The sequence below is a fragment of the Pedobacter sp. B4-66 genome, from assembly GCF_018492665.1.
Classification (GTDB): Bacteria; Bacteroidota; Bacteroidia; order Sphingobacteriales; family Sphingobacteriaceae; genus Pedobacter.
In genome coordinates, this window is the sequence record NZ_JAFVME010000017.1 from 1 (window position 1) to 57,671 (window position 57,671).

Genomic DNA, 57,671 nt, shown 5'->3' on the forward strand with positions numbered 1-57,671 from the left:
ATGCAAAAATTTTGTCATTACCACTTTTTACGCTTTTTCAATACTAGTCTATCAGGACAAGACAGCCCATATAAATGTATATACCTATATATACAGATAGATCTCTTCAGGGTCGCAACAACAGAACAGGGCTAATTATTAAGAAATAGACAAAAACATTGTCACACAACAAAAACTTAAAGTCACTACCTCTTAAACAAAAAATTCCCTACTCTAAAAAGAATAAGGAAACTCAAAAAGGAATAACCCGAATTAGTACTGGCCCGTAGCTAGCAACACCAAGGTGCAAGCCTCTAATGCTTCTATGTCATTTTCTAACAAGAGTTCTTCCAATTCCTGATTTTCGGTTCCCGGGTTAAAAATAACACGTCTAGGATGAGTTTGTAGTATATAGTTATAGTAGCCACTTTGTAAATGTGGGCCAATATATAAGGTTATCGTATCAATATCATCATGCAGATACCCGGGTTGCTCAATCTCCTCTCCCGCTACTTCGCCTTTTTTTATGCCAACATTGATAATATCGTAGCCTTTCGATTTAAGCATATGTGCTGCCTTATAGGCGTACCTTTCTGGATTAGGGCTTGCCCCGATAATTAGCGTTTTTTTCACAATCTAAAATTTTAACAGCAAAGAAATCTGTCCGGCATGATAAGCATGATGTTGTACCAAGCCATTTAACAATTCAAAATAGTTCAAGCGTGCACCAGTTTCCTGCTGAACTGCAGAACCCCATTGGTCTTCAGAAATTTCCATTGCAAGATGGAGTAGTTTTTCATTAGCTAAGCGAAATTCACTTAAAATGGCATTCCATTCTTGCATTGTTTCTTCTTTAACTTTAGGCCAACCACCATTTTCAGGCTCTTTAGCTATACTTCCCTCTAATCTAGAATATACTTCCTCTGTCCACGAAGTTAAGTGCAATACTATTTCGGCAATACTATGCACACTAGGAATTGGTCTACTAAATATCTGATCTTTACTTACCAAGGCAAGAATAGCAGAAACGCTATTGCCATGCCAAGCATCTCCATAGTATGCCTTTCTCAATTCATTTGCGAAATCAATCATACGGAAACAACAAATAAAAACTAAATGTGTTTAGCTAAACTTCAATATCGCATTGGCGCAATTAACACCATCTATAGCTGCTGATACGATACCTCCGGCATAACCGGCGCCTTCTGCACATGGATACAATCCTGCAACCTGAGGGTGCTGAAAAGTTTCTCTATCTCTTGGTATTCGCACCGGCGATGAGCTTCTGCTTTCTACTCCTACTAAAATAGCTTCATTAGTGTAGTAGCCTCTCATTTTTTTTCCGAACAAAGGCAGGGCGTTCTTAAGACTCGATGCCACAAAATCGGGTAAGGTATCTTTAAGCATTACACTTCTTGTTCCAGGCAGATAAGAGTTTTTAGGTAAATCAATTGAAGTTCGCCCTTCAACAAAATCGACCATTCTTTGCGCCGGAGCAACCAAATCTCCTCCTCCTAACTTAAAGGCGGTTCTTTCTATCTCTGCCTGAAAATGCATCATTCTTAGTGGATCTTCGCCCTTAACATCTTCTAGTGTTATTTGGACTACGGTTCCAGAATTTGCAAATGGGTTATTTCTTTTTGATGGCGACCATCCGTTAACTACTATTTCATCTGCATAAGTTGCGCAAGGTGCGATTATACCTCCAGGGCACATACAAAATGAAAATACGCCCCTATTTCCAACCTGCTCAACTAAACTATAGTAAGCCGGCGGCAAAAACTCGCTTCTAATATCACAATGATACTGTGCTGCATCAATAATTGATTGGGGATGCTCAATTCTTACCCCTAAAGCAAAGGGCTTCGCTTCTACAAGAATGTTTTTCTCGTGAAGCAGTTCATAAATATCTCGTGCAGAATGGCCTGTAGCAAGGATAACAGAATCGGCTAACAGTTTTTCTTCTCCATTAACCACTACTCCTTTTATCTTGCCAAAATCAATAAGGATATCCGTTACTTTTTGATCAAAACGAACCTCCCCTCCTGCATTTAAAATGGTTTCTCTAATTGCAGTGATGATATGAGGTAATTTATTTGTTCCAATATGCGGACGGGCGTCAACAAGAATGTCCTCCGCAGCCCCATGTTGAACAAAAGCCTGAAGTACTTTATTAATATCTCCTCGTTTATTAGATCGGGTATATAACTTACCATCAGAATATGTTCCAGCACCACCTTCGCCGTAGCAATAGTTGGATTCAGTATTTACTATACCCTCTTTATTTATAGCGGCCAGATCTCTTCGGCGTTGCTTAACATCTTTACCCCGCTCAAGAACTATTGGTTTTAATCCATTTTCTATACATTGAAGTGCGGCAAACAATCCGGCAGGACCGGCACCCACAATAATTACATGCCTGGAATTACTGACATTTTGATAGTTAACGACAAAGGATTCTGCCAATTGTGGTTCATCAATAAATACCCTTACCTGAAGTCTGTAAATCACTATCCTTGACCGTGCGTCAATTGACCTTTTAAGGATTTTATAGCCCTTAATCTGTGATACATCAATCTTTAGCGCTTGTGAAAGGTTTTTCTTAAGAGTGCTTATATTATCAATTTCCTCAGGAATGAGTGTAATTTCGACGTCCTTTTGCATAATTCTTGTCAGGTTTTTATCCCGAACTGTAACAAAGGTACAGAAATTGAGTTCTAATGCGTAAATTAACACTGGAAAACAAAACAGAAAAATATGAAAAAAGTAGTTTTAGTAATTGTAGGAATCTTAGTCTTATTGGTGGCAGTAAGTGGTTGTGGTTACAACGGCTTGGTTAAACTGGATGAGGATGTAAAAACCAAATGGGCACAAGTTGAAACACAGTATCAACGTCGTTCTGATTTGATCCCTAATCTTGTAAGCACAGTTAAAGGTGCAGCAAAATTTGAGCAGGGTACATTAACTCAGGTTATTGAAGCACGTGCTAAAGCGAGCCAGATCACAATAGATCCTGAAAAGTTAACTGAAGAGAATATGCAGAAATATCAGGCTGCTCAAGGCCAGTTAAGTCAGGCATTAGGCAAATTAATGGTTCTGACAGAGAACTACCCTGAACTAAAAGCTACTCAACAGTTTAGCGAATTATCAGCTCAGTTGGAAGGTACAGAAAACCGCATCACTGTGGCTCGTAAAGATTTTAACGAATCGGTTCAAACCTATAACACAAAGGTAAGATCGTTCCCTAACAACATTACTGCCGGAATATTTGGATTTAGCCAAAAAGCAGCATTTAAAGCTGATGCTGGTGCACAAAATGCGCCTAAAGTAGAATTTTAATATACCGTAACAACATTTAAGGGTAATGTATGTTTATTCATTTAAACCTGCATTACCCTTATCTTTATAAAGAAATCCAATTATGGGGCCATTCACAGAACAAGAACAAGAACAAATTTCTCAAGCTATATCTGATGCTGAAAAAAGCACTTCAGGCGAAATCAGAATTGCAGTAGATAAACATTGCAGCGGCGAAGCTTACGAAAAGGCAATATCCTACTTTTCGAAACTTGGGATGGATAAAACATCAAGACATAGTGGTGTGCTAATATATCTGGCTTATGAAGATCATAAGTTTGCAATAGTTGGCGATAGTGGAATTAATAAAGTAGTCCCTGAAGATTTTTGGGAAACAACTAAAGTTGCCATGAGAGCACATTTTGCTTCAGGTAATTTAGCCTTGGGTATTATTGCAGGTGTAGTTTTAGCAGGAGAGAAACTTGCAACGTTTTTCCCTTCGCAAAATGACGACATTAATGAACTGCCAAATGATATTATTTTTATGGATCAGAATAAAGCTGTGTAAGCTATGAAAAAACTAATCGTAGCATTATTCTTACTCACAATATCCGCCGTTGGGTTTGCTCAGGATTTTCCGGCAAAGCCAAACAAACTGGTAAATGATTTCACAGGAACGCTTTCTGCTGCTGAACTGCAACAACTGGAACAAAAACTAGTTGCCTTTGATGATTCAAGCTCTACTCAAATAGCAATAGCTATATTGAAATCGGTGGGCGACTATGACATTAATGAGTATGCTCTTGAACTTGGCAGAAAATGGGGGGTTGGTAGTTCAGGAAAAAACAACGGTGTAATGGTAGTAGTGGCTCTTGGCGACAGAAAGATCTCGATCCAAACTGGATATGGTCTGGAAGGTGTACTGCCCGACATCTATGCCAAGCGTATTATTGAAAACGAGATAAAGCCTTATTTTAAAACTGGAAATTACTATCAAGGACTTGAAGCAGGTACTGATGCCATTATAAAATATACTAAGGGCGAATACAAAAACGAGAACCCTAAAAAAGCCAACGACGCAGGTCGCGGAGGCAGTGTTTTAGCTCTTATCATTATCATTGTTGTTATTATCATCATTCTTAGAAGAGGTGGCGGCAGTGGTGGTGGCGGACAAGTTATTGGTGCCCGCGGTGCTGCTGATGCACTTTTCTGGAGTATGCTGCTAGGTGGCGGCAGAAGTTCTGGCGGTGGCTGGGGCGGAGGTAGCGGCGGCGGAGGCGGTGGCTTCGGAGGATTTGGTGGTGGTAGTTTTGGTGGCGGAGGTAGTAGTGGTAGCTGGTAAACGATATGTTAAGACGAGACTTAATTACTGCCGAAATCCAAAAACTTGCTCAAGTTCTGGCTCGTATTATGGGCTTAAAGTTAGAAGGCAAATTAGCTGAAGCTGATGATCTACTTATTGAGTCGTTAGCAAATGATTTCGGGATTACACCAGAAGAATTGTATTCAACTTCTTCTGATGAATTTGATGTGCTGCTAACCGAAAAGGCATTTCCTGCTGAAAAGCTAGAAATGCTAAGTCAGTTCTTCTATTCCCAATTCGATCGTTCTGTTATTAATCCGAGAAACGATTCTTTTGCGGAAAAGCTTTCCTTAATATACCGTATTCTTGAAACCAAACATCACATTGTAAACATGACTAATCTAGACCGTCAAAAGCTGGTCGATCAATATCTTAATAGCTAATATGGAAATAAAAAAATGGCAGAGACTTTCATCAAGATACCTGGTGAAAGAAAAATGGGCGACTTTACGTGTGGATACTTGCGATTTGCAAAATGGGGTTATAAAAGACGACTATTATGTTCTGGAATATCCAAATTGGGTTAATGCTATTGCAGTAACCGAGGACAACAAAATAATTATGGTTCGACAGTATCGTCATGGAGCAGATATCATATCATTAGAAATACCTGGGGGCGTTATAGATGGAGATGAGTTACCTGAAGTTGCCATTAAACGAGAGTTATTAGAGGAAACCGGTTATTCATTTAAAAGTGCAGAACTGATAGCTACATTATACCCTAATCCGGCAACAGCAACAAATGTTACTTATACCTATTTGCTAAAAGGAGGCGTTAAAACCCACGATCAGCATTTAGATGAACATGAGATCCTTAATGTTGAGGAATACACTATAGACGAGGTTAAACAAATCCTTAAGGACAATAAAATTGAACAAGCCTTACATTCTGCAGCCTTATTTTATGGCCTAATGAAACTTGAGGTTCTTAAATAGAAAGTTATCACATAAAAAAGCCCTGCAAGTAAAACTTGCAGGGCTTTTTTATGTGATAAGACTTGAGCTCTAATGATTTAGCTCATTTTTAGTTTCTTTTGTATGTCGTGTACGTAACCTTTAAACTTCTTATCTGTATCAATTAAATCTTCTACAGTCTGACATGCATAAATTACTGTCGAGTGATCTCTTCCTCCGAAGAAAGCTCCAATAGTTTTTAACGATGACTTAGTGTGACTCTTAGAAAGATACATGGAAATCTGTCTTGCCTGAACAATTTCACGTTTCCGTGTTTGCGATTTCACCATGTCTACAGGAACTTCAAAATACTCACACACCAATTTTTGGATGTATTCCATTGAAATCTCTTTGGAAGTGTTTTTGATGAAGTTTTTCAACATCTGTTTAGCTAGTGCTAAATCGATGTCTTTCTTGTTTAAAGTTGATTGAGCTAACAGGGAAACCATTGCACCTTCCAGTTCCCTTACGTTATTATCAATGTTGTGGGCTACGTACTCCACTACTTCAGCTGGCAATTCAATACCATCTGCATACATTTTCTTTTTAAGAATTGCTATTCTTGTTTCAAAATCAGGAATCTGCAAATCTGCAGAAAGACCCCATTTAAAACGACTTAACAACCTTTCTTCTAGTCCTGCAAGGTCTTTAGGTGCTTTATCTGACGACAAAATAACCTGTTTACCTGATTGATGAAGATGATTAAAGATATGGAAGAATATATCTTGTGTTTTCTCTTTACCTGCAAAGTTGTGCACATCATCCATGATGATTACATCCATTGCCTGATAGAAGTTCACAAAATCATTAATCGTATTGTTCTTTAATGAATCAACAAATTGCTGACAGAATTTCTCACATGAAACATAAATTACCAGTTTGTCTGGCATGTTACGTTTAATTTCATTACCAATAGCCTGGGCAAGGTGTGTTTTTCCTAACCCTACTCCTCCATAAATCATTAACGGATTAAACGAAGTACCTCCTGGTTTTGCGGCTACGGCATAGCCCGCTGATCTTGCTAAACGGTTGCAGTCTCCCTCTATGTAATTCTCAAACGTATAGTTAGAATTCAATTGAGGATCAACATTAAGTTTCTTTAATCCCGGAATAATAAAAGGGTTCTTAATGTCTTTGTTTATAGAAACCGGAATTGGCATTGATTGAATCTTTGCCTCTGCCCCATTTCCATTACTTGGCATGTTGGTAGTATATGGCGACCCCGTATTAGAAGACTTATCCACAACGATGTTATACTCTAACCTTCCCTCATCTCCTAATTGCTTTTTAACTGTTTTACGAAGCAGACCTACATAATGTTCTTCCAACCATTCATAGAAGAACAAACTAGGCACTTGTATGGTTAAAACTTTGCCTTCCAATTTCAATGCTGATATCGGTTCGAACCAAGTCTTGAAACTTTGGGTCGGTATGTTATCTTTTATGATTTGGAGACAGTTTTTCCACACTTCTGTACAAGTTTTTTCCATTGTTATTCTATAATTTGTTGGTTTACAGTGACGATACGAGCATAAAAAAACTGCTGTTTCGAGAGATCGAATATTCAAAAAATTATCAACAAAAAAAACTTAATTTTCATTTATTTGGTAACTACTTAACCTGCAAGAAGCTACCCTTGTTAACCTGAATTTTTTGTGTTAATAACTATTTATTAACATCCTTTTTAATATTCTCCAAAAACATTACGTAGAACATCAGCTATCTCTCCGAGGGTTGCGTATGCTTCAACCGCTATCAAAATGTGTGGCATTAGATTCTCAGTCCCTTTAGCGGCTTCAGATAAATTATTCAACGCTTTTTCAACAGCATTGTTGTCTCTTTCTGCTTTTAGCTTGGTTATCTTCTCAGTTTGTATTGTACGGATAGATTCATCTATAGTAAATACTTCAGTTATGCCTTCCTGTTCCTGTGTAAATTTGTTTACACCAACAATTACCCTACTGGCCTCTTCAACCTCAACCTGATAACGATAAGCCGCGTCTGCAATTTCATTTTGAATATACTCATTTTCTATTGCATCTACAGAACCACCCATCGCATCTATCTTATCTATATACAACTGCGCTGCTGCTTCAATTTCATCAGTTAGTGTTTCTACAAAATACGACCCTGCCAATGGATCTACCGTATCAGTCACTCCACTTTCAAAAGCGATTACCTGCTGTGTACGCAAAGCGATTTTTGCCGCAGCTTCAGTTGGTAAGGACAGCGCTTCATCATATCCATTTGTATGCAGAGACTGGGTACCTCCTAAAACTGCTGCCATGGCCTGATTAGTTACCCTGATTACATTATTAAGTGGCTGCTGCGCAGTAAGTGTTGATCCGCCGGTTTGCGTGTGAAAACGCAGCATCTGAGCTTTCTCATCTGTTGCCCCAAGTTCCTTTGTTATTTTGGCCCACATTCTTCTGGCAGCTCTAAATTTAGCTATCTCCTCAAAGAAATTATTATGGCAATTGAAGAAGAAAGAAAGTCGTTTAGCGAATATATTAATATCCAACCCCTTATCTAACGCGGCATTAAGGTATGCCTTTCCGTTTGCCAGAGTAAATGCCAGTTCCTGAACAGCAGTAGATCCAGCTTCGCGGATGTGGTACCCAGAAATAGATATCGTATTCCACTTAGGCACCTCCTTACTGCAATATTCAAAAATATCAGTAATGATCCTCATTGAGGGTTTTGGTGGATATATATACGTACCTCTTGCGGCATACTCTTTTAAGATATCATTTTGAATAGTACCGGATATCTGCTTAATGTCTGCTCCCTGTTTTTTGGCTAATGCAATATACATTGCCAATAAAATTGAGGCAGTAGCATTTATTGTCATAGATGTGGTGATCTTTTGCAGTTCTATCCCATCAAACAATATCTCTATATCTTTTAATGAATCGATAGCAACACCAACCTTACCTACTTCCCCTTCTGACATATCGTGATCAGAATCATATCCAATTTGAGTAGGAAGATCAAATGCGACTGACAAACCCATTGTCCCTTGCTTTAGCAAGTAATGATAACGCTTGTTAGATTCTTCGGCAGTGGAAAATCCTGCATACTGCCTCATCGTCCACAACCTACCTCTATACATATCCTTTTGGATACCTCTGGTAAAAGGAAATTCGCCGGGAGTTTCTGTTAAAGGTTTTGCGACAGTGTATACTTCCTTTATTTCAATGCCTGAAGTTGTGGTAAACGTTTTCTCTTTCATAATTAAAATAACAAATGAATATCCTTTTTAATCAGATCTAATGTTAAATCATAAGGGTTATCGGCAATACCCGCCATATGCTGCAATATCTTTCTACTCAAATCTACACCTTCTGCTTCGGCAGGTAGGCCACGTGCGGCATTGCTAACCATAGTTAAGGTATCATCTTTAAGCTTACGCGCAACATCCCATGTTACTGCACTTATATATAATTGCTGAGCTACATTATGCTGATACTCTGATCTTACTTCATTAAGTAATACTGACTGAAGATCGACAACAGAAATGCCTTGCTGGTGTACACGTATTAATAAATTAGCAGGATTAATCCTATCTACAAAAACAATAAGGCGTTCATGCGCCTGAAGTCGTAACGGAAGTATATGCAAATGTTCTTCCTTTTTAGGGTCTGATGGTTTAGTTTCAACAGATTTTGTAACCAGGTACTTGCGCAAATCATTTATAAAGAGATAATATCCGGCTGCAACAGTTATAATACCACCTGTAGCCAATATGGCAACTTCTGTTAAAAAGTTTTGTACGTTCATTCAGCTTTGTTTGAATACAGTAATAATTAGTATAGAGTCTCAGCAAAAATGTACAAATTATTTATATTTACGCCACTATTTGACATATTAAATAACGAGATAGACGTCTCTATCAGAGATAGCTATAGCACGTTTATAAACAATTATAACTAAATTTGTACTTCCTAATTTTTCAAGAATATGAGTAATACAGTAGATACAGCATTTGCACCGGTAACTTTCACAGAAGGCGCTGTAAAGGAGCTTTTTAAATTAAAAGATCAGCAAGAGATTTCTGAAGACTTCGGATTGCGCGTAGGAGTTGACGGAGGAGGTTGCTCTGGAATGAGCTACGTACTAGGTTTTGATCAGAAAAAAGAAGGCGATCAGGAATTCATTATTGACGGCATTAAAGTTTTTATGCACAAAGCTCATCAGATGTATTTGATGGGAATGCAGGTAGACTGGCAGGATGGTTTAAACTCAAGAGGCTTCACTTTCAGTAACCCAAATGCGAACAGCACGTGTGGTTGCGGAACAAGTTTCTCAGTTTAAGTTCCTATTCTTTTGTAACATTATACATGGTCTCGTTGTCTTAACAGCGGGACTTTTTATTTTTATCCCTTTAAGAATATATTTCATTTGAAATGACCTATACCGAAAACGTACGACTAGCCCTTCAATCTATAAAAAGCAACCGCTTGCGCACTATGCTTACAGCATTGATTATTGCAATTGGTTTATCTGCATTAGTAGGTATATTAACAACACTCGATGCTGTAAAGAAAAGCATGACGGAGGCCTTCTCTAGTATGGGGGCCAACGCTTTCACTGTCAGAAACAGAGGGTCAGGCATTAGAGTTGGTGGTTCAGGGCAGCGTCCGAAACCATTCAGATCTATCAAATATGAAGATGCCATAAGCTTTAAAGAAAGACTAAATACCCCTGCAACAGTAGCAATCAGTGTATTTGCCACAGGTGGCTCAACTGCAAAATATGGAGCTGAAAAAACCAACCCAAACATCAATATTCAAGGTATTGATGAGAACGGACTAAACGCACAGGGGTTCAACCTTACGCTTGGACGTAATTTCAGCCTGGCTGAGGTCCAATCTGGCAACAACGTTTGTATAGTAGGTAACGAGATTAGAACCAAACTTTTTAAGAATCAGGATCCCATAGATAAAATCATTAATGTCGGGAACAATAGGCTAAAAATTATTGGCGTTCTTGAATCTAAAGGCCAAAGTATGGGCTTTAGTGGAGACAGATCCGTTTATGTCCCTCTTTTAAAGGCAAAACTGATCAACACCAATTCAAATCCTTCTTATACCATTACCGTAATGGTGCCGAGTAATGATCAAATGGACAACATCATTGGCGAGGCGACATCGGAACTGAGAAAAATAAGGAAAGTAAAAATCTCCGAACCCAATAATTTTGAAATCACCAAAAGTGATTCACTTGCTCAAACACTATTCGAACAACTTCGAATGGTTGTATTGGGCGGTATAGCCATTGGAGTTATTACACTAATTGGTGCCTCAATTGGCTTGATGAATATCATGCTCGTTTCTGTAACAGAAAGAACCCGAGAAATTGGAATCAGAAAAGCCATTGGAGCTAATCCTTCAGTAATCAGAAAACAGTTCCTTATTGAGGCTGTCATCATCTGTCTTATTGGCGGCGCGTTTGGTATATTCCTGGGTATTGCTATTGGAAACCTAATCTCCTTTGCCATGGGAGGATCATTCATCATACCATGGGAATGGATTATGGGAGGTTTCGCGCTATGTGTTGGTGTTGGAATTATCTCAGGCTATTATCCTGCAAAAAAAGCTTCTAAACTTGATCCGGTAGAAGCATTAAGATATGAATAAAAAAAAGGGAAGATAACTATCTTCCCTCATATTGATTTTCGTAGTAAGCCTGGTAATTTCCAGAAGTGACATCAGAAAGCCACCCTTCATTTTGTAAATACCATTCTACTGTTTTCTCTAATCCTTCTTCAAACTGCAAACTAGGTACCCAGTTTAACTCATTTTGAAGTTTAGTTGAGTCGATAGCATAACGTAAGTCATGGCCAGCTCTATCTGTTACAAAAGTAATCAGCTTTGCCGACTCCCCTTCTGTTCTACCTAGCTTCTTATCCATTATTTCACATAATAAATGAATAAGATCTATGTTTTTCCATTCATTATGACCACCAATGTTATAAGTTTGGCCTGTTTTAGCTTGATGGAAAATAACATCAATTGCACGCGCATGATCTTCTACCCACAACCAATCGCGAACATTTTCGCCCTTGCCATAAACAGGCACCGGCTGTCCATTCTTAATGTTATTGATTGCTAATGGTATAAGTTTTTCAGGAAAATGATGAGACCCATAATTGTTTGAACAATTAGACACTACGATATCTATACCATAGGTATCATGATATGCTCTTACAAAATGATCTGAAGATGCTTTTGAAGCTGAATACGGGCTATGTGGATCATAAGCTGTTGACTCAGTAAACATTCCTGTTTCACCTAGTGCTCCATAAACCTCATCTGTCGAAACATGGTAGAATCTTTTCTTATCATAGTCGCCTTTCCAATATTCACGAGCCGCATTCAAAAGATTAACGGTTCCAATAACATTAGTCATCACAAACGCTGTTGGATCAGCAATTGACCTGTCAACATGCGACTCAGCGGCTAAATGAATAACTGCGTCGAAATTCTCTTTCCCAAATAATTCATTTATAACAGATGCTTCAGTGATATCTGCTTTAACAAAACGATAGTTTGGTTTATCTTCAATATCAGTAAGATTTGCAAGATTACCTGCATAAGTCAGCTTATCCAGATTCACGATCAGATAATCAGGGTAGTTATTTACAAACCTTCTTACTACATGAGAGCCAATAAATCCTGCTCCTCCGGTTATTAATATTTTTTTCATGGTTTATAGTTCTTTAGGCAGCCCAAGTTCTTCAGCTACCATGGATGTTTTGTTTTGATATATCTTAGCAAGTACTACATTTAACGAATCTCTTAAATCAAACTGAAGGTCTTCGTGTAGTTTACTGTACTTACTTAGTACAGAAACTGTCGATTTAACAAAATAAACCGACAGTTTCTCATTAAACTTATGCAATGGCGAAAAAACACCATCATTAAAATCTATTGGAATATGTTTTAATAAATGGACTCTCAATTCCATTTCAGTAGTAACATCTTTAGTTACCTTAAAATGATGAGTAATGCTTCCATTTAACTTACGCATCTTCAATATAGTATCTTTTGACGTGAGCCTTTTGTTAGACGAAAGTTCGTTAACCGTTTCATCTATTGTGGCCAATAACTTTTCATAACGCTCTACCAAATCATGCTCATCCTCAAGCAACTTAAAGTGCAAATGTTCTGTTAAAACCTTATCCTTAGCAATTAGCCTGAGCAATAATTTATCTTTTTCCTTTTCAGGAAGAGACTTTATCTCTAGTTTAAGATCCTTATGCTCACTTAACAGCATCCTAGAATGGGTTGTCTTTTAAATACTTCTCCCAATTCCATGCGGACGACATCATTACATCGATATCCAATTCTGCTTTCCAGTTTAAATCTCTGGCAGATTTAGTTACATCTCCCCAAACTTTTTCGATATCACCTTCTCTTCTGGCTCCGATAGTGTATTGTAATTTTTGACCAGTTGATTTTTCGAAAGCATCAATCACTTGCAATACTGAAGAACCTTTTCCTGTACCTAAATTAAACACTTCATAATTTGAAGCTGCAGCATCACTTTCTAAACGTTTAATGGCTGCAACGTGTGCCTTAGCTAAATCCACTACGTGAATGTAATCTCTTATCGCACTTCCGTCTGGGGTATCATAATCATTACCATAAACAGTTATAGGGCCACGTTTGCCAATAGCAGATTGTGTAATAAATGGAACAAGGTTTTGAGGAACTCCAATTGGCAACTCACCAATTAAAGCAGTATGATGCGCCCCTACCGGATTAAAATAACGAAGCGAAGTCACTTTTAAAGAAGGTGTAACAGCACAAGTTTCCTGCAAAATCTCCTCAGCTATTTGTTTTGTGTTACCATAAGGTGATTCTGCCTTTTTTGTCGGAGCCTCTTCAGTTACAGGCAACACATCAGGCTGTCCATAAACAGTGCATGATGAAGAGAATACTAACTTAATCGAGCTATTAAATGCACTAATAAGATTAATTAGCGAATAAAAATTGTTTTTATAATATTTTAGCGGCTGTTGAACTGATTCGCCAACTGCTTTAAAGGCTGCAAAATGAATTACACCATCTATATCAGTATTTTTAGATACAAATTCAGTTACTTTAGCTTCGTCACAAAGGTTAAGCTCAACAAACTCTGGCTTAATTCCTATAATTGCCTCTATTTGATCAAGTATTTTAGGATTAGAATTAGAAAGGTCATCGACAATTATCACCTCATATCCTGCATTGTGTAATTCAACCACTGTATGGGAACCAATAAAACCGGTTCCTCCAGTTACTAATATTTTAGACATTCTTATTAACGGTTATATGTTGTAAAATCTTTATGTTCTTTATCTATTAACGCTTCTTTCGGTAATGATTTAAAGTATTCGTAAGTAATCTTTAATCCTTCTGCGCGACTTACTTTTGGTTCCCAACCTAAAATTTCTCTCGCTTTTGTAATATCTGGACGACGTTGCTTCGGATCATCAACAGGCAAGTCTTTTAAAACTAGTTTTTGCGAAGTGCCCGTTAATTTAATAATCTCTTCTCCAAACTGCTTAATTGTAATTTCATCTGGATTCCCGATATTAACCGGCATAGCATAATCGCTTAATAACAATCTATAGATACCTTCTATAAGGTCATCAACATAGCAGAAAGATCTGGTTTGAGATCCATCACCAAATACGGTTAAGTCCTCGCCTCTTAATGCCTGACCAATAAAAGCAGGTAAAACACGTCCATCATTTAATCGCATTCTAGGCCCATAGGTATTAAATATTCTCACTATTCGTGTTTCCACTCCATGAAAAGTATGGTAAGCCATTGTCATTGCTTCCTGAAAGCGCTTAGCTTCATCATAAACACCTCTTGGCCCTACCGGGTTTACATTACCCCAGTATTCCTCTGGCTGTGGATTCACACTTGGATCACCATAAACTTCTGACGTAGATGCGATTAGCATTCTGGCATTTTTGTTTTTCGCCAATCCCAACAAATTATGTGTTCCCAAAGAACCAACCTTTAAAGTCTGAATAGGTATTTTAAGATAGTCGATTGGACTAGCAGGTGATGCGAAATGAAGTATATAATCCAATTTACCGGATACATGAACAAATTTTGAAACATCATGGTGTGCAAACTCAAAACTTTCCAATCCAAATAAATGCTCTATATTTTTCAGATCTCCGGTTATCAGGTTATCCATGCCAATAACATAGTAGCCTTCTTTTATAAACCTATCGCATAAATGCGATCCTAGAAAACCGGCAGCTCCGGTAATTAAAATTCTTTTGCGTCCCATTAATTTATTAGCTTACGGCCTATACTGTTATAATAATATCCTAAATCGATCATTTTGTCAAGATCATATAAATTACGTCCATCAAAAATAACCTTATTCGTTAATGTCTGTTCCATCCTCTCAAAATCCGGATTTCTGAAAACAGACCATTCAGTTGCAATCAGTAATGCATCCGCACCCTCTAAAGCTTCATACTGATTAGTTGAGTACTGGATTTTATCGCCAACCACTGCTTTTACGTTATTAATACCTTCGGGATCGAAAGCAGCAACAGTTGCACCATGTTTTAGTAGCTCATTAATAATGTATAAAGCCGGTGCTTCACGGATATCATCAGTTTCAGGTTTAAAAGCCAAGCCCCATAATGCAAAGTGCTTCCCTTTTAAATCATTTTTATAATATTTTAAAAGTTTATCAACCAAAACAACTTTCTGTCTTTCATTCACATTCATTACAGCTCTAAGAATCTGAAAATCATAATTGTGTTCATCAGCAGCTTTAGCTAATGCCTGTACATCTTTAGGGAAGCAACTGCCACCATAACCGATACCCGGGAACAAAAATCGTTTACCGATCCTATCATCTGAACCGATACCTTTACGCACTGCATCAACATCAGCCCCTACAATTTCGCATAGATTCGCTACCTCGTTCATAAAGGTGATTTTAGTAGCCAGGAATGAATTAGCAGCATATTTTGTTAATTCAGATGAACGCTCATCCATAAATAGAATTGGATTTCCTTGTCTAACGTATGGACCGTACAGTTCCAAAAGCAGTTTTTTTGCTCTTTCGCTACGTGTACCAATAACTACCCTATCAGGCTTCATAAAATCATCCACAGCAACACCTTCACGCAAAAACTCAGGGTTTGAAACCACATCAATCTCAACAGAAGTATTTTCTGTAAATACTGCCTGAACTTTATCTGCAGTTCCGACGGGAACTGTCGACTTATTGATAATCACTTTATACTCCGTTACCAGCTTAGAAATATCCTTTGCAGCACCTAAAATATACGATAAATCTGCAGCACCATCACCACCCGGAGGCGTTGGCAAAGCCATAAAAATAATTTGAGCGTCTTTAATCGCCACTGCCAGATCAGTAGTAAACACCAACCTTCCCTGTGCAATATTTCTATGAAACAAAATATCTAACCCGGGTTCATAAATAGGAATCTCACCATTCTGCATTTTGAGCACTTTGGCTTCATTAACGTCGACACAAATAACGTCGTTACCAGTTTCAGCTAAACAAGTTCCGGTAACTAAACCTACATAACCTGTTCCTATTACGGCTATTTTCATATATTAATTTGGTTTTAATTTTATTGAAGTATCTTCGGCTAAGATAAGAAATAAACACAAAATGCTTTTGCTTTATAATATAGCGATTCAACTTTATGGTTTAATTGTTAACATATTCTCCCTGTTCAATAATAAAGCCAAATTCTTTGTTCAAGGCAGAAAGAATATTTTCGAAAATATACAAAAAAAGGTAGATACCACTAAATCAAACATTTGGTTTCACTTTGCCTCTCTTGGAGAATTTGAACAAGGCCGGCCTTTGCTAGAAAAGATTAGAAATCAGTACCCCGAAAAGCGAATTGTTATTACCTTTTTTTCCCCATCTGGGTATGAAATCAGAAAAGATTATGCTTTGGCTGATGGAGTATTTTATTTACCACTCGATACAGCTAGCAATGCAAAAAAACTAATTGCAGCAATAAATCCGGAAATAGCTGTATTCACTAAATATGAATATTGGTATCACTATTTCGAAACCCTTCATAAATCGGGAATTCCACTTTACATTATATCAAGTATTTTCAGATCAGATCAAATTTTCTTTAAATGGTATGGTTCTTTCAATCGCAAAATCCTAAGTTTTGTAAACTATTTTTTTGTTCAGAACGAAGAGAGCAAACAACTCCTTAGTCAAATTAATATTAAAAATGTAAGCATAAGTGGTGATACCAGATTCGACCGTGTAGCGGAGAATGCCAAATCACCAAAAGAATTTGAACTCATCAGGAAGTTCTGCAGCAACAATCGTACGCTTATTGCCGGAAGTACCTGGCTTGCTGACGAACGTTTGCTAACATTACTTATAAACAAAAGACCTGACTGGAAATTTATAATTGCTCCTCATGAAATAGACAAGGCACATATTGATGAGATTGTAAAGCTTGTTCCGACGGCAATCCGCTATTCTGAATTATCCGCTCAATCTCCAGAAACTCAAATCTTGATCATAGATAACATTGGCATATTATCCTCTGTTTATCAATATGGAAAGATTGCTTATATAGGTGGAGGCTTCGGCGTTGGTATCCACAATACTTTAGAGGCTGCAGCATTTGGAATACCCGTAATCTTCGGCCCTAAATATGATAAATTCCAAGAGGCAAAAGATCTGATTTCAATAGGCGCAGCTAGCAGTATTAGTACAGCAGACGAACTATTCAACGCTTTTGAAAATTTCACAGAAAATAAAACAGCCGGAGAAATTGCTAAGAATTACGTAAATACGAAAACAGGATCAACAGATCAGATCATAAAATACATAGCTCAGAATTTCTAGCTTACCGCTAATTCCACAAGTGCATCAATAAACTTTGGATTGTCATTTAAGCTTTCAACCAGTTGAACATGCTCGCCACCTAAAGCCTTAAATTCTTCATGATATTCAACAGTAATTTCATAAAGCGTTTCCAGGCAATCAGCAACAAATGCAGGACTAAATACAAGTAAACGTTTTTTACCTTCAGCGGCTAATTTCTTTAACACATCTGTGGTGTATGGTTGTACCCATGGCTCTTTGCCCAAACGAGATTGGAAGCAAACGGTATAATCTTCTCTCGCAATATTCAATTTTGCTGCAATCAATTTTGCAGTATCATGTCCTTGTGCAGAGTAGCAAAACTTATTGGTATCGTTTAAAGTATCACAGCAATTGTCCTTTTTCAAACAATAGCTACCGGTATGGTCACATTTTAACAGCTGACGTTCAGGAAGTCCATGAAAGCTAAACAATACATGATCATAAGTTTCAGGTTGATACTTTTTCGCATTTTCAGCGAAAACCTCTAACATTAATTCATTATTGTGAAAAGAGCTCACAAACGAAACCGGTGGTATGGTGGTCCATTTACTTACAATTTCCATTACGTTTTGTATTACCGAACCACTACTGGCTGAGGCGTACTGAGGAAATAAAGGAATAACTTTTATGCTTTCAACCAAACCAGCTTTCATTTTGTCTAAAGCAGACTCAATTGAAGGATTCTGATACCTCATAGCTAGTTCAACGTGATATTCATCACCCAATTTCTCTTGAACTAATGCAGCTTGTATTTTACTATAGTACAATAGCGGAGATCCGTTTTCATCCCAGATCTCTTTATATAATTTCGATGTTTTAGGGCTACGAAAAGGAACAATTACACCTTTAACCAATAATGTGCGGTTAAAAGCATTGATATCAATTACACGTTCATCCATCAAAAACTGATCAAGATATTTGCGTACGTCTTTAACTTCCGGGCTATCCGGAGTTCCTAAATTCACTAATAAAATGCCCTTTTTTCCCATAATATGGCGCGAAATTAACTTATTATCCTTTTATGTTCTCCCGTAAAAACAATAATTACTTTTTAATGATTAAGCAGAAAGCTTTTAACCTCTTCCATTAACCACATTGGCGTAGATGTAGCACCGCAGATTCCAATCTTATCTTTAGCAGAAAACCAGTTGAAATCTATTTCTTCAATGTTTGAAATGAAATATGAATTGTCGTTATATTTTTTGCAAACATCATACAATACTTTCCCATTAGAGGATTTCTTACCTGAAACGAATAAGATTTTATCATAATTCACCACAAATTTTTCAAGGTCACCATAACGGTTGGATACTTGTCGGCAAATGGTATCATTTGCTTTAACATCATATCCCCTATTGATAAGTTCATCCTTTATCTGATAAAATTTGTCTGTACTCTTAGTTGTTTGACTATACAGAGTGAATTTAGAAGGCAAATCAACATTATCCAACTCCGCTAAATCCTGAAAAACAATTGCTTTACCATCGGTTTGGCCTTGTAACCCTACTACCTCAGCATGACCATGTTTGCCGAAGATCAGGATTTGCTCATCATCATCATGTGAATTTTTAATCCTGTTCTGTAGCTTTAAAACCACCGGACACGAAGCATCAATTAATGTCAATTCATTTTCTAATGCAAGCTGATAAGTAGATGGAGCCTCTCCGTGAGCTCTGATTAGAACCTTCTCTCTCTTTAAGCCCTGCAATTGTTCATGATCAATAATCCTTAAACCTTTATCGGTTAATCGCTTTACCTCCTCATCGTTATGCACAATATCACCAAGGCAATACAAGTAATCTTCATGATCTAAAATATCTTCAGCCATATCAATAGCATAAACTACCCCAAAGCAAAAACCCGAAGCCTTATCTATAGTAACGGTTAAATCGTATTCCATCTTTTTCTTGACACTAATTAATGTACAAAATTACACAAAAAGAGTTTCATATCCTTACAACTTATGTTTACCAGATGTCAATACCTTAATCCAAAGCCCCTTTAATAACAACACCAAAAGCATTACCATTTGAATCGGATGAAGTAAAACACTAACAAATGGATTTTGTGCAGTAAGAAACGAAATCATTACCCTGCTTAAAAAAATCAAACCTACAGGTAAAACCAAAAGTACAGGCTCAAAATTAAGCAGTACAACTACAGGCCCGCCAATAACCAATAGTAGGTAAATCAATACTGCTAATATATTGCTTCCAAATGCCAACAGCAATTGCGACGAGACCTTATCAAGGTTCATCCTCTCGTTAAAGTAAACGAACGTATTACCTAATAAAACTTCAGTTTTAAACTTCATCTGTTTCATTAACCCGGTAATTCCAATACCATCTAAATCCTTTTCATCCACCTGTTCATACCAATTATTCTTTTTATAACTATTGGCCTTAAAGAACATGCATGCTGTATTAGTAGCGGCAAATATTTGTTGAGTACTTAACCTCACCAATCTTAATGGTAAAAGATTTAATAAAACAAAGTCTCCTAAAGGATAAACCAAACGACTTAACAAACCATTAAGTTTTCGATTGGGAATTATACTGAGCAGATCCAAATCAAACACCTTAACCCGATAAATAAGATTATTTATTAGCCCTTTACTAATAATGGTATTACCATCCAAAAACAAAATATAGCTACCTGTTGATTCCGCAACAGCCTTTCGTGAGGTTTCAGTGTATTTTTTAACGATGATCTCCACATTCGAATAATCCTGTGCTTCAATTGAAGTTACCAAAGCAGAAGGATCATCATTTGCATCAGATAAAGAAATTATAATCGAAACCTTATCAGTAAAGTGTTTTCCGTAATATCCGAGTTTTGGATTGGACAAGAAATTAAACAATGTTACTGAAAACCGTAATACAAGGAACACAAGAACAGCGTAAATAAAAATGATCATAAAGCCTTTCCCTGACTTTTAACAGCAGCTCCGTAATGCTTATTGTACTCACTTTTCAACAGTTGTAAACTAACATATTCTTCAGCCTCCCAGCTAGCTAAGTAACTCCTGGCTTCCGGTTTCCGCTCACTAAAATAATCTGTAAGATTGGCTGAAAATATAGTTTGAAACTTCTTTTTAGATGCATTCACAACCTGCATCACTCCCTTCTCGAAGCTAATACTTGCGATATAGCTTGTATACAACTTTCCTTGCGGAAAAATAAGAACCAAATTATCAGGATTATCCAGTAAACCACCGGCGTATGCTAATGTTTGAACCACATCTTTTCCGTTTGTCTCAGCAGCAAAAGCTCCTAAATATTTTAAAAACCATAATTTCTTATAGTCCTCCTTTGTAACCAGAACATGGAACTGTTTCTTAAATAGCTTTTTATTTAAATAAAACATCAAAAAGCCATCCCACCAGCTAAAATGATTGGCTAATAAAAGTATAGCCTCATCATCTTTAATCTGAAGTTTATTAAAATTGTACGAAGAAAAGTCCTTCTTTATGATATAAGCAACATACCAGGAAAAGAACTTAAAAACTATAGGGCTTTTTTGGGACTGGTACATCCCTCTAAAATGAGAAAAATTAGCTTTAAATGCAAACGGTTAACTTAAATAGACCCTATCCTCTTCTCCTTCAACATCCATTACCACATCAACATGTTCTTTTAAAACAGTAGCCAACTGTAAACCAACAAAATCTGTTGCTATCGGGAAAATTTTATGACTTCTATCAACTAGTACCACTGTCCTAATCTTTTTGTGTGGAGTATTCAGGAAAACACCAAGGCCATAAGCCAAAGTCTTACCACTATTCAATACATCATCGACAAGTATGATTACCTTATTCTTCCAATGCGACTCATCTAAATCTGTATTGGCAACCAGTTTGCTATTCAATCTATCAAGATCAATCCTAAGCATTGTAATTTTAAGATCAGAAATTTTTGTCAATACCTTTTTTAAACGCAAGGCTAATTTATAGCCACGGTCCCATATTCCGGCCAGTACAATTTCTTTCTCATTTAAATTATCTTCCAAAATCTGGTATGCAATTCTGTTGATCTTTTGCTGTATCTGTTTTTTATCAAGAATAAGTAATTGAGATTCTCCCATCTGGTATCGCATTGTTTATATTACAAAAAGAACCATTTTAAGGTTCATATTCAAACTTAGATTAAAATATTTTTATATCCCTTTAAAAAAAGTTTACAAATCGTGCAACGTTTAGCCCCTTGTTGCGTCTAATTAATAAACCATCAATCAAAAACCTAATATGAAAACATCATCCATACTTAAATCAGCACTAACACTTCTAATCTTTTCAGCCGCTGTAACATCACTAAGGGCACAACAGGATAAAGATATTGCAATCAAAAATTTTAATGAAGTTTCAGTTTCAAGTGGAATAGACTTATATCTTACTCAAAGTAATTCCGAGAATATTCGTATCAATGCTCACCCCGATCTCATTAAAAATGTGATTATTGAGAAAGAAGGAAATAATCTAAGAATCAAATACAAAGACGGTGTTAACTGGGGTCGATTATTTAAAAATCAATCTATCAAAGTTTACGTAAACTACAAAACACTTACTGCTTTGTCAGCGAGTGGTGGTAGTGATGTATATACTCAAAACACGCTGAAAACGGATAGGCTATCACTGAGTGCATCCGGAGGTTCAGATTTGAAATTAGATGTAGTCGCTAAAGATGTCGAAATACAAACAAGTGGCGGCTCTGATGTTGATATAAAAGGGAGTGCTACAAATATGGAAGTTTCTACAAGTGGTGGCAGTGATGTAAACGCACTTAATTTTGTAGTTGACTACGCAAAAGTAAGTTCAAGTGGTGGGTCTGATGCAAATATTCATGTTAATAAAGCATTAGAAGCAAGTGCCAGTGGAGGTAGTGATATAAACTACAAAGGAAATGCATCAGTAAAAAACAACTCCAGCAAAAGCGGGGATGTTAACCGATTAAAATAAAGTTTAGTTTAGTTTTTAGTTATTCCTGCCAAACGGATGTCTGGCAGGAATTTTTATTTTAGTTCGCCTTTACTTTTTATAAGGATAATAAATAAAGTTCGCCCCTTCGGGTACGATTACAAAAACGCACATAAAGTCTGCAGGTTTTTTGTAGCTTTTAAGAAACAATGCCTTTTTATCCGGCTGGATGATACCTTTCTCTACAAACTCTTCAAAAGTAGAAACTTGTATAGTCCATTCGGTATTTAGTTCTTTTCTATCCAGAATTACCTCTCCAATATTTACAACGTACTGGTGAGCTATAAAAATAGGATTGGCGGTTATTCCTTCCACCATTATATCTACTGCAACCTCTTTAATAGAATCAGCATATAAATCCAAATCCTTTTCAAGGCTTACCAAAGGGCTTTGCTTTTTCTGTTCTGGTTTTCCGCCTTCCGGTTCCTGTGGTAATAATTCTTCTATATCCATTTTTTAATTATTCTCTAAATTATCTTCCGGTTTGCTACCAACAAATTTCAACAGCACAACATTCTCAACATGCTGAGTATGTGGGAACATATCAACCGGCTTAATACGAACTACTTCATATTTCTCTTTTAACAAAGCCAAATCCCTTGCCTGTGTAGCTGCATTGCAACTCACATAAACAATTTTCTCAGCTTCCATCTCAAGTAATCTTTCAACTACGTCTGCGTGCATTCCAGCCCTTGGTGGATCTGTTATAACCACATCAGGTTTACCGTGATCAGCAATAAAATCTCTTGTCAGAATGTCCTTCATATCACCGGCATAGAAAATCGTATTCTCTATTTTATTAAGCTCCGAATTAAACTTAGCATCCTCAATAGCTGTAGGCACATATTCAATTCCAACAACCTGCTTCACACTTCCCGCAACAAAATTCGCAATAGTACCTGCACCGGTGTATAAATCATAAACCAGCTCATCACCAGAGAAACCGGCAAATTCCTTAGTGATTTTATACAACTCATGAGCCTGATCTGAATTGGTTTGATAAAAAGATTTCGCACCAATTTTAAATTTTAGACCGTCCATTTCCTCAAAAATATAATCCCTACCCGCGTAAGTAATTACATCCTGATCAAAAATAGTATCGTTCTTCTTTTGATTTAATATATAAAGTAATGAAGTGATTTCAGGGAAATTTACTTTCAGATATTCCATTAAGCCGTCTACCTGTTCTTGTTCTGTATAGGCAAAAACCACAACCACCATCACTTCACCAGTAGAAGAAGTACGTATAATCAGGTTTCTTAAATTACCTTCATGATTTCGCAAATCGTAAAAAGATAGTCCGTTTTCTAAAGCATACGCTCTAACACTATTTCTTAATGTATTAGAAGGCTCTGCTTGTAAATAACAATGCTGTATATCTAAAATTTTATCGAACCTAAGTGGAACGTGAAAACCAAGGGCATTCATTTCCAGGTCCTCATTTGGCCCCTCTGAATCCTCTGCTCTGTCCGCCATATCTTGCTTATTTAACCAGCGTTTATTAGAAAACGTGTATTCAAGCTTATTGCGATAGTATTTATTTTCTGCAGAACCTAAAATTGGCTCCATTGCAGAAGTATCAATCTTTGCGAGACGCTGTAAAGCAGCCTCCACATTTTTATGTTTAAATTTCAATTGAGCATCATAGCCCATGTGCTGCCATTTGCAACCACCACAGGTACCAAAGTGCTGACAAAAAGGATCAACCCTTAAATCAGAAGCTTCATTTAAGCTTTCAATTACTGCTTCAGCAAAGTTTTTCTTTTTCTTTACTATGCGAACATCAACCACATCACCCGGTACGGCTTTATCCACAAATATTACCAATTCATCTGCTTTACCAACACCCTTGCCTTCCTCGGCAATATCAATAATACTTAAATTGGGGATGATGGTTACTGTTCCGGCTTTTCTATTTCTACTCATTTGCCGCAAAATTAGATAAAATTTCAGACATACTGATCTCCATCAGGTAATCAAACACCTTTCAAAGAGAAGAAAATGCAATATCAAACTCTACTTACCAAAAACTTTAAGGATTAAACCAAAAATGCCTTCAACCAGGTTAAAGCTCATATCAAACTTCTCATCAACCAATACAGAAATCTCTAAAACCTCTTTACTCATAATATATTGACGTATACAGTCAAATATAGATGTTTTTATACCAAATACCAATACGGTATAAGTTAAGGTTTTGTAAAGAAACCTACAATGCGGCCTTTACCAGGAAGGGAAGAAGTTCTTTCTGAAAACTAACGAAGTTCTTACGAACATCAGAATCACTAACAGAAGTAAATGCGAATGAGAATACAATGCTCTTGCTGGCTTTTAATAGAAATGCAAGTCCCTCTTTACGCGATGGATTATTTTTAAAATGGTCAAGCTCCAAATAAGCAGAAAGCAATAAAGACTCCAACTGATCAGACAAATGCTTTAAAAAGTCTTGTGAGTTGGCATTTTCTCTAACAAAATCCCAACCAATAAACTCATTACAAACCGTATATGTAAGCCTACAGGTTTTCATTACAAGTGCTTTAAGGTGCTCTTCTTCATCTGCAAACTGAGCTTTATTTTTTAGAATCTCATGAAGGTTTAAATCCAGATAATTCATTAGAATAGCATCAAGAATCTGCTCCTTGCTTTCAAAATACTTGTATATCGTAGCCTTAGCTATTCTGGCTTTTCTGGCAATTTCATTAACACTTGTTTTATGATAGCCGTACTTTCTGAACAGTTCTTTAGCAGATCTGATTATACTTTCCTTTATTTTCTCTGGTTCCATTAATTACTTACATTTATAGTTTGCCCACCACGAAGTGATGTACTATAAGACTTTAAATTACGTACAGCCGGCGCCTTTTGCGGAGTCCCATCCAACAGTAAAAACTTAGCTCCTGTACAAGGATCAGTAGCAGTAATTCCGGTTGAATCCGGTACAACAGCACAGCCTCCATTTTGAGGGTTTACTGAGCTCGCTCTATCGAACGCCCTATAACCACTACCAACTGCAACTATCATCAAGCCCTTAACACCTTGGTTACTCACCAACAATACACGATTCTTAGCTTTAATATTAAATTCCTGAACGGTCACATTATATTCCACAAAAACATTAGGAATCATTTCACTTTCCTTTCCACAACTTAAAAAAGTGACCGCCAACAAAAATAACCCAGCTAATTTTTTAATCATTATATCAATGATGTTTTATATTGCTTTAAAAAGCGAGCATCGTTTTCAGAGAATAAACGTAAATCCTTGATTTCGAATTTCAGGTTAGCAATACGCTCAATACCCATTCCAAATGCAAATCCGCTATATTTCTTACTGTCAATATTACAATTTTCCAAAACGTTAGGATCAACCATACCGCATCCTAAAATCTCAACCCAACCACTATGCTTACACATCTGGCAGCCTGCGCCTTTACAAATTGTGCAAGAAATATCCATTTCGGCAGATGGCTCTGTAAAAGGGAAATAAGATGGGCGGAAACGAACTTTTGTACCCTCCCCATAAAGCTCCTGAACAAAATAGAACAATGTTTGCTTTAAATCAGCAAATGAAACATTCTCATCAATATACAAACCCTCTACCTGATGGAAAAAGCAATGTGCTCTTGCAGAAATAGCTTCGTTACGATAAACGCGACCTGGCATAATTGCTCTGAATGGCGGCTTACCAGCCTCCATCATCCTTACTTGAACAGATGAAGTATGGGTACGCAAAGCGATATCACCATTTTCACCTCCTTTTCTAATAAAAAAAGTATCCTGCATATCTCTTGCCGGATGTTCTTCCGGGAAGTTCAAAGCGGAGAAATTGTGCCAATCATCCTCAATTTCAGGACCTTCTGCTACAATAAAACCAAGTTTATTAAAAATCTCAATGATTTCTCGTCTAACCAATGCTAATGGATGGCGGGCTCCAATTTCAAACCCTTCACCAGGCAAAGTTAAATCTATACCGGCATCTGTTGAAACTTCTTCTACCCCACCCTGATCTTTCAGTGTTTGATATTTAGCTTCTGCCAGTTGTTTAAATTCATTTAAAACCTTCCCCAGAGTTCTTTTCTCTTCTGGTGAAACGGCCTTAAATTCATCAAAAATATCTTTGATAATTCCTTTAGTACCAAGGAATTTTATACGGAATTGTTCTAATTCATCTGCCTTATCAGTTGAAAAAGCATTTATTTCGGCTGTATATTGTGTTATCTTCTCTTGTAACATGGCGACAAATATACAGCTAATTATATAATATATTTATAATGGCTGAGTCCAAAAATCATCATGCAGTATCACTCCATAAAGAAAATGGACTCAGCCGCTTAATTTTATATTACGCCTAACGCTTTACCTACTTTAGTAAATGCAGCAATAGCTTTATCTAAATGTTGTTGATCGTGAGCAGCCGACAATTGCACACGGATTCTTGCTTTACCTTGTCCTACGACCGGATAATAGAAACCAATCACGTAAATACCTTCTTCAAGCATTTTAGCAGCAAACTCCTGCGCGAGTTTAGCATCATAAAGCATCACCGGAACAATCGGGTGTACACCTTCTTTAATGTCGAAACCAGCTTCAGTCATTTTTTTACGGAAGTAAACCGTGTTGCTCTCCAATTTATCTCTTAAATCAGTAGTTTCACTTAAAAGATCCAAAACTGCTACAGATGCGCCTGTAATTGCAGGAGCAAGTGTGTTCGAGAATAAATACGGACGAGATCTTTGACGCAACATATCAATGATTTCTTTTTTACCAGATGTAAAACCCCCTGATGCACCACCTAGAGCTTTACCCAAAGTACCTGTAATTATATCTACCCTATCCATCACATTGAAATGCTCATGAGTACCACGACCGGTTTTACCCATAAAACCAGTACAATGCGACTCATCAATCATCACAAGTGCTTCATATTTATCTGCTAAATCACAAATCTTGTCTAACGGAGCTACCACACCGTCCATAGAGAAAGCACCATCAGTAACAATAATACGATGTCTGGAATCCTTAGCAGCGATTAATTGCTGTTCCAAATCTGCCATATCCGCATTTTTATACCTAAAACGCTTTGCTTTACACAAACGTACGCCATCAATAATAGATGCATGGTTCAATTCATCCGAAATAATTGCATCCTGATCATTAAATAATGGTTCAAAAACACCACCGTTTGCATCAAATGCAGCCGCATATAGAATTGTATCTTCTGTACCTAAAAATTTAGAAAGCTTTTCTTCCAATTCTTTATGCACATCCTGAGTACCACAAATAAAACGTACCGAAGACATTCCGTAGCCATATTTATCTATTGCTTTCTTCGCCGCATCAATAACAGCCGGATGAGACGATAGTCCCAAATAATTATTTGCACAAAAGTTGATCACCTCCTGACCAGTGCTGATCTTAATATCCGCTCCCTGAGGGGTTACAATAATACGTTCACGTTTAAATAAACCGTCTTTTTCTATTTGCTCCAGTTCTTGCTTTAGAACCGGTTGTAAAGTTTTGTACATATTTATAAATAATTAGTGCAACCAAAGTTATAAAAATATCATCTTGTGTAGGTAAAGCATTTAGATGACGCTTGCAAACTTTAACACAAAAAATCTGTTTAGTATTGACAACTAATCCGATATTTAAGCTTTAAACCTGATTAATGAAGAACATTTTTTTAACGCTATTCCTGTTAATATGCACGCTTAATCTATCAGCACAGCAGTTTAAGCTTGGCGGTTCAATTAAAGATTCTGATGGGCAATCCGTACCCTTTGTATCCGTGTACATAAAAAACACAACTACCGGAACATCGGCTAATGTTGATGGAATCTATTCATTAAGTATCCAAAAGGGAACTTTCACCATTGTTTTTAAAGCAATAGGCTATAAAGCTTTAGAAAAAGACATTACTATTGACGACAACTTAACAGAAAATATAACGATAATTCCAGAAACTTATACCCTGGCCGGAGTAACCATAAATGGCAATGCTGAAGACCCTGCTTACGAAATCATCAGACAAACCATTAAAAAAAGAAAAGAACATTTAACGGAGGTAAAGGCCTATAAAGCCGATGTATATATTAAAGGTGTACAAAAGCTGGTTGGTGCACCAAAAAGGTTCTTTGGAAGAGATATTCAACAAACACTTAGTCTTGACACCAACAGAAGAGGTATCTTATATTTATCAGAGTCAACCTCTATCTTTTCTTATGAACACCCAAATAAAATCCATGAAGAAATGATCTCTTCAAAAATCGCTGGTAGCAACAATGCCTTTAGTTTCAACAAAGCATCAGACCTTATTATCAATTTTTATGAGAACATTTTATTAGAGAACAAACTAAGTGCACGTGGCTTTGTCTCGCCAATTTCCGAGAATGCCTTTCTCTATTACAAATATAAATTACTTGGAGTTTCTACAGAAAACGGAGAAATCATAAACAAAATCCAAATCATTCCCCGTCGCGAGCATGACCCTGTTTTTAGAGGCACTATATATATTAAAGATGATAGCTGGCACCTTGTTAATGCCAATGTATACTTAACTAATAACTCGGGCATCAACCTACTCGACACCCTAAACATCTCACAACAATTCCTTAAAACTGAAAACACCTATATGCCTTCAAACGTAAACTTTCAGTTTAATGGCAATGTGCTTGGTTTTAAATTCGAAGGTTATTATGTAGGTGTTTATAGTAATTACAACCTCCACCCTAATTTTCCTAAAAACTATTTCACCGGAGAAATCCTCAAAATAACTAAAGCTGTAAATGAAAAAGACTCGCTATTTTGGCTTAACAACAGACCAATTCCGCTTACCAGGGAAGAAAGTCGTGACTATGTTAGAAAAGACAGCGTAGCCGCCCTTAAGGTTTCAAAACGCTATCTCGATTCCTTAGAGCATGAAAACAATAAGTTTGGAATTATAAAAGCGGTGGTAACAGGCTATACAATAAATAATAGGTACGCTCAAAAGTATTACAGTTTCGATCCGATTTATCGCTCTATATTTTATAACACAGTTGAAGGATTTGCCCTTAAATACGGCGTAACCTATACAAAGCGCCTTCAAGACAGACGCAATTACAGTATCCGCCCAGAATTGAGGTACGGATTTTCTAATAAAACCCTAACAGGAAATCTCTCTGCGAATTATTATTATAACCCTGTAAAACGTGGCAATATTAGCATTAGTGCCGGTTCGGGTATTTACGACCTAAATGATCTGGGCTCAATGACTCTTTTAGCTAATTCTATCAATTCCCTGTTTTTCGAAACCAACTTCTCAAAATTCTATAAAAAGGAATTTGCAAATATTGGAACTTCAAGAGAATTAGCAAACGGACTGTTGGCAACATTTCTTGTAGATTACTCACGTAATACCAATCTTGTAAACACTACAACTTTCAAAATAAAAGACTTAAAAGGCGAAACCTTTACATCCAACAACCCTTTTACACCAGATATTGAAACTCCACTATTTCCAACATACAAAGCATTAACGTTAACTGCATCATTAAACTATACTATTGGTCAGCAGTACATCACCCGTCCAGATGGTAAATTTTATCAAGGCTCAAAATATCCTACAATTAACTTTACTTATAAAAAAGGTATAAACGAGTTATTTAATAGCGATGTAGATTACGATTTACTGTCGTTAGAAGTTTCGCAAAACCGCATTAGTGCTGGTTTGTGGGGGTATTCATCCTTTGTAGTAGGTGCCGGTAAATTCATCAACAACAACACTGTTTATTACCCTGACAACAAACATTTCAGAGGTAACAACTCATTACTGGGGCAACCGAACTTAAGGAAATTCTTATTCCTTGATTTTTATCTTTTCAGCACAAACCAACAATACCTAGAAGCACACTTTGAGCACAATTTCTCAGGTCTGTTAACCAACAAAGTACCTATGCTACGCAAGTTAAAATTAGAAGAGCTTGTTGGAGTTAGCTATTTGAGCCAGCCAATAAAAAGGAATTACACAGAGTTTTACTTTGGTTTACAACGATTGATTTTCAAAGCAACCTATGGCTTTGCTTATGATGGAAAGAGAAGGGTAAATCATGGATTTAGATTGTTTTACGGATTCTAATCCGGACAAAAAAAGAGCCTACATTAAAAAAAATGCAGGCTCTTTCTCAATAATATCATTTACTATTAGATATCCAATTTTTTACGGATATCAGAAGGGATACCTTTTTTATGTAATAAAAATGCAGTTGTTTTATATTTCACAAAGTTTTTAGTTACATATAAGTAGCCGTTATAATCGTTGGTAGCACCCCAAGAGTTTTTAACGATATAATATTCTTTACCATTCTGATCTTTAGCCATTCCAGTGATTTGCATACCGTGATCATCAGTCGTTTGATAATCATCAAATGCAGCCTGACGTAAATCTACTGTGATTTCTTTTTCAGCTTTTGGGCCATTAAACATCGCTTTTTTCTCTTCATCAGTCATGCTGTCAAAGTCCTTTTCAGGAACGTAAGCAACACCATTTTTCCAGCTAAAGCCCTTTTCACTAACGTCAGTTGCCCATGCAACACTATAACCACCTTTTAAAGCATTGTCAATGATTTTAGTGATGTCGTCCATTTGCACATTATATACCTGATCGTAAGACCAGTTATCTGGAACCATCAAAACAGCTTTTTTGTAATATGGAGAAGTGTTGAAAGATGAAAGTTCAACATAATCTTCAGGATTAATACCTACAACCTCTTTAGCAAAGCTTTTTGGAGTATATTCTTTTCCTTCGTAAGTGAATTTTTCAGGAACTGCACCCATGCAAGAATCGATAGTAGCAATATATTTAGCTTTCCAGGCAGGATCAAACTTACCATCGGCTCCATTTACAGCTTTCTCTAAAATAGCTTTTGTCAGGGTATTCATTCTGTCTGATGATCCAGGAGTTCCATAATCATTACCACTATAAGCTTCCTGAGGTAAAGCACCATATTTAGCAAACATATTAATTACATCATGACATGCACCGCCATCGCCTAATGTTAAGGCACCATGCATACGCACATAATTGATTCCTTTCTCAACATAAACATTACGAGCAGTAAATAAATCAGCGATATCTACCGGTTTTTTGCCCATTCTAATCATTTCTGACTCTAAGAAAGAGTTGGTGCTGTAACTCCAGCAAGTACCAGAAGATTTTTGATTTTTAACAGAAGTTGCTTCAGTATTTATAACTGGTGTAAATTTAAAACTGGTTGCGCTGTTTTCGCTTTGGTTGTTTTTTAATGAATTTACAAGGTTGTCTTGTGCAAATCCAACAGTTGATCCAAGTAGAAGACCTGCTGTTAACCACAATGATCTCATAGAAGTGTTAGTCATTTTATGAATAATAAGTTAGTTTTATTTGTGTTTTAAATAACGGTTACAAACTTAACAATAATCTAACTAAGGTGGTAAGTTTACAATAATGTTACATCAAATACATGTTGCAGCAGCAGCAGCATACCAATTCATTTATTTTTTTACTACCTTTGCACCGCATTAAACGCCGTTTGCATCGGTATCAATGAATTATGAATAAATTCCAGACATTACTTTACTATTGCTATAGTCACATAGCCGAGGCAGAACAATTTGCTGCTGATCATCTTACATTCTGCAAATCTTTAAACCTTGTTGGTCGTATTATTGTTGCCAACGAAGGATTAAATGGCACAGTTTCAGGAACAAAAGAATCCTGCGATGCCTACATGGCAGCTATAATAGCTGATGAACGTTTTGCTAAAACTGAATTCAAAATTGACAATGTAGAAGAGCCTTCATTTATTAAAATGCATTGCCGCTATAAAGCTGAAATTGTACATTCAGGATTAAGAGATCCAAACATTATAGATCCAAACAGACAAACAGGTAAACACCTGGAGCCTGTCGAGTTTCAGAAAATGATAGATCAGGAAGATGTGATCATTCTTGATGTTCGTTCAAACTATGAGCATAACCTAGGCAAATTTAAAAACGCGGTAACCTTAGATATTGAGAATTTCAGAGATTTCCCTGAAAAAATAAATGAGCTTGCTAAATACAAGGATAAAAAAGTACTTACTTATTGCACTGGTGGCATAAAATGCGAAAAAGCATCAGCTTTGCTTTTACACCATGGCTTTAATGATGTTTACCAATTACATGGTGGAATCATAAAATATGGTAAAGAAGCAGGTGGCGAAGATTTTGAAGGCAAATGCTACGTTTTTGATAACCGTATTGCGGTTGATGTAAACACGGTTAACCCCTCAATAGTATCTAAATGCTATAACTGTGGTACAATCACTCCAAAAATGATCAATTGCGCCAACCCTGAATGCAATGAGCACGTAACACAATGTGATGATTGCGGAGATGCTCTACAAGGCTGTTGCTCTACTGAATGTACCACCAACCCTCGTAAACGGGCTTATGATGGAACAGGATATTATGTAAAAGTTCCACAACAGGTAAACGTTCCGAGTAAACAACTATCTTAGCTGTTGATGAACAACGGACCCCTTAAGCATATTATATTTTTTATCTTTTGTTTTCTCTCCGTTTCTGCCACAGCGGACGACATCAAAAGCATAGGGGTTCCTTACATTCAAAATTATCCTAAATCAGTTTATCTTTCAGGTAATCAGAACTGGTCTATTGCCAAAGGCAAAAACGGCGTTATGTATTTTGGAAATACACAGGGTCTTTTAACCTACGACGGTAAATACTGGCAACAATACGAAATGCCAAACAGGCAAATCGTACGTTCGGTTGCTACAGGCGATAACGGCATCATTTATACCGGAAGTTTTGGAGAATTTGGTTATTGGAAAATAGACAATAAGCGTCTAAAATATACCTCCCTCATCAATCTTATTCCGAAGGAATATAAAATGACCGATGAGATATGGAAAATTTACGTAGATGGCAAACGCATTATTTTCCAGTCTTTCTCGAGCATTTATATTTACAATGACAACAAAATAAATGTTGTAAAAACCCCGGCTTTCTTTCTGTTTTTACACAAGGTAGATAAGCGTTTTATTATTGAAGCATTAGGAAAAGGTTTATATGAACTTGATAACAATAAACTTACCCCACTTAAAAATACAGGTGCTCCGCTTCCCGGATCAGTTCTATCTATTCTTCCTTATAAAAACGGCAGTTTATTAATTGGCACCAGCAAAGACGGCTTGTTTCTATATGATGGTGAGAAATACACGCCCTTTAACACGCCTGCAAATGCTTTTCTGCAAACTTATCAATTAAACAACGGAGCTAAAGTACTAGGTAAATATTATGCTTATGGCACAATTTTAAACGGTTTGATCATTATTGACGAGAATGGAAATATTGTGCAAAGGATCAATAAATCGAGTGGTTTACAGAACAACACGGTACTTAGTCTTTATGCCGACGATGAACAGAACTTATGGACTGGCCTCGACAATGGTATAGATCGTATAGAATTAAACTCTCCACTTTACTTTTACTTTGATAAAACTGGCTTGTTTGGCACTGTTTATTCCAGCCTTATTTATAAGGACAATATCTATTTGGGAACCAATCAGGGACTTTTTTATAGTCCTTGGGTAGGCAATAAAGGTAATTCATTCAGCTCTTTTGATTTTAAACTAATCCCCAAATCTCAGGGTCAGGTTTGGGATTTGCAGATGATTGATGGCCAGCTTCTTTGTGGACATAACGATGGCACTTTTAGTGTTAACGGAAACACGATTGAAAAGGTTACGGGTATAAGCGGAGGCTGGGTAATTAAAAAACTAAACGATAACTACCTTATTCAAGGCACTTATAATGGCTTGGTTTTGTTCAAAAAAGATCCGACAGGTCAGTGGAAATTTGACTCCAAAATTAAAGGTTTCGATGAGCCATCAAGATATTTAGAGCAAGATACTAAAGGCGACATTTGGGTAAGCCATGCTTACAGGGGTTTGTATAAACTTGTGCTTAGTTCTGATTTCAAAACGGTTACAAACGCAAAGTATTACGATGAGCGTAACGGATTACCAAGCACTTACGGCATCAACCTTTTCACGCTCGACAACAAACTAATTTATTCTTCTAGCGAAGGTTTTTTAACCTACGATGAGATCAGCAACAAGTTTAGCAAGTACGCTACCCTAAATAAAGAGCTTGGCTCTTTTGCCAAATCCCATAAAATCATAAAAGCTGATTATAAGAAATATTGGTTTATTAACCATGGCAAAATGGCCCTTGTTAATTTCACTCAACCAGGAAAAATAGAAATAGATTCTAATCGTTTTAGCGTTCTGGATGGCAGAATGGTTCAATACTATGAGAACATTAGTAAAATAAGCGACCATATTTACCTTATCAGTGTTGATGATGGTTTTGTTATTTACAATGAGTTAGACTCGTTAAAAAATAAAAAAACAGTTTTACCCTCTGTTTTAATCAGAAAAGTAGAAGACATTACCGACACTTACTCTATTATTAGTGAGGTAGGTAATACCGATTCGGAAATAGAAATCCCATTTAGTCGAAACAACATCAGAATATCTTATTCACTCCCGTATTACAGACAAAGCAGTATTAAATTCCAATATTTCCTGAAGGGATACTCTAAGCAATGGGCCGATTGGAGTGCCGCTTCACAAAAGGACTTCACTAACCTTAGTGCGGGAACTTACACTTTCCTGGTTAGAGCTAAAATCAATGATGAAACTATAAGTAAAGACACGCAATTTGAGTTTACCATACTACCTCCATTCTATGCGAGCAAATGGGCTTTTGCTTTATATTTAATAGGCATTGTCCTTTTACTAATTGCCGGGAAGCGCTTTTACGAAAGAAAGCTAAAGAAGGATCAGCAAGCCATTTCCGATAAGTTACAGGCAGAAAAAGAAGAATTCCTTAAAAAGGAAGCTGAAGCAACTGAAAGACAAATCATCAAATTACAGACGGAGAAACTACAGGTTGAACTGGCAGGTAAAAACAGGGAGTTGGCTAACTCTGCCATGAGCCTCGTGTATAAAAATGAGTTGCTCCAAAAGCTAAGTCAGGAGATGTTGAAGCTTAAAGATTCTAACGGAAAACCTTTGGCCGAAGAGCAGCTTAGAAAAATTCAAAAGGTGATTGATGATGGTATGAATGATGAGCGTGATTGGAATTTATTTGAGAGCAGTTTTAACGAGGCTCATGAGAGTTTCTTCAAAAAGCTTAAAGCCAATCACCCCGATCTTGTGCCTAATGATTTAAAACTTTGTGCATACCTCCACATGAATATGAGCAGTAAGGAAATGGCCTCACTACTCAACATTTCTCTAAGAGGTGTAGAAATACGAAGATACAGGCTTCGTAAAAAGCTTGATGTACCCCACGACAAGAACCTCGTAGAGTTTCTAATGGAGTTATAGCACTACATCATTACCTCTCATACCTCTTTTTTAAAGTCCCGATTTATGAAATTATTTTCACCTCATGTTGTAGGGTGAAATTTTGCCATGCCGACATAGGGCGGCGTTTTTAGCGAAACAAGACGCCTATTTCGATTGTTTGAGATAGTATAAGTTTCTATGATGATGTATTAATGTTGAGGCGTTTTATTTGCATTAACTCAAATACTCTCGGAGATTTATACAACTAACAACTAAATTTTAAACAGCATGAAAAGAATCTTTACAAAACTTTCTGTTTTAACTTTTTTATGTTTCTTTTTCATAAACGCAGCATCTGCACAAGATATTACTATACGTGGTGTAGTAAGTGACGCGGCAGACAAGACCACCCTTCCGGGTGTTAGCGTTTTAGTAAAAGGAACACAAATAGGCACACAAACAGATGCATCGGGAAAATACGCAATAAGTGCTCCGGCCAATGCGACTCTTGTATTCTCTTATATTGGATATAATCCAACAGAGATGCAGGTGAATAACAGAACAACAATAAATATTGAATTAGCCACTTCTTCACAACTACTAGAGCAGGTTGTGGTAGTAGGTTATGGTACCCAGAAAAAGATTGATGTTACCGGATCAGTAGGAAATGTAAAAGGTGAGGACATCGCTAAACAAGCCTCTGTGAATCCTGTAAGTTCATTGCAAGGTAAAGTAGCTGGTGTAACCATTACCAATGTGGGTGCTCCAGGTGGAACTCCTCAACTAACCATACGTGGTACAAGCACAATTTACGGTAAAACCGGAGCTTTATATGTAGTAGATGGAGTTTGGTATGATGACATCAACTTTTTGAACCCGGCAGACATTGCTGATATTAGTATCCTAAAAGATGCTTCGGCACAGTCTATTTTTGGTATACGCGGCGCCAATGGCGTTGTATTGGTAACTACTATAAAGGGCAAAAAAGGAGACCCGATTATTAACTATAATGGATCTGTAGGCTTCCAGAGAGTTACCAATAAAGTAGAAATGGCGGATGCTTCGGAGTATGCAACTGCTGTTAACGAGGCATATGCACTTCTCGGTCAACCCGCCTTGTTCGCCAACACGAACCTTGGTAAAGGAACCGACTGGTATGATGTAGCACTAAGAGATGCGATGGTTACAAATCATCAGGTTTCTATTAATGGGGGTTCAGAAAAATCAACTTATAACCTTTCACTGGGATACCTGAATCAAGATGGTATTGTTAAGAAAAACAACTATCAACGTTATACAGCGAGGCTGTCTAATGATATTCAGATTTTTGAACCTCTAAAAATCGGATACAATGTTACTGCAACCTCAAGCAAATCAAAAGACGCACCAACCGCCTTATTCAGAGGGCTTTATTCAGCATCCCCTGTTGTACCTATCTATAATGAGGACGGTTCTTATGGTGACCCTAATGATTTTAAACTGGGAAATGGAAGTAACATAAACCCTCAGGTAACAATGGATTTCTTTAATCAAAGAACAACCAAATATAAAGTTACCGGAAATGTGTTTGCTGAACTAAAAATATTAAAAGACTTTACCTTTAGAACCAGCTTTGGTGGTGATTTCGGTCAAGAGGAAGTGAGAGGTTATATTCCAAAATATGAAGCTACGACTGGACAAAACAATACGATCAGTAAGCTAAACATCGACAGGGTTGAAAACAGAAACTGGATCATAGAAAACACATTAACTTATGATAAACAATGGAATGATCATCGGTTAACGGTACTTGCCGGACAAACAGCCCAACGTACAAAGTTATACAAAACCTTTGCTTCAGCGCAGAATGTACCTTATAACTCAGAAAGCGATCTATATCTGGCACTTGGCGATGCAGCGTCACGATCTATTCGGGATGAGGGTGAACTCAGTACTTTTAACTCGTATTTCGCGAGGGTAAACTATGCCTACAAGAACAAATACCTGCTAAATGCTTCCCTCAGAAGAGATGGCGCATCTCAATTCTATGGATTTGACTCGAATCCATGGGGCAATTTCCCCTCTATTGGTGCAGGTTGGGTAATCAGCAATGAAGATTTCATGAAAGATCAAAAGGTGTTTAGCAATTTAAAACTTCGTGGAAGCTGGGGTAAAGTAGGGAATGCCGGAGTACCTTTCAATCCTTCTACACTAACAGTTGACCAAGCTGCAGAATTGATTGCATTTTTTGGCGGCAACCCTCAAACTGGTGCTAGTATCAGATCAATTGTCCCTCCTTCATTACTCTGGGAACGCAGCGCAGGATCAAACATAGGTCTGGAAATGGGCTTTTTGGACAACCGGTTAAGAATAGAGACCGATTATTACACACGAAAAACTGAACAGGCCATTTTTAATATCCCAATCCTTGGAAGCTTAGGAACTACCAACAGTACAATCTTAGGCAATCAGGCCGACATCAAGAATAGTGGAATTGAATTTCTGACTACATGGAATGACAAAACTGAGGGCGGATTAACCTATACAATTAGTGCCAATCTTGGTATCAACAACAACAAAGTGCTGAACGTAACTTCAGGAGACAATCCTGTTTATAAAGGTGGGGTAGGATTGACAAGTGGTTATTTATCTACAAGAACAGTTAACAACAGGCCTATTGGTGAGTTCTTTGGCTATCAGGTTGTAGGTGTTTTCCAATCTACCGAAGAAGCTGCTGAATGGACAAACAATAGTTTTTCAAGAGGTGATTTCAAGTATGCGGACATTAATAATGATGGCACTATTGATTTGAGAGACAGGGTAGTATTAGGTAACCCTAATCCTAAATTTAGCTATGGAATAAACACCAATTTCGCATACAAAAATTTTGACCTTACTTTAGACATTCAGGGGGTTGCTGGAGTTGACGTATTAAACGCTAATCTGGCCAACCGTTTTGGAAATGAGAACTATACTAAAGACTTCTTTAACCACCGCTGGAATGGAGCTGGATCATCAAACACCTATCCATCAACAAATCTTGCTAGTGGGCTGAATAATGCTCCAAACTCATTCTATGTAGAGAGTGGTGATTATATCCGTCTGAGAAATATACAGCTAGGCTATACCCTACCTCAATCCTTAACCAGTAAATGGAAAGCAAGAAACCTTAGGGTCTTTATAAATGCACAAAACGCTGTAAACCTATTTGGTTATAAAGGATTCAGTCCTGAGGTAGGTGGCACCCCTACAAATGCAGGAATAGACACCAATGTTTATCCATTATTCGCTACTTATAACTTCGGTGTTAACTTAACATTCTAACTGAATTTAATATGAAAACATATATAAATATACGATCATGCTTCGTTGCAGCGACCCTAAGCGCGATGCTTTTTACCGCGTCCTGTAAAAAGGATTTTCTAAATGTTCCACCTCAAGCTCAACAACCGGCTGTTCAATTCTGGGAAACACCTGAGGATGCCTTGAAAGGAGTAAATGCCATGTATGCGCAATTGCGCAGCTGGAATAATGTTGCTTTTAACGCCTTGGTTGTTGAAAGTACAGGATCAGACGAAGCTGATAAAGGCAGCACACCTACTGATGCAACATTTTTTAATCTCTTTGACAATTTTACGGTGACCTCTACACAAGGTTCTTTGCAGGATTTTTGGACCGGGCAATACCAAAACATTAACCTTTGCAATCAGGTATTGGATAATGTACCCGATATAGAAATGGACGCAAATTTAAAGGCACGCTACCTTGCAGAAGCTAAATATATACGTGCATACTCTTATTTCAGACTTGTCCGCGCTTATGGAAATGTGGTTTTAAGACTCCATATTCCTAAAGATGCCACAGAGTACAATATGCCTCAATCTACCAAAGAAGAAGTATATGCTCAGATCGAAAAAGATCTAACAGAAGCTGCAACAGTTCTTCCTGCTTCCTATGGAAGCTCAGATCTTGGCAGAGCAACAAAAGGTGCCGCTTTAGGCATGATGGCCAAAGCAGCGATGTATCAGCAAAAATGGGATCAGGTGCTATCGCTAACAAATCAAGTTAAGGGATTAGGTTATGATCTTTTTCCGAATTTTGAAAAAGGATTCAGAACAGAAAACGAGAACAATATTGAATCTGTTTTCGAGATCCAATGCGAATTGTTACCTGGAAATTCTGCCGCATCAAACTCACAGTTTAGTCAGGTTCAAGGCGTTGCAGGCGTTGCTGGTGGCGGTTGGGGATTCAATTCTCCTTCAGAAGCTTTAGCTAATGCCTTTGAAACCGGCGATCCACGAAGAGATGCAACCATTATTTTTAAAGGTGAAACAACTCCTCAAGGAGATGTGATTCCTGGCACTGTACCAAATGAAAGATATAATCAAAAATCATATGTACCATTTGGAATGCGTGTATCTGGCTTTAACGAAGGTGCCCAACAAAACATTCGCGTACTGAGATTTGCAGACATACTCTTGATGAACGCTGAGGCTGCCAATGAACTTGGAGATCCTACACTTGCAAAAGCATCATTAAACCGTGTAAGACAACGTGCGCGTGGTACTAATGCAACGATCCTACCTGACGTAACAACCAGTGATAAAACGGCATTGAGAGAGGCGATCTGGCACGAACGACAAGTAGAATTGGCAATGGAAAGCGACCGCTATTTCGATGTAATTCGTCAGGGTCGTGCCTTGCAAATATTTGGCCCAAAAGGCTGGAAAGCTAACAAAAATGAGGTTTGGCCAATTCCTTCGACCGAAATTGACCAAAGCGGTGGTTTGTTAAAACAAAACCCCGGTTATAATTAATTCACTTTTAAAAGGTTGCTCCTGTTAAAGCAGCAACCTTTTTTAGTTAATAAGCACATGATAAAATTCAACCACACTTCAATCCTTTTAATATCTTCATTAATTTTTGTTTTAATCGCAAATACTGCATCAGCGCAAAAAAAAAATAATACAATCAAACCCGACCTCTCAATTAAAAAAAATCTTACCGATGATCAATTACTTGATCTGGTACAAAAACAAACTTTCAGATATTTCTGGGACTTTGGTCACCCGGTTAGTGGTATGGCACGCGAGCGTAGTAACATTTCATTTGACTATGGCCCGGAAGTAGTCACAACTGGCGGTACCGGCTTTGGCGTTATGGCTATGATAGTAGCTGCCGAACGTAAGTTCATTACTCGTGAACAAGCTGCCGAACGCACAAAAAAAATAGTAGACTTTTTATGGAAAGCAGATATGTTTCATGGTGCTTTCCCACATTGGTTAAACGGAGAAACCGGAAAAGTAATCCGCTTTAGCCCAAAAGATGATGGTGCAGATATCGTTGAAACTTCATTACTGTTTCAAGGTTTATTAACTGCCCGCCAATATTATACTGCAGATAATCCTGTCGAAAGCGACATTAGAAATAAAATACTTTGGATGTGGGAAGGCATTGAATGGAACTGGTTTACTCAAAACCAAAACGTTCTTTACTGGCACTGGAGCCCTAATAATGGATGGAGTATGAACCATCAGATTAAAGGATGGAACGAATGCCTAATTACTTATGTAATGGCAGCTGCATCTCCAAAATACCCGATCAACAAGCGTGTATATGATGATGGATATGCCAATAACAATACCTTTTTTAATGGTCGCAAATTTAACGACATCACATTACCTCTAGGTTTTGATTTCGGAGGTCCGTTATTCTTTTCACACTACTCTTTCATGGGTTTAGACCCACGTGGTTTAAAAGACAATAATGCCGACTATTGGGAGCAAAACAAAAATCACACGCTTATTAACAGAGCCTATTGCATAGAAAACCCTAAAAAATTTAAGGGTTATGGCACTAATAGTTGGGGCTTAACTGCCAGCGATAGTTGGGTTGGATATGCTGCTCACTCGCCAACAGAAGACCTTGGTGTGATTTCGCCAACCGCAGCTTTATCTGCTTTCCCTTATACTCCAGAATATTCAATGGAAGCCTTAAAACATTTCTACTTTGAAAAAGGCGACAAGCTATGGGGCGAATATGGTTTTATTGATGCGTTTAGCGAAGAAAAAGACTGGTATGCAAAATCTAACCTTGCTATAGATCAGGGGCCAATCATTGTGATGATTGAAAACTATCGCAGCGGTTTATTATGGAAACTATTCATGAGCAGTCCGGATGTAAAAAGAGGTTTAAAAACTTTAGGATTCACGAGCCCTAATCTGTAGATGATGATGAAGCAAAAAAACATTGCAATGTTACTGATGCTTTTTTTAAGCACAGGAGCATTTGCTCAAAAAAAACAACTTACTTATTGCAATCCAATTAACCTGGATTACGGCTATACCCCTATCCCAAATTTTGCTACGCAAGGAAAACATAGGGCTACAGCCGATCCTGTTATCGTCACCTACAAAGGGGATTATTATTTGTTCTCTACCAACCAATGGGGCTACTGGTGGAGCAGTGATATGAATAATTGGAAGTTTGTCTCTAAAAACTTCTTAAGGCCAGAACATAAGGTTTATGATGATCTTTGCGCCCCGTCAGTATGGGTACAAGGTGACACCATGCTTGTTTTTGGTTCTACCTATTCTAAAAACTTCCCTATCTGGATGAGTACAGATCCTAAAAAGAATGAATGGAAAGAAGCCGTTCACGAGTTTGAAATTGGAGGATGGGACCCTGCTCATTTTGTTGACGACGACGGCAAGCTATACATGTATAATGGTAGCAGCAACAGTTATCCTTTATATGGAATTGAGCTAAATCGCAAAACATTTGAGCCAATTGGCACCCGTAAAGAACTACTGCTGTTAAATCCGGAACGTTTTGGTTGGCAACGATTTGGCGAATATTTAGACAACACCTTTTTAGATCCTTTTATGGAGGGTGCATGGGTAACAAAACACAATAGCAAATATTACCTTCAATATGGCGCTCCGGGAACAGAATTTAGTGGCTATGCTGATGGCGTAGCAGTTGGGCCTACCCCGCTAGGGCCATTTGAACATCAGTCGACACCTTTTTCATGGAAACCAGGTGGCTTTGCCCGTGGTGCAGGTCATGGCGCTACTTATCAGGATAAATGGAACAATTACTGGCATGTTTCCACGATAGCCATCTCAGTAAAAAACAACTTTGAACGCCGTTTGGGTATCTGGCCTGCTGGGTTTGATAAAGACGATGTAATGTATATGGATGCTGCCTTCGGCGATTATCCTCATTACTTGCCAACCGAAGCTCAGGATCATTTAAAAAGTGGCTTTACAGGATGGATGCTATTAAACTACAATAAGCCTGTAACCGTATCCTCAACACTTGGATCATTCTATGCAAATAATGCAGTTGATGAAAGCATTAAAACTTATTGGAGTGCAAAAACAGCGGATAAAGGCGAATGGATTCAAACAGACCTTGGCAACGTGTCGACTGTAAATGCAGTACAGATTAACTACGCAGATCAGGATGCTGAATTTCTGGGTAAGCGACTAGACATTTATCATCAATACAAACTTTGGCACTCTACAGATGGTGTTAAATGGAAAGTTTTAAAGGACAAAAGTGCCAACAAAACTGATGTTCCTCATGATTATGTTGAGTTGGAACAGCCCGTTAAAGCACGATACATAAAACTGGAAAACATACATATGCCTACCGGTAAATTCGCCATTAGCGGTTTAAGGGTTTTCGGTAATGGAAACCAGTCGGCACCAAAAAGCGTCAAAGACTTTGTGGTACTAAGAACTGAAAAAGATAAGCGCAGTGCCTGGTTAAAATGGGCTCCAGTAGAAGATGCTTATGCTTACAACATTTACATAGGCACTGAACCCGACAAGCTTTACAACTGTATTATGATACACAATACCAATGAATATTGGTATAAAGGGATGGACAAAAATAAAACTTACTATTTTAGCATTGAAGCAATCAATGAGAGCGGAGTCGCTCCAAGAACAGAGGTTGCAAAAGTTAATTAGAAAAACAAATTATGAAACATCACTTTTATTTCCGCCTGCTTTTTGTATTACTGGTAAGTCTGTCTGTTAACTCATTTGCCCAGAATAGACCTTTCTGGAATGATATCCAGAAATTTAAACATCAGGATAGTGTATCAATGCCTGCCAAAAACAAAGTTGTATTTGTGGGAAGCTCCTCTTTCACAAGGTGGGATGATCTCGAAACCGTTTTCAAAGATTACCATGCTATTAACCGTGGCTTTGGAGGCTCAACACTTGAACAGGCTAATGAATACATCAACGAACTTGTATTCGTCTACAAACCTAAGCAGGTGGTAATTTATAGTGGAGAAAATGACATAGCCGAAGGAGCTAATACGGAGCAAACATATAACAGGTTTATTACCTTTTACACTAACCTACGCAAAGGTCTTCCAAAGGCAAACATCATCTACATTTCTATGAAACTAAGTCCATCAAGGGCAAAGTTTACAGACAATGTAAACAAAGCAAACACAATGATAAAAGAGTATATCGGCAAGCAAAAAAATACCCGCTTTATTGATGTAAACTCAAAAATGCTGGATAGCAATGGTACTCCAAGACCCGAATTGTTTGTCGAAGACATGCTACACATGAAACCAGAAGGGTATGCCATCTGGATAAAGGAAATAACACCCTATTTAAAGAAATAACACAAAAAATGAAAACATCTCACTTACTATTCTTGTCTATATTTTTCTGTTCCAGCGCAACATATGCGCAACAGAAAACAAAAGTTTCCACCGCTGATCAAAAGATGAATGCTTTTATCAGTAATCTATTATCTAAAATGACTTTAGATGAAAAGATAGGTCAACTTAATTTACTAACCGGTGGTGAAGCAACCACAGGATCAGTAGTAAGTACAGATGTCGAAAGTAAGATAAAAAAAGGCCAGGTAGGTGGTATGTTTAGCTTTACAACGCCTCAGAAAATCCGTAAGGCTCAAGAGATTGCTGTAAATCAAAGCAGACTTAAAATCCCTATTATTTTTGGGCAGGATGTGATCCATGGATACAAAACCACCTTCCCTATTCCATTGGCTTTGTCTTGTACCTGGGATATGTCGCTGATACAAAAAACAGCCCGTATAGCTGCAGTTGAAGCCACTGCTGACGGTCTAAACTGGACTTTCTCTCCAATGGTTGATATTTCAAGAGACCCTCGTTGGGGAAGAATCTCTGAAGGATCAGGAGAGGATACTTATTTAGGCAGCCAAATTGCCAAGGCTATGATTAAGGGTTATCAGGGAGATGATCTTTCTAAATACAACACCATGATGGCTTGTGTAAAACACTTTGCTTTATATGGCGCTGCAGAAGCTGGAAGAGATTACAACACTACAGACATGAGTTTGGACAGAATGTATAACGAATACCTCCCTCCTTACAAAGCTGCTATTGATGCTGGTGCCGGAAGTGTGATGACTTCGTTTAATGATATAAATGGTGTACCTGCTACTGCTAACAAGTGGTTAATGACGGATTTATTGCGTAAACAATGGGGTTTTAAAGGTTTTGTTGTTACAGACTACACCGCGGTAAATGAACTGATAGACCATGGTTTAGGTGATTTACAAGCTGTATCTGCTTTATCATTAAACGCTGGTGTTGATATGGATATGGTTGGAGAAGGATTTTTAACGACCCTAAAAAAATCGGTACAAGAAGGAAAAGTAAAAACACAACAAATCGACAATGCTTGCCGCCTTGTGTTAGAAGCTAAATATAAGTTAGGTTTATTTGAAGATCCATACCGTTATTGCAACGAAGAGCGTGCAAAAACAGAAATACTTAAACCAGAGAATTTACAATTTGCACGTGAGGCTGCAACTCAATCATTTGTATTGTTAAAAAACGACAATCAAACATTACCTCTTAAAAAAACTGGTACAGTTGCTTTAATTGGGCCTTTGGCTAACACTGGTTCTAATATGCCTGGTACCTGGAGTGTAAATAGTGATTTAGCCAATACTTCGTCTCTTTTAGATGGAATGAAAGCTACTTTGGGTTCAGATGTTAAAATATTACACAGTTTGGGTTCTAACTTATTAGCCGACGAAGAGTATCAAAAAAGAGCAACCATGTTTGGTCGTGATATTCCAAGAGACAATCGTCCTGAAGAAGAAGTGATCAAAGAAGCTCTTGATATAGCTAAACAAGCTGATGTTGTTATTGCTGCTCTTGGTGAAAGCTCAGAAATGAGTGGCGAAAGCTCTAGCCGTACCGACCTGGAAATTCCACAGGTTCAAAAACGTTTATTGCAAGCTTTACTTAAAACAGGAAAACCGGTTGTATTGGTTCTGTTTAGCGGTCGCCCATTAGTTTTAAATTGGGAGAACCAGAATGTTCCAGCAATACTTAATGTTTGGTTTGGTGGTACAGAAGCAGCGAAAGCCATTACCGATGTATTATTTGGTGATGTTAATCCTTCGGGAAAACTAACTACTACTTTCCCTCAAAATGTTGGTCAGATACCTTTATACTACAGTCATAAAAATACTGGTCGCCCGTTAGAAGATGGCAAATGGTTTTCTAAATTCCGCTCTAATTACATTGATGTGAGCAACGATCCGTTGTATCCTTTTGGATATGGATTGAGCTATACCACCTTTGATTATAGTGATATAAAATTGGATAAAAGTAGCTTTAAAGCTGGCGAAACCATCAACGCAAGTGTTGTGGTAAAAAATACCGGAGCTAGAGAAGGAAAAGAAGTAGTTCAGCTTTACATCAGAGATCTTGTTGGTAGTTCTACCCGTCCGGTTAAAGAACTAAAGCATTTTGAAAAGATTAGCTTAAAGGCTGGGGAAAGCAAAACAGTTACTTTCAAAATTACGGTTGATGACCTGAAATTCTTTAACTCTGATTTAAAATTTGTAGCGGAACCTGGAGATTTTAAAGTGTTTATCGGCACAAATTCAAGAGATGTAAAAACGAGTCAGTTTATATTACGTTAAGTATTATCAATCGAGTAACAATGGTTCTATTCTCCAATGCCTATAAAATTTCATAGTTTAGTATCATGAACAGGATTAAATTAACCACACTTATAGTTTTGCTATTGGGATTGAATAGTAAGGCGCAAGATTTCAAGAAATATGAATCGGGGAGTTTTATTAAAGGGAAGGACAGCATTCCTTATAGAATTCTGTTTCCTGAGAATTTTGATGCAAATCAGAAATACCCAATCCTGTTCGTTTTACATGGAAGCGGAGAAAGAGGCAATGACAATGAGAAACAACTAACTCATGGAGGCAAGTTGTTTTTGAAAGAAAGTGTTCGTAAAAAGTTCCCAGCTATAGTCGTATTCCCTCAGTGTAGCAATGATAGCTTTTGGGCAAATGTTAAATTTGAAAGCAATGATGGTTCCAAGCGAGAATTTAATTTCCAACCCGGAGGTAAACCAACTAAAGCCATGCATGCACTGCTAGGTATGATAGATAACTTTTTGGATAAGCCTTATGTTGATAATAAAAAGGTTTACATAGGCGGCTTATCTATGGGAGGCATGGGTACTTACGAATTATTGAGACGTAAACGCAGAACATTTGCCGCTGCTTTTTCTATTTGTGGGGGAGACAACATAGCCAATGTTCAGAAGTATAAAAAAGTTCCTTTATGGATTTTTCATGGAGAAAAAGATGATGTAGTACCGGTAGCACTATCAACCTCAATTGCAGATCAATTAAAAGTATTGGGAAAAACTCCAAAAATAACACTGTATCCTGAAGCGAATCACAACAGTTGGGACTCTGCCTTTGCAGAGCCTGAACTGTTGTCATGGTTATTATCTAACCAGAAATAATGGGTTTTTATATGGCAGAATTTATTCTGCCATATTGTGATAAACGGCTTGAACGTCATCGTCCTCTTCCAGTTTATCTATTAGTTTCAGTACATCTGCAGCTTGTTCTTCAGTCACTTCATGACTAGATAAAGCGATACGTTCCAGTTTGGCACTTTTTAATTCGAGACCTTTTTCTTCCAATGCTTTTTGCAGTGTTCCAAAGTTTTCAAAAGGGCCTTGTGCTACCGCAATGTCATTACCCTCTTCATCAGCCTCCACATAAAGTTCTTCCAATCCTGCATCAATCAATTCAAACTCCAGTTCTTCCAAATCCAGGTTCTCAGGAGGAACAAATCTGAATATTGATTTTCTGTTAAACACAAAATCCAGTGAGCCTGTTTTACCTAAAGTGCCATTTGTTTTATTGAAATAGCTACGCACATTCGCAACTGTTCTGTTGGTATTATCAGTAGCCGTCTCAATCAGTACCGCTACACCGTGTGGCGCATAACCTTCATAAACGATTTCTTCATAGTTGGCCATGCTTTTATCAGAAGCCCTTTTAATGGCTGCCTCTACACGGTCTTTTGGCATATTTACCGCTTTAGCATTTTGCATTGCAGTACGTAAGCGTGAATTTGTTTCGGGATGAGGCCCAGCATCTTTCACCGCCATCACGATATCTTTACCTATCCTGGTAAATTGTACGGCCATTTTGGCCCAACGTTTAAATTTTCTTTCTTTTCTGAACTCAAATGCTCTTCCCATTTTATTTTATTTGGTGGTTATTTAGTATCTAGTAGTTAGCACTTAGACAGGATTGAATTGTTGAAAATTTACCAAACGCACCCAGTCTAAGTACTAATTACTATCTACTCCTTCATTACTAGCTACTATTTTTTTAAATTATTAATCATTTCAATTGCAAGCCTTTCAAGATTAAACTCTGGCTTCCATCCCCATTCTTTCATTGCATAACTATCGTCAATAGACCTAGGCCAGCTATCTGCAATGTTTTGACGGGGGTCATTTTCGGCGTAAGTTAATGTAAATTCTGGAATATGTTTTCTGATCTCAGCCGCTAAAATCTCTGGTGTAAAACTTACTCCTGCAAAATTATAGCTGGATCGAATAGTAATTTTTGAAGCATCCGCATCCATCAATTCAATTGTCCCGCGGATAGCATCATCCATATACATCATCGGCAACTCTGTTGCAGCATTTAAAAATGATGCGTAAGTACCTTTTTTTAATGCATCATGAAAAATGTGGATGGCATAATCTGTAGTTCCTCCACCCGGTGCAGCTTTCCAGCTTATTAAACCAGGATAGCGAATACTGCGCACATCTAAATTATATTTTTGGTGATAATATTCACACCAGCGCTCTCCTGCAAGTTTACTAATTCCGTAAACTGTATTAGGATCCATTACACAAAACTGAGGTGTATTGTCTTTAGGTGAATTTGGCCCAAATACAGCGATGGAACTTGGCCAGTAAACCTTTGCCGTTTGGTAAGTAATTGCCAGATCTAAAATATTAAGCAATCCATTCATATTTAAATCCCAGGCAAGCTTAGGATTTTGCTCTCCCGTGGCCGACAACAATGCCGCCAACAAATAAACATGTGTAGGTTTATACTTCTGAAAAATAGAATTTAAAGTATCTTTTTCCAGAACATTTACAAATTCAAAAGGCCCTGAGTTTTTGATGTCATAGTCAGGTCGGCGAATATCGCACGCAACTACATTTGACTCTCCGTACACTTTGCGTAGAGCCGTTACCAGCTCCGTGCCTATCTGACCGTTAGAACCTAATACTACTATTTTCTCTGCCATGACTGACTTGGATTTTGACAAAAGTAAATAATTGAACAATCCTATTCAAAAATGTTTACTGCAATAACCATTTTCACTTGCCAAAAACTCTAAATACAGATACTCAAAGAGATGGATTTTCGTTAATTTTAAAACTGCCTTTATTAAGTAACAAAAACATTATATATTTACTTTAATTGTGTATTTAGAACACTAACTATTTATTTTTTCTTAATATTACAAAACAAAACACACTTAGAATACACCAAAACACCTAAACCGCCAAATATGGACAGACGAGAAGCAGTGAGGAATATGGCCTTCCTAATGGGAGGAGCTTTATCTGCAACTACGATAGGAGTATTTCTTGATAGTTGCAACTCACCATCTACTAAAACCAAAGGCAACTTATTTGCCGATGAACAGCTTAAGCTGATTACCGAAGTTGCCGACATCATTATTCCTACCACAAGTTCGCCAGGTGCAAAAGCGGCAGGTGTGGGCCCATTTATCGCATTAATGGTAAAAGATTGTTATCCTGAGGATGCGCAAAATACATTTGTAAAAGGCTTAGATGATCTTGAAAAACAATCTAAAGATCAATTTCAAAAATCTTTCCTGGAAATTTCTCCTGAGCAACGCACACAATTGCTTAGCAAACTTAGAGAAGAGACTATTGCCGCTACCAAAGCAGAGCAAGAAACTCTTGATAAGCAAAAAGAGGCAGATGCAGCAAAACAAAAAGGTTTTGCATCAATCCTACCAAAAGACAAGCCGAAAACAGAACCACGTTTCTTCTCTATCATCAGAGATTTAACCTTACTAGGTTATTTCACTTCCGAGATTGGAGCAACAAAAGCAATGGCTTACGTTGATATCCCTGGCCGCTATGACGGCTGTGTGGATTTAAAACCTGGTCAAAAAGTTTGGGCATAAACCTTTTATAACATTAAAATGAGCAATTTAAACGTTAAAGCGACAGCTAATAATACATATGATGCCATTGTTGTAGGATCGGGAATTAGCGGCGGTTGGGCAGCAAAGGAACTTACAGAAAAAGGCTTAAAAGTTTTATTACTTGAAAGAGGAAGAAACATTGAGCACATAAAAGACTATACTACTGCTACCAAAAAACCTTGGGAGTTTGAACACCGTGGCAGAATAACAGAAGCACAAAAAGAACAACATCCGGTACAAAAAAGAGATTATCCATACTCTGAATTCAATGAGAGTTATTGGGTAAATGATCATGATTGTCCATATACAGAGATCAAACGTTTCGATTGGTACCGTGGGTTTCATGTTGGTGGAAAATCACTAATGTGGGGCAGACAGAGCTACCGTTTCAGCGACCTTAACTTTGAAGACAATCTTAAAGACGGGCATGGTGTAGACTGGCCTATCAGATATAAAGACCTTGCTCCATGGTACGATTATGTAGAGAAATTTGCAGGTATCAGCGGACAAGTAGAGGGCTGGCCAGCATTACCTGACGGACAGTTTTTACCTCCAATGGAGATGAACTGTGTTGAGAAAGATGTAAAGAAACGTATTGAGGATAAGTGGAAAAAGTCAAGAATCATGACAATTGGCCGCACAGCCAATTTAACTGTTCCTCATGGAGGAAGAGGCTCTTGCCAATACCGCAATCTTTGCAGCAGAGGCTGTCCTTTTGGCGCTTATTTCAGTACTCAATCATCTACCCTACCTGCTGCTGTGGCAACAGGCAACCTTACTTTACGTCCTTTCTCATTAGTAAATACCATTATCTATGATAAAGAAACTCAAAAAGCAAAAGGTGTTGTAGTAATAGATTCCGAAACAAAAGAAACTATAGAATATTTTGCAAAGATCGTTTTCGTAAACGGGTCTACTTTAGGATCTACTTTCCTATTGCTTAACTCTACATCTGCCGAATTCCCTGAAGGATTAGGTAATGGCAGCGGACAGTTAGGCCACAACTTAATGGATCACCACTTCCGTTGTGGTGCTTCGGGAAGAGCTGAAGGTTTTGATGATAAATACACTTATGGTCGCAGAGCTAATGGAATTTATATCCCTAGATATAGAAACATGGGCAATGATAAACGTGACTATGTTAGGGGCTTTGGTTATCAGGGTGGTGCAAGCAGAGGCAACTGGCATGCCGATGTTGCTGAAATGGCATTTGGTGCAGAATTTAAAGATCAAATGACTACACCTGGTGCATGGAGCATGGGATTGGGAGGCTTCGGCGAATCTCTTCCATATTTCGAAAACCGTGTTTATATAGACAAAAGCAAGAAAGACAAATGGGGTCAACCTGTATTGGCTATTGATTGCGAGTTTAAAGATAACGAACAAAAAATGCGTGTTGACATGATGAATGATGCTGCAGAAATGCTTGAAGCATCAGGAATTAAAGACGTAAAAACTTATGACAATGGATCTGCTCCGGGTATGGCTATACACGAAATGGGAACTGCCCGTATGGGACATGATCCAAAAACTTCAGTATTAAACAAATGGAATCAGATGCATGAGGTAAAAAATGTATTTGTAACAGACGGTTCTTGCATGACTTCAGCTGCATGTCAGAATCCATCATTAACATATATGGCTTTAACAGCAAGGGCTTGTGATTTTGCTGTTAGTGAATTAAAAAAAGGTAACATTTAATGAAAACAAGAAAAATTAGAATGGGCATGGTAGGCGGCGGTAAAGACGCGTTTATCGGTGCAGTTCATCGTATTGCCGCTAACATTGACGGCCAGGTAGAATTTTGCTGCGGAGCATTGAGTATTAACCCAGAAATTGCCAAAGAATCTGGCGAGATGTTATTCCTACCGGAAGACAGGGTTTATATGAACTTTGAGGAGATGATCGAAAAGGAAAGTAAATTGCCCGCCGACAAACGTATTGACTTTGTAACAATTGTTACCCCAAATTTTGCTCACTTTGCTCCTGCAATGATGGCATTAGATCATGGGTTTAACGTGGTAATTGAAAAACCAATCGCTTTATCTCTTGAAGAAGCTAAATTGCTTCAACAAAAAGTAGAAGAAACAGGTTTGATTTTATGCTTAACTCATACCTACTCTGGCTACCCAATGGTAAAACAAGCCAAACAAATGGTTAAAGAGGGAAAACTAGGTGCTATCAGAAAAGTATTAGTTGAATATCCTCAAGGTTGGTTAAGTACACTTACTGAAAGAGAAGGAAATGCTGGCGCTGCTTGGCGTACAGACCCTAAGAAAAGTGGAAAAAGCGGTTGCATGGGCGATATAGGTACTCACGCTGCACAATTAGCTGAGTATATTTCTGGTGCTAAAATCACTAAATTATGCGCCGATTTGAACATTGTTGTTGAAGGCAGAGGTCTTGATGATGATGGAAACGTTTTGCTTAAATTCGACAATGGAGCAAATGGTGTATTGGTTGCATCTCAGGTTGCTGCTGGTGAAGAAAATGCATTAAAAATTAGAGTATATGGCGAAAAAGGCGGTTTAGAATGGAATCAGCAAGAGCCTAATACCCTTACTTTAAAATGGCTTAATGAGCCTGCACAAATTTATCGTGCTGGTCAGGCTTACCTTTCTGATATTGCTAAACACAACACTCGTGTACCGGGCGGTCACCCAGAAGGTTACTTAGAGGCATTTGCTAATATCTACAGAAATTTTGCATTAACTGTTTCTGCAAAAATTCATGGAACAACTCCTACCGAAGCTATGCTTGATTTCCCTAAAGTGGAAGATGGTGTAAGAGGTATGGCATTTATTGACACCGTAGTGGCTTCTAGCCAGTCAGATCAAAAATGGTCGGATTTTAAAATATAAAGAAACATCATGACGACACTTAAAGGCCCCGGAGTTTTTCTTGCCCAATTTATTGGTGACGAGGCTCCATTTAATTCTTTAGATGCTATTTGTGAATGGGCGGCAGGCTTAGGCTTTAAGGGTATCCAGGTACCCACGCTTGACGCAAGGTTTATTGACCTTCAAAAAGCAGCCGAAAGCAAAACCTATGCTGATGAATTAACCGGAAAGGTTAGATCATACGGATTGGAAATCACTGAGCTATCAACTCACTTACAAGGTCAGTTAGTTGCCGTACATCCGGCATATGACCTTGCTTTTGATGCTTTTGCTCCTGAGCAGTATAAAAACAATCCTAAAGCAAGAACTGAATGGGCTGTGCAGCAATTAAAATATGCAGCAAAAGCTTCTCAGAATCTTGGTTTAAATGCACACGCTACCTTTAGTGGTTCACTATTATGGCATATGTTCCATCCATGGCCTCAACGCCCTGAAGGATTAGTAGACGCTGCTTTTACTGAACTTGCAAAAAGGTGGACTCCAATATTAAATGAGTTTGATACTTGTGGTGTAGATGTTTGTTACGAAATACACCCGGGAGAAGATCTTTTTGATGGTATCACTTATGAGATGTTCCTCGAAAAAGTAAACAATCACCCACGTGCCTGCTTACTTTACGATCCATCTCACTTTGTATTACAACAACTTGATTATATCCAGTATATCGATTTTTATCATGAGCGTATAAAAGCATTCCATGTTAAAGATTCTGAATTTAATGCTACAGGTAAACAAGGAACATTTGGTGGTTATCAGAGTTGGGCAAACCGTGCCGGAAGGTATCGTTCTCCTGGTGATGGACAAGTAGATTTCAAAACCATATTTAGTAAACTTGCGCAGTATGATTACAAAGGATGGGCAGTAATGGAATGGGAATGCTGCATTAAGGATGCTGAAGTTGGCGCCAGAGAAGGTGCTGAATTCATTAAAAAGAATATCATTAAAGTAACCAATAAAGCATTCGATGATTTCGCTGCTTCCGGAGGTGATGATGATTTCAATAATAGAATTTTAGGTTTATAATTAATACAACACAACAATGAAAAGAACACTATTAGGTTTAGGCTGTTTAGCACTCTTTATGGCCTCATGTGCAAGTCCGGAAGAAAGAGCTGCTGCGAATAAAGCTGCAGATTCTGCTTCTACTGAAACGCATGCTACAACAGACACATCAGCAAAAGCAACAGTAACTGTTGAGGCACCACCCGCTGCTTCAACTGAGACAAAAGAAGCTGCTCCTGCTGTTGAAACAGCACCTGCACCTGCTGCAAAAATGAAAGGTGAAGCACTAATTGCTAAATCTGACTGTCTTGCATGTCACAGTAAAACTCAAAAACTTGTTGGTCCTGCTTATGTAAATGTGGCTGGTAAATATCCTGCAACTGACGAGAATATTGAACACCTTGCTGACAAAATCATTGCTGGTGGACAAGGCGTTTGGGGTGCAATTCCAATGACTCCTCACCCAGGAATAAGTAAAGACGATGCAAAAGAAATGGTAAAATATATTTTATCACTTAAAAAATAATTCAACCTACCTAACCAAATAGAACCATGGAAGAAACAAAAAAGGATCAAAATGCTACAAACAGACGTAGCTTTCTAAAAACATCAGCCATTGCTGCCTCTGCATTTATGATAGTTCCGCGTCATGTTTTGGGCGGAAAAGGATTTTTAGCTCCTAGCGACAGATTAATTGTAGCAGGAATTGGTGCAGGCGGAAAAGGTCAGTCTGATATTGCTGAATTTGCAAAAAGTGGAAAAGCCGATATCGGTTTCTTATGTGACGTGCATGATTCAAGAGCTGCAGCAAGCGTAAAAGCTTTCCCTAAAGCTAAATATTACAGAGACTGGCGCGAGTTGATGGATAAAGAAGCTAAAAATTTTGATGCTGTTTCTGTTTCTACTCCAGATCATAACCATGCCATTATTGCCCTTGCAGCAATGCAATTAGGTAAACATGTGTATGTGCAAAAACCTTTAACTCATGATATTTATGAGGCAAGAGCTTTAACTGCTGCTGCTAAAAAATATAAAGTGGTTACCCAAATGGGAAATCAAGGTGCATCTAACGATGGACCGAGACAAATGAAAGAATGGTATGATGCAGGATTGATTGGAGATGTACACACAGTTTATGCATGGACAGATCGTCCGGTATGGCCTCAGGGTATTCCATGGTCGGCTAATAAAGCTCAGGTACCATCAGATCTTGATTGGGATCTTTGGTTAGGTACTGCTCCATACAAAGATTATGTAGACAAATTGGTCCCGTTTAACTGGCGTGGCTGGTGGGATTACGGTACTGGTGCACTTGGTGATATGGGCTGCCACTTGCTTGAAGCTCCGTTCAGTGTTTTAAATTTAAAATATGCGAACGAAGTTCAAGCTAGTGTTGGTTCTGTATATGTGGATGAGTTTAAAAGAGGATATTTCCCTGATAGCTGTCCTCCATCAAGCCATGTAACCTTAAAATTCCCTAAAACAACCAAAACCAAAGGTGATGTTACTGTTCACTGGATGGATGGTGGTATCCAACCTGAAAGACCAGAAGAGTTACAAGCAAACGAAACATTTGGCGACGGAGGTAACGGAACCTTATTTGTTGGTACAAAAGGTAAAATGATGTGCGAAACTTATAGCGCAAATCCAAAATTATTACCATTAACCAAAAACAAAGACATCAAGGTAGCACAAAAATTTGCTCGTGTACAAGGCGGTTCAAGTGGTCACTACAAACAATGGGTTGAAGCTGCTATTGCCGGTTATGGCAAACAAGAAGTAAGTTCTCCTTTTGAAATTGCAGGCCCACTTACTGAAGCTTTATTAATGGCAAACCTTGCTATTCGTGGTGTTGATGTTCAACGTAAAAACAGTGAAGGAAAAATCTCATACCCTGGTCGTAATATCAAATTACTTTGGGATAATGACCAGATGAAGGTTACTAACCTGGATGATGTGAACCAATTCGTGAAACGTGAATATCGCAAAGGCTGGACATTGGGAGCATAATAAATAAAGAACATTTTAAAACATATAATGAAAAACTACATTTTCTCTGCGCTTATCTTAACTACAATAATGAGCTGCAGTAGCACAAAAAGTCAAAAAAGTACAAAGGGTTTTACCAAACTATTTGATGGTAAAACCACTGCCGGATGGCACACCTATGGAAAAACAACCGCCGGTAGTAAATGGAAAGTAGAGAATGGTACACTTCTTTTTGATCCTAAGGGAGAAAATGAAGGGGGAGGTGATTTAGTAACAGATAAGGAATACAGTAACTTCCACTTAAAACTGGAATGGAAAGTAGCGCCTAAATCTAATAGTGGTATTATTTTCTATGTACATGAAGACCCTAAAAAATATGGTGCTACTTATAGTACAGGTTTAGAAATGCAGGTTTTAGATAACGACGGTCACCCGGACGGAAAAATAACCAAGCACAGAGCGGGAGATTTGTATGATCTTGTTAAAAGCAACTCTGAACCGGTAAAACCTGTTGGAGAATGGAATACAGCTGAAGTAATCAGTAATAACGGAGCCCTTGAATTAAAGCTTAATGGCGTTAAAGTGGTAACTACTACTCTTTGGGATGAAAACTGGAAAAACATGGTATCAAAAAGTAAATTTGGTGGATGGGACGGTTTTGGAACTTTCAAATCAGGAAAAATAGCTCTTCAGGATCACGGAGATGCTGTTTGGTACCGTAACATTATGATTAAAGAACTGTAATTTATACTTTTAAAGATTAATAAAAACCCAACATGAATACGACCAACCGTGTCAAACTTTCAATCATGATGTTCCTGGAATTTTTTATCTGGGGCTCATGGTTTGTTACTTTAGGTACCTTTCTGGACAAGAATCTTTCTGCTTCAGGTTCAGAAACTGCTGCTGTTTTTTCTACCCAATCATGGGGAGCTATTGTAGCCCCTTTCATTATTGGCCTAATCGCTGATAGATTTTTCAATGCTGAAAAAATCCTGGGTGTTTTACACCTTCTTGGAGCTGCATTGATGTATCAAATGTACACTGCTACAGATATCTCTGTTTTTTATCCTTACGTATTAAGCTACATGATTCTTTATATGCCGACGCTTGCTTTGGTAAATTCAGTTTCATTTAACCAAATGAAAGATCCTGAAAAAGAGTTTTCTAATATTAGAATCTGGGGGACTATTGGCTGGATCGCTGCCGGATTAATTATCAGTTACGTGTTTATTTGGGATTCACCTGAAGCTTTATCTGCAGGTTTATTGAAAAACACATTCCTTATGGCCGGTATTGCTTCATTAGCTTTAGGCTTATTTAGTTTCACACTACCTAAAACTCCACCAAAAGTAGCTGCAGGTGAAAAGGTAAAAATTGGTGATATCTTAGGT

The 57,671-nt window shown here is 37.8% G+C and carries 53 protein-coding genes (1 of these 53 running past the window's edge); 27 read left to right on the forward strand and 26 right to left on the reverse strand.

Going from position 1 to position 57,671, the window contains the following annotated elements:
- Positions 1-252: 252 nt before the first annotated feature.
- The 3 genes from J1905_RS21880 to J1905_RS21890 are packed head-to-tail and all read right to left on the reverse strand — an operon-like array spanning position 253 to position 2,643.
- Complete coding sequence (locus J1905_RS21880) at positions 253-612, reverse strand: CoA-binding protein (RefSeq protein WP_214229345.1); 360 nt, start codon at positions 610-612, stop codon at positions 253-255.
- 3 nt (positions 613-615) lie between these two features.
- Complete coding sequence (locus J1905_RS21885; RefSeq protein ID WP_214229346.1) at positions 616-1,071, reverse strand: DinB family protein; 456 nt, start codon at positions 1,069-1,071, stop codon at positions 616-618.
- A 30-nt stretch (positions 1,072-1,101) separates the two neighbouring features.
- Positions 1,102-2,643 (reverse strand): NAD(P)/FAD-dependent oxidoreductase, encoded by a 1,542-nt coding sequence (locus J1905_RS21890; RefSeq protein WP_214229347.1) that lies wholly within the window; start codon positions 2,641-2,643, stop codon positions 1,102-1,104.
- 93 nt (positions 2,644-2,736) lie between these two features.
- Here J1905_RS21890 and J1905_RS21895 point away from each other — a divergent pair, with 93 nt between their 5' ends.
- The 5 genes from J1905_RS21895 (at position 2,737) to J1905_RS21915 (ending at position 5,575) form a co-directional block, all read left to right on the forward strand.
- Complete coding sequence (locus J1905_RS21895) at positions 2,737-3,318, forward strand: LemA family protein (RefSeq protein WP_214229348.1); 582 nt, start codon at positions 2,737-2,739, stop codon at positions 3,316-3,318.
- Between the two features lie 82 nt (positions 3,319-3,400).
- Positions 3,401-3,844 (forward strand): TPM domain-containing protein, encoded by a 444-nt coding sequence (locus tag J1905_RS21900; protein ID WP_214229349.1) that lies wholly within the window; start codon positions 3,401-3,403, stop codon positions 3,842-3,844.
- Between the two features lie 3 nt (positions 3,845-3,847).
- Entirely contained in the window at positions 3,848-4,618 is a 771-nt protein-coding gene (locus J1905_RS21905) for a TPM domain-containing protein (protein WP_214229350.1), read from the forward strand.
- Positions 4,619-4,623: 5 nt separating this feature from the next.
- Positions 4,624-5,022 (forward strand): hypothetical protein, encoded by a 399-nt coding sequence (locus J1905_RS21910; protein ID WP_214229351.1) that lies wholly within the window; start codon positions 4,624-4,626, stop codon positions 5,020-5,022.
- 1 nt (position 5,023) lies between these two features.
- Positions 5,024-5,575 (forward strand): NUDIX hydrolase, encoded by a 552-nt coding sequence (locus J1905_RS21915; RefSeq protein WP_173093782.1) that lies wholly within the window; start codon positions 5,024-5,026, stop codon positions 5,573-5,575.
- Positions 5,576-5,652: 77 nt separating this feature from the next.
- Here J1905_RS21915 and dnaA read toward each other — a convergent pair whose 3' ends face one another.
- The 3 genes from dnaA to J1905_RS21930 form a co-directional block, all read right to left on the reverse strand.
- Positions 5,653-7,083, reverse strand: coding sequence for a chromosomal replication initiator protein DnaA (gene dnaA, locus J1905_RS21920; RefSeq protein WP_173093779.1), 1,431 nt, complete (start codon positions 7,081-7,083; stop codon positions 5,653-5,655).
- Between the two features lie 194 nt (positions 7,084-7,277).
- Entirely contained in the window at positions 7,278-8,825 is a 1,548-nt protein-coding gene (locus tag J1905_RS21925; protein WP_214229352.1) for an acyl-CoA mutase large subunit family protein, read from the reverse strand.
- A gap of 2 nt (positions 8,826-8,827) precedes the next feature.
- The gene (locus J1905_RS21930; RefSeq protein WP_214229353.1) at positions 8,828-9,373 is read right to left on the reverse strand and encodes a DUF7935 family protein; all 546 of its coding nucleotides are present in this window, start codon (positions 9,371-9,373) and stop codon (positions 8,828-8,830) included.
- A 180-nt stretch (positions 9,374-9,553) separates the two neighbouring features.
- On the opposite strand from J1905_RS21930, the gene J1905_RS21935 reads away from it, so the two are divergent.
- On the forward strand, positions 9,554-9,907 hold the full coding sequence (locus J1905_RS21935) for a HesB/IscA family protein (protein WP_173093773.1): 354 nt from the start codon (positions 9,554-9,556) through the stop codon (positions 9,905-9,907).
- A 92-nt stretch (positions 9,908-9,999) separates the two neighbouring features.
- Entirely contained in the window at positions 10,000-11,232 is a 1,233-nt protein-coding gene (locus J1905_RS21940; protein ID WP_214229354.1) for an ABC transporter permease, read from the forward strand.
- A 16-nt stretch (positions 11,233-11,248) separates the two neighbouring features.
- Here the strand turns inward: J1905_RS21940 and rfbB are convergent, their stop codons facing one another.
- Genes rfbB through J1905_RS21965 form a run of 5 tightly spaced genes read right to left on the reverse strand, consistent with a single transcriptional unit; the run spans position 11,249 to position 16,200 of the window.
- Positions 11,249-12,301, reverse strand: a complete 1,053-nt coding sequence (gene rfbB, locus J1905_RS21945) for a dTDP-glucose 4,6-dehydratase (protein ID WP_214229355.1) — start codon at positions 12,299-12,301, stop codon at positions 11,249-11,251.
- Between the two features lie 3 nt (positions 12,302-12,304).
- Positions 12,305-12,871, reverse strand: coding sequence for a hypothetical protein (locus tag J1905_RS21950; RefSeq protein ID WP_214229356.1), 567 nt, complete (start codon positions 12,869-12,871; stop codon positions 12,305-12,307).
- Between the two features lies 1 nt (position 12,872).
- Positions 12,873-13,895, reverse strand: a complete 1,023-nt coding sequence (galE, locus tag J1905_RS21955) for a UDP-glucose 4-epimerase GalE (protein ID WP_214229357.1) — start codon at positions 13,893-13,895, stop codon at positions 12,873-12,875.
- Positions 13,896-13,900: 5 nt separating this feature from the next.
- On the reverse strand, positions 13,901-14,890 hold the full coding sequence (locus J1905_RS21960) for a UDP-glucuronic acid decarboxylase family protein (RefSeq protein WP_214229358.1): 990 nt from the start codon (positions 14,888-14,890) through the stop codon (positions 13,901-13,903).
- Positions 14,890-16,200, reverse strand: a complete 1,311-nt coding sequence (locus tag J1905_RS21965) for a UDP-glucose dehydrogenase family protein (protein ID WP_214229359.1) — start codon at positions 16,198-16,200, stop codon at positions 14,890-14,892. The genes J1905_RS21960 and J1905_RS21965 overlap by 1 nt, the downstream gene beginning before the upstream one ends.
- A gap of 61 nt (positions 16,201-16,261) precedes the next feature.
- Between J1905_RS21965 and J1905_RS21970 the strand changes: the two genes are divergently transcribed.
- The gene (locus J1905_RS21970; protein WP_214229360.1) at positions 16,262-17,476 is read left to right on the forward strand and encodes a 3-deoxy-D-manno-octulosonic acid transferase; all 1,215 of its coding nucleotides are present in this window, start codon (positions 16,262-16,264) and stop codon (positions 17,474-17,476) included.
- On the opposite strand, the gene hemH is transcribed toward J1905_RS21970, so the two are convergent.
- From hemH to J1905_RS21995, 5 genes are all read right to left on the reverse strand, one after another.
- A complete protein-coding gene (gene hemH / locus J1905_RS21975) occupies positions 17,473-18,486 on the reverse strand; it encodes a ferrochelatase (RefSeq protein WP_214229361.1) in 1,014 nt (337 codons plus the stop codon). The genes J1905_RS21970 and hemH overlap by 4 nt on opposite strands.
- Positions 18,487-18,548: 62 nt before the next feature.
- Positions 18,549-19,397 (reverse strand): 4-hydroxy-3-methylbut-2-enyl diphosphate reductase, encoded by an 849-nt coding sequence (locus tag J1905_RS21980; RefSeq protein WP_214229362.1) that lies wholly within the window; start codon positions 19,395-19,397, stop codon positions 18,549-18,551.
- A gap of 54 nt (positions 19,398-19,451) precedes the next feature.
- Entirely contained in the window at positions 19,452-20,414 is a 963-nt protein-coding gene (locus J1905_RS21985; RefSeq protein ID WP_214229363.1) for a glycosyltransferase family 2 protein, read from the reverse strand.
- Positions 20,411-21,031, reverse strand: coding sequence for a 1-acyl-sn-glycerol-3-phosphate acyltransferase (locus J1905_RS21990; protein WP_214229364.1), 621 nt, complete (start codon positions 21,029-21,031; stop codon positions 20,411-20,413). Before J1905_RS21990 ends, J1905_RS21985 begins: the two co-directional genes overlap by 4 nt.
- 39 nt (positions 21,032-21,070) lie before the next feature.
- Entirely contained in the window at positions 21,071-21,580 is a 510-nt protein-coding gene (locus J1905_RS21995; RefSeq protein WP_214229365.1) for a phosphoribosyltransferase family protein, read from the reverse strand.
- A 160-nt stretch (positions 21,581-21,740) separates the two neighbouring features.
- On the opposite strand from J1905_RS21995, the gene J1905_RS22000 reads away from it, so the two are divergent.
- A complete protein-coding gene (locus J1905_RS22000) occupies positions 21,741-22,451 on the forward strand; it encodes a head GIN domain-containing protein (RefSeq protein ID WP_214229366.1) in 711 nt (236 codons plus the stop codon).
- A gap of 69 nt (positions 22,452-22,520) precedes the next feature.
- Here J1905_RS22000 and J1905_RS22005 read toward each other — a convergent pair whose 3' ends face one another.
- The 7 genes from J1905_RS22005 to kbl all read right to left on the reverse strand — a co-directional run bounded on the left by J1905_RS22005 (position 22,521) and on the right by kbl (position 27,993).
- Positions 22,521-22,922, reverse strand: a complete 402-nt coding sequence (locus tag J1905_RS22005; RefSeq protein WP_214229367.1) for a hypothetical protein — start codon at positions 22,920-22,922, stop codon at positions 22,521-22,523.
- Between the two features lie 3 nt (positions 22,923-22,925).
- Positions 22,926-24,395, reverse strand: coding sequence for a 23S rRNA (uracil(1939)-C(5))-methyltransferase RlmD (gene rlmD / locus J1905_RS22010; RefSeq protein WP_214229368.1), 1,470 nt, complete (start codon positions 24,393-24,395; stop codon positions 22,926-22,928).
- Between the two features lie 90 nt (positions 24,396-24,485).
- Positions 24,486-24,596 (reverse strand): phenylalanyl-tRNA synthetase subunit alpha, encoded by a 111-nt coding sequence (locus J1905_RS22015; protein ID WP_214229369.1) that lies wholly within the window; start codon positions 24,594-24,596, stop codon positions 24,486-24,488.
- Between the two features lie 82 nt (positions 24,597-24,678).
- Entirely contained in the window at positions 24,679-25,254 is a 576-nt protein-coding gene (locus tag J1905_RS22020; RefSeq protein ID WP_048903726.1) for a TetR/AcrR family transcriptional regulator, read from the reverse strand.
- Entirely contained in the window at positions 25,254-25,664 is a 411-nt protein-coding gene (locus J1905_RS22025; protein ID WP_173093739.1) for a Rieske (2Fe-2S) protein, read from the reverse strand. Before J1905_RS22025 ends, J1905_RS22020 begins: the two co-directional genes overlap by 1 nt.
- Entirely contained in the window at positions 25,664-26,701 is a 1,038-nt protein-coding gene (gene pheS, locus J1905_RS22030; RefSeq protein WP_214229370.1) for a phenylalanine--tRNA ligase subunit alpha, read from the reverse strand. Before pheS ends, J1905_RS22025 begins: the two co-directional genes overlap by 1 nt.
- A 104-nt stretch (positions 26,702-26,805) precedes the next feature.
- A complete protein-coding gene (gene kbl, locus J1905_RS22035) occupies positions 26,806-27,993 on the reverse strand; it encodes a glycine C-acetyltransferase (RefSeq protein WP_214229371.1) in 1,188 nt (395 codons plus the stop codon).
- Between the two features lie 143 nt (positions 27,994-28,136).
- Between kbl and J1905_RS22040 the strand changes: the two genes are divergently transcribed.
- Positions 28,137-30,584: a DUF5686 and carboxypeptidase regulatory-like domain-containing protein gene (locus J1905_RS22040; RefSeq protein WP_214229372.1), complete on the forward strand. Its 2,448-nt coding sequence runs from the start codon at positions 28,137-28,139 to the stop codon at positions 30,582-30,584.
- Between the two features lie 65 nt (positions 30,585-30,649).
- Here J1905_RS22040 and J1905_RS22045 read toward each other — a convergent pair whose 3' ends face one another.
- The gene (locus J1905_RS22045; RefSeq protein ID WP_214229373.1) at positions 30,650-31,828 is read right to left on the reverse strand and encodes a C1 family peptidase; all 1,179 of its coding nucleotides are present in this window, start codon (positions 31,826-31,828) and stop codon (positions 30,650-30,652) included.
- A gap of 209 nt (positions 31,829-32,037) precedes the next feature.
- Between J1905_RS22045 and trhO the strand changes: the two genes are divergently transcribed.
- The 9 genes from trhO to J1905_RS22090 all read left to right on the forward strand — a co-directional run bounded on the left by trhO (position 32,038) and on the right by J1905_RS22090 (position 47,630).
- Positions 32,038-32,985 carry an oxygen-dependent tRNA uridine(34) hydroxylase TrhO gene (gene trhO / locus J1905_RS22050; RefSeq protein WP_214229374.1) on the forward strand — a complete coding sequence of 316 codons (948 nt, stop codon included), beginning with the start codon at positions 32,038-32,040 and terminating at the stop codon, positions 32,983-32,985.
- A gap of 6 nt (positions 32,986-32,991) precedes the next feature.
- Positions 32,992-35,883: a ligand-binding sensor domain-containing protein gene (locus J1905_RS22055; protein WP_214229375.1), complete on the forward strand. Its 2,892-nt coding sequence runs from the start codon at positions 32,992-32,994 to the stop codon at positions 35,881-35,883.
- 249 nt (positions 35,884-36,132) lie between these two features.
- Positions 36,133-39,147 carry a SusC/RagA family TonB-linked outer membrane protein gene (locus J1905_RS22060; protein ID WP_214229376.1) on the forward strand — a complete coding sequence of 1,005 codons (3,015 nt, stop codon included), beginning with the start codon at positions 36,133-36,135 and terminating at the stop codon, positions 39,145-39,147.
- Between the two features lie 11 nt (positions 39,148-39,158).
- Entirely contained in the window at positions 39,159-40,640 is a 1,482-nt protein-coding gene (locus J1905_RS22065) for a RagB/SusD family nutrient uptake outer membrane protein (RefSeq protein ID WP_250318168.1), read from the forward strand.
- A 57-nt stretch (positions 40,641-40,697) separates the two neighbouring features.
- Positions 40,698-42,050, forward strand: a complete 1,353-nt coding sequence (locus J1905_RS22070) for a glucoamylase family protein (protein ID WP_214229377.1) — start codon at positions 40,698-40,700, stop codon at positions 42,048-42,050.
- A 27-nt stretch (positions 42,051-42,077) separates the two neighbouring features.
- Complete coding sequence (locus J1905_RS22075) at positions 42,078-43,802, forward strand: family 43 glycosylhydrolase (protein WP_250318169.1); 1,725 nt, start codon at positions 42,078-42,080, stop codon at positions 43,800-43,802.
- 11 nt (positions 43,803-43,813) lie between these two features.
- Positions 43,814-44,476, forward strand: a complete 663-nt coding sequence (locus tag J1905_RS22080) for a GDSL-type esterase/lipase family protein (protein ID WP_214229378.1) — start codon at positions 43,814-43,816, stop codon at positions 44,474-44,476.
- An 8-nt stretch (positions 44,477-44,484) separates the two neighbouring features.
- Positions 44,485-46,782, forward strand: coding sequence for a beta-glucosidase BglX (gene bglX / locus J1905_RS22085; protein ID WP_214229379.1), 2,298 nt, complete (start codon positions 44,485-44,487; stop codon positions 46,780-46,782).
- A 65-nt stretch (positions 46,783-46,847) separates the two neighbouring features.
- On the forward strand, positions 46,848-47,630 hold the full coding sequence (locus J1905_RS22090; RefSeq protein WP_214229380.1) for a carboxylesterase family protein: 783 nt from the start codon (positions 46,848-46,850) through the stop codon (positions 47,628-47,630).
- Positions 47,631-47,651: 21 nt separating this feature from the next.
- Here the strand turns inward: J1905_RS22090 and J1905_RS22095 are convergent, their stop codons facing one another.
- A complete protein-coding gene (locus tag J1905_RS22095; RefSeq protein WP_214229381.1) occupies positions 47,652-48,380 on the reverse strand; it encodes a YebC/PmpR family DNA-binding transcriptional regulator in 729 nt (242 codons plus the stop codon).
- A 125-nt stretch (positions 48,381-48,505) separates the two neighbouring features.
- The gene (locus J1905_RS22100) at positions 48,506-49,450 is read right to left on the reverse strand and encodes an NAD-dependent epimerase/dehydratase family protein (RefSeq protein WP_214229382.1); all 945 of its coding nucleotides are present in this window, start codon (positions 49,448-49,450) and stop codon (positions 48,506-48,508) included.
- A gap of 267 nt (positions 49,451-49,717) precedes the next feature.
- On the opposite strand from J1905_RS22100, the gene J1905_RS22105 reads away from it, so the two are divergent.
- The 8 genes in view from J1905_RS22105 to J1905_RS22140 are tightly spaced (at most 32 nt apart) and all read left to right on the forward strand, a layout consistent with a single transcriptional unit that may run on beyond the window.
- Positions 49,718-50,365, forward strand: a complete 648-nt coding sequence (locus J1905_RS22105; protein WP_214229383.1) for a gluconate 2-dehydrogenase subunit 3 family protein — start codon at positions 49,718-49,720, stop codon at positions 50,363-50,365.
- 18 nt (positions 50,366-50,383) lie between these two features.
- Positions 50,384-52,087, forward strand: coding sequence for a GMC oxidoreductase (locus J1905_RS22110; protein ID WP_214229384.1), 1,704 nt, complete (start codon positions 50,384-50,386; stop codon positions 52,085-52,087).
- Positions 52,087-53,247, forward strand: a complete 1,161-nt coding sequence (locus tag J1905_RS22115; protein ID WP_173093703.1) for a Gfo/Idh/MocA family protein — start codon at positions 52,087-52,089, stop codon at positions 53,245-53,247. Before J1905_RS22110 ends, J1905_RS22115 begins: the two co-directional genes overlap by 1 nt.
- Before the next feature lie 9 nt (positions 53,248-53,256).
- Positions 53,257-54,309 carry a sugar phosphate isomerase/epimerase family protein gene (locus J1905_RS22120; RefSeq protein WP_173093701.1) on the forward strand — a complete coding sequence of 351 codons (1,053 nt, stop codon included), beginning with the start codon at positions 53,257-53,259 and terminating at the stop codon, positions 54,307-54,309.
- 16 nt (positions 54,310-54,325) lie between these two features.
- Positions 54,326-54,814, forward strand: coding sequence for a c-type cytochrome (locus J1905_RS22125; protein ID WP_214229385.1), 489 nt, complete (start codon positions 54,326-54,328; stop codon positions 54,812-54,814).
- Positions 54,815-54,840: 26 nt separating this feature from the next.
- Positions 54,841-56,298 carry a Gfo/Idh/MocA family protein gene (locus J1905_RS22130; protein ID WP_214229386.1) on the forward strand — a complete coding sequence of 486 codons (1,458 nt, stop codon included), beginning with the start codon at positions 54,841-54,843 and terminating at the stop codon, positions 56,296-56,298.
- A 27-nt stretch (positions 56,299-56,325) separates the two neighbouring features.
- Entirely contained in the window at positions 56,326-57,021 is a 696-nt protein-coding gene (locus J1905_RS22135; RefSeq protein ID WP_214229387.1) for a 3-keto-disaccharide hydrolase, read from the forward strand.
- 32 nt (positions 57,022-57,053) lie between these two features.
- Positions 57,054-57,671, forward strand: partial view of a nucleoside permease gene (locus J1905_RS22140; RefSeq protein WP_214229388.1) — the beginning only. Its footprint extends 624 nt past the window's final position; only the first 618 of its 1,242 coding nucleotides appear in the window; it begins with the start codon at positions 57,054-57,056; its stop codon lies off the right edge, out of view.

Bases quoted from the DNA above. Each gene is read 5' to 3' on its own strand.
- J1905_RS21885 (WP_214229346.1), bottom strand. From the start codon at position 1,071: ATGATTGATTTCGCAAATGAATTGAGAAAGGCATACTATGGAGATGCT.
- J1905_RS21890 (WP_214229347.1), bottom strand. From the start codon at position 2,643: ATGCAAAAGGACGTCGAAATTACACTCATTCCTGAGGAAATTGATAAT.
- J1905_RS21895 (WP_214229348.1), top strand. From the start codon at position 2,737: ATGAAAAAAGTAGTTTTAGTAATTGTAGGAATCTTAGTCTTATTGGTG.
- J1905_RS21900 (WP_214229349.1), top strand. From the start codon at position 3,401: ATGGGGCCATTCACAGAACAAGAACAAGAACAAATTTCTCAAGCTATA.
- J1905_RS21905 (WP_214229350.1), top strand. From the start codon at position 3,848: ATGAAAAAACTAATCGTAGCATTATTCTTACTCACAATATCCGCCGTT.
- J1905_RS21910 (WP_214229351.1), top strand. From the start codon at position 4,624: ATGTTAAGACGAGACTTAATTACTGCCGAAATCCAAAAACTTGCTCAA.
- J1905_RS21915 (WP_173093782.1), top strand. From the start codon at position 5,024: ATGGAAATAAAAAAATGGCAGAGACTTTCATCAAGATACCTGGTGAAA.
- dnaA (WP_173093779.1), bottom strand. From the start codon at position 7,083: ATGGAAAAAACTTGTACAGAAGTGTGGAAAAACTGTCTCCAAATCATA.
- J1905_RS21925 (WP_214229352.1), bottom strand. From the start codon at position 8,825: ATGAAAGAGAAAACGTTTACCACAACTTCAGGCATTGAAATAAAGGAA.
- J1905_RS21930 (WP_214229353.1), bottom strand. From the start codon at position 9,373: ATGAACGTACAAAACTTTTTAACAGAAGTTGCCATATTGGCTACAGGT.
- J1905_RS21935 (WP_173093773.1), top strand. From the start codon at position 9,554: ATGAGTAATACAGTAGATACAGCATTTGCACCGGTAACTTTCACAGAA.
- J1905_RS21940 (WP_214229354.1), top strand. From the start codon at position 10,000: ATGACCTATACCGAAAACGTACGACTAGCCCTTCAATCTATAAAAAGC.
- rfbB (WP_214229355.1), bottom strand. From the start codon at position 12,301: ATGAAAAAAATATTAATAACCGGAGGAGCAGGATTTATTGGCTCTCAT.
- J1905_RS21950 (WP_214229356.1), bottom strand. From the start codon at position 12,871: ATGCTGTTAAGTGAGCATAAGGATCTTAAACTAGAGATAAAGTCTCTT.
- galE (WP_214229357.1), bottom strand. From the start codon at position 13,895: ATGTCTAAAATATTAGTAACTGGAGGAACCGGTTTTATTGGTTCCCAT.
- J1905_RS21960 (WP_214229358.1), bottom strand. From the start codon at position 14,890: ATGGGACGCAAAAGAATTTTAATTACCGGAGCTGCCGGTTTTCTAGGA.
- J1905_RS21965 (WP_214229359.1), bottom strand. From the start codon at position 16,200: ATGAAAATAGCCGTAATAGGAACAGGTTATGTAGGTTTAGTTACCGGA.
- J1905_RS21970 (WP_214229360.1), top strand. From the start codon at position 16,262: ATGCTTTTGCTTTATAATATAGCGATTCAACTTTATGGTTTAATTGTT.
- hemH (WP_214229361.1), bottom strand. From the start codon at position 18,486: ATGGGAAAAAAGGGCATTTTATTAGTGAATTTAGGAACTCCGGATAGC.
- J1905_RS21980 (WP_214229362.1), bottom strand. From the start codon at position 19,397: ATGGAATACGATTTAACCGTTACTATAGATAAGGCTTCGGGTTTTTGC.
- J1905_RS21985 (WP_214229363.1), bottom strand. From the start codon at position 20,414: ATGATCATTTTTATTTACGCTGTTCTTGTGTTCCTTGTATTACGGTTT.
- J1905_RS21990 (WP_214229364.1), bottom strand. From the start codon at position 21,031: ATGTACCAGTCCCAAAAAAGCCCTATAGTTTTTAAGTTCTTTTCCTGG.
- J1905_RS21995 (WP_214229365.1), bottom strand. From the start codon at position 21,580: ATGGGAGAATCTCAATTACTTATTCTTGATAAAAAACAGATACAGCAA.
- J1905_RS22000 (WP_214229366.1), top strand. From the start codon at position 21,741: ATGAAAACATCATCCATACTTAAATCAGCACTAACACTTCTAATCTTT.
- J1905_RS22005 (WP_214229367.1), bottom strand. From the start codon at position 22,922: ATGGATATAGAAGAATTATTACCACAGGAACCGGAAGGCGGAAAACCA.
- rlmD (WP_214229368.1), bottom strand. From the start codon at position 24,395: ATGAGTAGAAATAGAAAAGCCGGAACAGTAACCATCATCCCCAATTTA.
- J1905_RS22015 (WP_214229369.1), bottom strand. From the start codon at position 24,596: ATGAGTAAAGAGGTTTTAGAGATTTCTGTATTGGTTGATGAGAAGTTT.
- J1905_RS22020 (WP_048903726.1), bottom strand. From the start codon at position 25,254: ATGGAACCAGAGAAAATAAAGGAAAGTATAATCAGATCTGCTAAAGAA.
- J1905_RS22025 (WP_173093739.1), bottom strand. From the start codon at position 25,664: ATGATTAAAAAATTAGCTGGGTTATTTTTGTTGGCGGTCACTTTTTTA.
- pheS (WP_214229370.1), bottom strand. From the start codon at position 26,701: ATGTTACAAGAGAAGATAACACAATATACAGCCGAAATAAATGCTTTT.
- kbl (WP_214229371.1), bottom strand. From the start codon at position 27,993: ATGTACAAAACTTTACAACCGGTTCTAAAGCAAGAACTGGAGCAAATA.
- J1905_RS22040 (WP_214229372.1), top strand. From the start codon at position 28,137: ATGAAGAACATTTTTTTAACGCTATTCCTGTTAATATGCACGCTTAAT.
- J1905_RS22045 (WP_214229373.1), bottom strand. From the start codon at position 31,828: ATGAGATCATTGTGGTTAACAGCAGGTCTTCTACTTGGATCAACTGTT.
- trhO (WP_214229374.1), top strand. From the start codon at position 32,038: ATGAATAAATTCCAGACATTACTTTACTATTGCTATAGTCACATAGCC.
- J1905_RS22055 (WP_214229375.1), top strand. From the start codon at position 32,992: ATGAACAACGGACCCCTTAAGCATATTATATTTTTTATCTTTTGTTTT.
- J1905_RS22060 (WP_214229376.1), top strand. From the start codon at position 36,133: ATGAAAAGAATCTTTACAAAACTTTCTGTTTTAACTTTTTTATGTTTC.
- J1905_RS22065 (WP_250318168.1), top strand. From the start codon at position 39,159: ATGAAAACATATATAAATATACGATCATGCTTCGTTGCAGCGACCCTA.
- J1905_RS22070 (WP_214229377.1), top strand. From the start codon at position 40,698: ATGATAAAATTCAACCACACTTCAATCCTTTTAATATCTTCATTAATT.
- J1905_RS22075 (WP_250318169.1), top strand. From the start codon at position 42,078: ATGTTACTGATGCTTTTTTTAAGCACAGGAGCATTTGCTCAAAAAAAA.
- J1905_RS22080 (WP_214229378.1), top strand. From the start codon at position 43,814: ATGAAACATCACTTTTATTTCCGCCTGCTTTTTGTATTACTGGTAAGT.
- bglX (WP_214229379.1), top strand. From the start codon at position 44,485: ATGAAAACATCTCACTTACTATTCTTGTCTATATTTTTCTGTTCCAGC.
- J1905_RS22090 (WP_214229380.1), top strand. From the start codon at position 46,848: ATGAACAGGATTAAATTAACCACACTTATAGTTTTGCTATTGGGATTG.
- J1905_RS22095 (WP_214229381.1), bottom strand. From the start codon at position 48,380: ATGGGAAGAGCATTTGAGTTCAGAAAAGAAAGAAAATTTAAACGTTGG.
- J1905_RS22100 (WP_214229382.1), bottom strand. From the start codon at position 49,450: ATGGCAGAGAAAATAGTAGTATTAGGTTCTAACGGTCAGATAGGCACG.
- J1905_RS22105 (WP_214229383.1), top strand. From the start codon at position 49,718: ATGGACAGACGAGAAGCAGTGAGGAATATGGCCTTCCTAATGGGAGGA.
- J1905_RS22110 (WP_214229384.1), top strand. From the start codon at position 50,384: ATGAGCAATTTAAACGTTAAAGCGACAGCTAATAATACATATGATGCC.
- J1905_RS22115 (WP_173093703.1), top strand. From the start codon at position 52,087: ATGAAAACAAGAAAAATTAGAATGGGCATGGTAGGCGGCGGTAAAGAC.
- J1905_RS22120 (WP_173093701.1), top strand. From the start codon at position 53,257: ATGACGACACTTAAAGGCCCCGGAGTTTTTCTTGCCCAATTTATTGGT.
- J1905_RS22125 (WP_214229385.1), top strand. From the start codon at position 54,326: ATGAAAAGAACACTATTAGGTTTAGGCTGTTTAGCACTCTTTATGGCC.
- J1905_RS22130 (WP_214229386.1), top strand. From the start codon at position 54,841: ATGGAAGAAACAAAAAAGGATCAAAATGCTACAAACAGACGTAGCTTT.
- J1905_RS22135 (WP_214229387.1), top strand. From the start codon at position 56,326: ATGAAAAACTACATTTTCTCTGCGCTTATCTTAACTACAATAATGAGC.